The 57,671-nt window shown below is 70.1% G+C and carries 50 protein-coding genes (1 of these 50 running past the window's edge); 21 read left to right on the forward strand and 29 right to left on the reverse strand.

The window, feature by feature from the left end; translation table 11 throughout:
- Positions 1-48: 48 nt before the first annotated feature.
- Together ACWDU4_RS15675 and ACWDU4_RS15680 are read right to left on the reverse strand one after the other, a co-directional pair.
- Positions 49-1,374 (reverse strand): class I SAM-dependent methyltransferase, encoded by a 1,326-nt coding sequence (locus tag ACWDU4_RS15675; RefSeq protein ID WP_450114828.1) that lies wholly within the window; start codon positions 1,372-1,374, stop codon positions 49-51.
- Positions 1,371-2,771 (reverse strand): FAD-binding oxidoreductase, encoded by a 1,401-nt coding sequence (locus tag ACWDU4_RS15680; protein WP_450114901.1) that lies wholly within the window; start codon positions 2,769-2,771, stop codon positions 1,371-1,373. Before ACWDU4_RS15680 ends, ACWDU4_RS15675 begins: the two co-directional genes overlap by 4 nt.
- A gap of 270 nt (positions 2,772-3,041) precedes the next feature.
- On the opposite strand from ACWDU4_RS15680, the gene ACWDU4_RS15685 reads away from it, so the two are divergent.
- Positions 3,042-3,476 (forward strand): SRPBCC family protein, encoded by a 435-nt coding sequence (locus ACWDU4_RS15685; RefSeq protein ID WP_450114829.1) that lies wholly within the window; start codon positions 3,042-3,044, stop codon positions 3,474-3,476.
- A gap of 33 nt (positions 3,477-3,509) precedes the next feature.
- Here ACWDU4_RS15685 and ACWDU4_RS15690 read toward each other — a convergent pair whose 3' ends face one another.
- Positions 3,510-4,304 carry an Rv3717 family N-acetylmuramoyl-L-alanine amidase gene (locus tag ACWDU4_RS15690; RefSeq protein WP_450114902.1) on the reverse strand — a complete coding sequence of 265 codons (795 nt, stop codon included), beginning with the start codon at positions 4,302-4,304 and terminating at the stop codon, positions 3,510-3,512.
- 143 nt (positions 4,305-4,447) lie between these two features.
- Between ACWDU4_RS15690 and ACWDU4_RS15695 the strand changes: the two genes are divergently transcribed.
- On the forward strand, positions 4,448-4,747 hold the full coding sequence (locus tag ACWDU4_RS15695) for a YbaB/EbfC family nucleoid-associated protein (RefSeq protein ID WP_450114830.1): 300 nt from the start codon (positions 4,448-4,450) through the stop codon (positions 4,745-4,747).
- A gap of 11 nt (positions 4,748-4,758) precedes the next feature.
- Complete coding sequence (gene recR / locus ACWDU4_RS15700; protein WP_450114831.1) at positions 4,759-5,367, forward strand: recombination mediator RecR; 609 nt, start codon at positions 4,759-4,761, stop codon at positions 5,365-5,367.
- Positions 5,368-5,379: 12 nt separating this feature from the next.
- Here recR and ACWDU4_RS15705 read toward each other — a convergent pair whose 3' ends face one another.
- Together ACWDU4_RS15705 and ACWDU4_RS15710 are read right to left on the reverse strand one after the other, a co-directional pair.
- Entirely contained in the window at positions 5,380-6,123 is a 744-nt protein-coding gene (locus ACWDU4_RS15705; RefSeq protein ID WP_450114832.1) for a DUF899 domain-containing protein, read from the reverse strand.
- A gap of 101 nt (positions 6,124-6,224) precedes the next feature.
- Positions 6,225-7,154 carry a LysR family transcriptional regulator gene (locus ACWDU4_RS15710; protein WP_450114833.1) on the reverse strand — a complete coding sequence of 310 codons (930 nt, stop codon included), beginning with the start codon at positions 7,152-7,154 and terminating at the stop codon, positions 6,225-6,227.
- A 144-nt stretch (positions 7,155-7,298) separates the two neighbouring features.
- Here ACWDU4_RS15710 and ACWDU4_RS15715 point away from each other — a divergent pair, with 144 nt between their 5' ends.
- The 3 genes from ACWDU4_RS15715 (at position 7,299) to ACWDU4_RS15725 (ending at position 11,202) form a co-directional block, all read left to right on the forward strand.
- On the forward strand, positions 7,299-8,678 hold the full coding sequence (locus ACWDU4_RS15715) for an NAD(P)/FAD-dependent oxidoreductase (protein ID WP_450114903.1): 1,380 nt from the start codon (positions 7,299-7,301) through the stop codon (positions 8,676-8,678).
- Positions 8,679-8,876: 198 nt separating this feature from the next.
- Complete coding sequence (locus ACWDU4_RS15720; protein ID WP_450114834.1) at positions 8,877-10,340, forward strand: lipase family protein; 1,464 nt, start codon at positions 8,877-8,879, stop codon at positions 10,338-10,340.
- Between the two features lie 85 nt (positions 10,341-10,425).
- Positions 10,426-11,202: a VOC family protein gene (locus tag ACWDU4_RS15725; protein WP_450114835.1), complete on the forward strand. Its 777-nt coding sequence runs from the start codon at positions 10,426-10,428 to the stop codon at positions 11,200-11,202.
- A gap of 265 nt (positions 11,203-11,467) precedes the next feature.
- On the opposite strand, the gene ACWDU4_RS15730 is transcribed toward ACWDU4_RS15725, so the two are convergent.
- From ACWDU4_RS15730 to ACWDU4_RS15745, 4 genes are read right to left on the reverse strand one after another with little or no spacing between them, the layout of a single operon-like run.
- Positions 11,468-12,094, reverse strand: coding sequence for a maleylpyruvate isomerase family mycothiol-dependent enzyme (locus tag ACWDU4_RS15730; RefSeq protein WP_450114836.1), 627 nt, complete (start codon positions 12,092-12,094; stop codon positions 11,468-11,470).
- Positions 12,095-12,150: 56 nt separating this feature from the next.
- Entirely contained in the window at positions 12,151-12,867 is a 717-nt protein-coding gene (locus ACWDU4_RS15735; RefSeq protein WP_450114837.1) for a type 1 glutamine amidotransferase, read from the reverse strand.
- Complete coding sequence (locus ACWDU4_RS15740) at positions 12,860-14,116, reverse strand: MurT ligase domain-containing protein (protein WP_450114838.1); 1,257 nt, start codon at positions 14,114-14,116, stop codon at positions 12,860-12,862. The genes ACWDU4_RS15735 and ACWDU4_RS15740 overlap by 8 nt, the downstream gene beginning before the upstream one ends.
- A 30-nt stretch (positions 14,117-14,146) precedes the next feature.
- Positions 14,147-15,151 carry an EamA family transporter gene (locus ACWDU4_RS15745; protein ID WP_450114839.1) on the reverse strand — a complete coding sequence of 335 codons (1,005 nt, stop codon included), beginning with the start codon at positions 15,149-15,151 and terminating at the stop codon, positions 14,147-14,149.
- Between the two features lie 72 nt (positions 15,152-15,223).
- On the opposite strand from ACWDU4_RS15745, the gene ACWDU4_RS15750 reads away from it, so the two are divergent.
- Positions 15,224-16,117 carry a LysR family transcriptional regulator gene (locus ACWDU4_RS15750; RefSeq protein ID WP_450114840.1) on the forward strand — a complete coding sequence of 298 codons (894 nt, stop codon included), beginning with the start codon at positions 15,224-15,226 and terminating at the stop codon, positions 16,115-16,117.
- Positions 16,118-16,232: 115 nt separating this feature from the next.
- Here the strand turns inward: ACWDU4_RS15750 and ACWDU4_RS15755 are convergent, their stop codons facing one another.
- Positions 16,233-16,622 (reverse strand): SHOCT domain-containing protein, encoded by a 390-nt coding sequence (locus ACWDU4_RS15755; RefSeq protein WP_450114841.1) that lies wholly within the window; start codon positions 16,620-16,622, stop codon positions 16,233-16,235.
- A gap of 149 nt (positions 16,623-16,771) precedes the next feature.
- Here ACWDU4_RS15755 and ACWDU4_RS15760 point away from each other — a divergent pair, with 149 nt between their 5' ends.
- A complete protein-coding gene (locus tag ACWDU4_RS15760) occupies positions 16,772-17,197 on the forward strand; it encodes a DUF6325 family protein (protein ID WP_450114842.1) in 426 nt (141 codons plus the stop codon).
- Positions 17,198-17,210: 13 nt separating this feature from the next.
- Complete coding sequence (locus ACWDU4_RS15765; protein WP_450114843.1) at positions 17,211-17,588, forward strand: SHOCT domain-containing protein; 378 nt, start codon at positions 17,211-17,213, stop codon at positions 17,586-17,588.
- An 84-nt stretch (positions 17,589-17,672) separates the two neighbouring features.
- Here ACWDU4_RS15765 and leuA read toward each other — a convergent pair whose 3' ends face one another.
- Entirely contained in the window at positions 17,673-19,481 is a 1,809-nt protein-coding gene (gene leuA, locus ACWDU4_RS15770; protein ID WP_450114844.1) for a 2-isopropylmalate synthase, read from the reverse strand.
- 340 nt (positions 19,482-19,821) lie between these two features.
- On the opposite strand from leuA, the gene ACWDU4_RS15775 reads away from it, so the two are divergent.
- Entirely contained in the window at positions 19,822-20,511 is a 690-nt protein-coding gene (locus ACWDU4_RS15775) for a pentapeptide repeat-containing protein (protein WP_450114845.1), read from the forward strand.
- On the opposite strand, the gene ACWDU4_RS15780 is transcribed toward ACWDU4_RS15775, so the two are convergent.
- The 3 genes from ACWDU4_RS15780 to ACWDU4_RS15790 all read right to left on the reverse strand — a co-directional run bounded on the left by ACWDU4_RS15780 (position 20,508) and on the right by ACWDU4_RS15790 (position 23,975).
- The gene (locus ACWDU4_RS15780) at positions 20,508-20,735 is read right to left on the reverse strand and encodes a hypothetical protein (RefSeq protein WP_450114846.1); all 228 of its coding nucleotides are present in this window, start codon (positions 20,733-20,735) and stop codon (positions 20,508-20,510) included. The genes ACWDU4_RS15775 and ACWDU4_RS15780 overlap by 4 nt on opposite strands.
- An 89-nt stretch (positions 20,736-20,824) precedes the next feature.
- Positions 20,825-23,443 carry a LuxR C-terminal-related transcriptional regulator gene (locus tag ACWDU4_RS15785; RefSeq protein ID WP_450114847.1) on the reverse strand — a complete coding sequence of 873 codons (2,619 nt, stop codon included), beginning with the start codon at positions 23,441-23,443 and terminating at the stop codon, positions 20,825-20,827.
- A 193-nt stretch (positions 23,444-23,636) separates the two neighbouring features.
- Positions 23,637-23,975, reverse strand: a complete 339-nt coding sequence (locus ACWDU4_RS15790; RefSeq protein ID WP_450114848.1) for a GNAT family N-acetyltransferase — start codon at positions 23,973-23,975, stop codon at positions 23,637-23,639.
- Positions 23,976-24,073: 98 nt separating this feature from the next.
- Between ACWDU4_RS15790 and ACWDU4_RS15795 the strand changes: the two genes are divergently transcribed.
- Positions 24,074-25,051 (forward strand): pirin family protein, encoded by a 978-nt coding sequence (locus tag ACWDU4_RS15795; RefSeq protein ID WP_450114904.1) that lies wholly within the window; start codon positions 24,074-24,076, stop codon positions 25,049-25,051.
- A gap of 9 nt (positions 25,052-25,060) precedes the next feature.
- Here ACWDU4_RS15795 and hutG read toward each other — a convergent pair whose 3' ends face one another.
- The 11 genes from hutG to hutU all read right to left on the reverse strand — a co-directional run bounded on the left by hutG (position 25,061) and on the right by hutU (position 39,010).
- Positions 25,061-26,041 carry a formimidoylglutamase gene (hutG, locus tag ACWDU4_RS15800; protein ID WP_450114849.1) on the reverse strand — a complete coding sequence of 327 codons (981 nt, stop codon included), beginning with the start codon at positions 26,039-26,041 and terminating at the stop codon, positions 25,061-25,063.
- Between the two features lie 30 nt (positions 26,042-26,071).
- Positions 26,072-27,250 carry an imidazolonepropionase gene (gene hutI / locus ACWDU4_RS15805; protein WP_450114850.1) on the reverse strand — a complete coding sequence of 393 codons (1,179 nt, stop codon included), beginning with the start codon at positions 27,248-27,250 and terminating at the stop codon, positions 26,072-26,074.
- Between the two features lie 42 nt (positions 27,251-27,292).
- Positions 27,293-28,732 (reverse strand): purine-cytosine permease family protein, encoded by a 1,440-nt coding sequence (locus tag ACWDU4_RS15810; protein ID WP_450114851.1) that lies wholly within the window; start codon positions 28,730-28,732, stop codon positions 27,293-27,295.
- A 162-nt stretch (positions 28,733-28,894) separates the two neighbouring features.
- Positions 28,895-30,259: an FAD-binding oxidoreductase gene (locus ACWDU4_RS15815; protein WP_450114852.1), complete on the reverse strand. Its 1,365-nt coding sequence runs from the start codon at positions 30,257-30,259 to the stop codon at positions 28,895-28,897.
- A gap of 17 nt (positions 30,260-30,276) precedes the next feature.
- A complete protein-coding gene (locus ACWDU4_RS15820; RefSeq protein ID WP_450114853.1) occupies positions 30,277-31,362 on the reverse strand; it encodes a histidinol-phosphate transaminase in 1,086 nt (361 codons plus the stop codon).
- Positions 31,359-32,918, reverse strand: a complete 1,560-nt coding sequence (gene hutH, locus ACWDU4_RS15825) for a histidine ammonia-lyase (protein WP_450114854.1) — start codon at positions 32,916-32,918, stop codon at positions 31,359-31,361. Before hutH ends, ACWDU4_RS15820 begins: the two co-directional genes overlap by 4 nt.
- 111 nt (positions 32,919-33,029) lie before the next feature.
- The gene (locus ACWDU4_RS15830) at positions 33,030-33,830 is read right to left on the reverse strand and encodes an IclR family transcriptional regulator (protein WP_450114855.1); all 801 of its coding nucleotides are present in this window, start codon (positions 33,828-33,830) and stop codon (positions 33,030-33,032) included.
- Positions 33,831-33,936: 106 nt separating this feature from the next.
- Complete coding sequence (locus ACWDU4_RS15835; protein WP_450114856.1) at positions 33,937-34,602, reverse strand: IclR family transcriptional regulator; 666 nt, start codon at positions 34,600-34,602, stop codon at positions 33,937-33,939.
- Between the two features lie 64 nt (positions 34,603-34,666).
- A complete protein-coding gene (locus ACWDU4_RS15840) occupies positions 34,667-35,809 on the reverse strand; it encodes a CaiB/BaiF CoA transferase family protein (RefSeq protein ID WP_450114857.1) in 1,143 nt (380 codons plus the stop codon).
- Positions 35,810-35,845: 36 nt separating this feature from the next.
- Positions 35,846-37,009, reverse strand: a complete 1,164-nt coding sequence (locus tag ACWDU4_RS15845) for an acyl-CoA dehydrogenase family protein (protein ID WP_450114858.1) — start codon at positions 37,007-37,009, stop codon at positions 35,846-35,848.
- Between the two features lie 324 nt (positions 37,010-37,333).
- Positions 37,334-39,010: a urocanate hydratase gene (gene hutU / locus ACWDU4_RS15850; RefSeq protein ID WP_450114859.1), complete on the reverse strand. Its 1,677-nt coding sequence runs from the start codon at positions 39,008-39,010 to the stop codon at positions 37,334-37,336.
- A 262-nt stretch (positions 39,011-39,272) separates the two neighbouring features.
- Here hutU and ACWDU4_RS15855 point away from each other — a divergent pair, with 262 nt between their 5' ends.
- From ACWDU4_RS15855 to ACWDU4_RS15890, 8 genes are all read left to right on the forward strand, one after another.
- Entirely contained in the window at positions 39,273-43,901 is a 4,629-nt protein-coding gene (locus ACWDU4_RS15855) for an NAD-glutamate dehydrogenase (protein WP_450114860.1), read from the forward strand.
- Between the two features lie 68 nt (positions 43,902-43,969).
- A complete protein-coding gene (hutC, locus tag ACWDU4_RS15860) occupies positions 43,970-44,725 on the forward strand; it encodes a histidine utilization repressor (RefSeq protein WP_450114905.1) in 756 nt (251 codons plus the stop codon).
- 145 nt (positions 44,726-44,870) lie between these two features.
- Positions 44,871-45,971, forward strand: coding sequence for an LLM class flavin-dependent oxidoreductase (locus tag ACWDU4_RS15865; protein WP_450114861.1), 1,101 nt, complete (start codon positions 44,871-44,873; stop codon positions 45,969-45,971).
- Positions 45,968-46,609 carry an FMN reductase gene (locus ACWDU4_RS15870; RefSeq protein ID WP_450114862.1) on the forward strand — a complete coding sequence of 214 codons (642 nt, stop codon included), beginning with the start codon at positions 45,968-45,970 and terminating at the stop codon, positions 46,607-46,609. The genes ACWDU4_RS15865 and ACWDU4_RS15870 overlap by 4 nt, the downstream gene beginning before the upstream one ends.
- 117 nt (positions 46,610-46,726) lie before the next feature.
- Positions 46,727-48,409, forward strand: coding sequence for a SulP family inorganic anion transporter (locus ACWDU4_RS15875; protein ID WP_450114863.1), 1,683 nt, complete (start codon positions 46,727-46,729; stop codon positions 48,407-48,409).
- Positions 48,410-48,663: 254 nt separating this feature from the next.
- Positions 48,664-49,305, forward strand: coding sequence for a hypothetical protein (locus ACWDU4_RS15880; RefSeq protein ID WP_450114864.1), 642 nt, complete (start codon positions 48,664-48,666; stop codon positions 49,303-49,305).
- Between the two features lie 86 nt (positions 49,306-49,391).
- Positions 49,392-50,360 (forward strand): helix-turn-helix domain-containing protein, encoded by a 969-nt coding sequence (locus ACWDU4_RS15885; RefSeq protein ID WP_450114906.1) that lies wholly within the window; start codon positions 49,392-49,394, stop codon positions 50,358-50,360.
- Positions 50,361-50,608: 248 nt separating this feature from the next.
- Positions 50,609-51,151 carry an OsmC family protein gene (locus ACWDU4_RS15890; protein ID WP_450114865.1) on the forward strand — a complete coding sequence of 181 codons (543 nt, stop codon included), beginning with the start codon at positions 50,609-50,611 and terminating at the stop codon, positions 51,149-51,151.
- A 19-nt stretch (positions 51,152-51,170) separates the two neighbouring features.
- On the opposite strand, the gene ACWDU4_RS15895 is transcribed toward ACWDU4_RS15890, so the two are convergent.
- Both ACWDU4_RS15895 and ACWDU4_RS15900 read right to left on the reverse strand, forming a co-directional pair.
- Positions 51,171-52,763, reverse strand: coding sequence for a bifunctional 3'-5' exonuclease/DNA polymerase (locus tag ACWDU4_RS15895; RefSeq protein WP_450114866.1), 1,593 nt, complete (start codon positions 52,761-52,763; stop codon positions 51,171-51,173).
- A 32-nt stretch (positions 52,764-52,795) separates the two neighbouring features.
- Positions 52,796-53,998, reverse strand: a complete 1,203-nt coding sequence (locus ACWDU4_RS15900) for a low temperature requirement protein A (protein ID WP_450114867.1) — start codon at positions 53,996-53,998, stop codon at positions 52,796-52,798.
- A 145-nt stretch (positions 53,999-54,143) separates the two neighbouring features.
- Here ACWDU4_RS15900 and ACWDU4_RS15905 point away from each other — a divergent pair, with 145 nt between their 5' ends.
- Together ACWDU4_RS15905 and ACWDU4_RS15910 are read left to right on the forward strand one after the other, a co-directional pair.
- Positions 54,144-55,409 carry an aspartate kinase gene (locus tag ACWDU4_RS15905; RefSeq protein WP_450114868.1) on the forward strand — a complete coding sequence of 422 codons (1,266 nt, stop codon included), beginning with the start codon at positions 54,144-54,146 and terminating at the stop codon, positions 55,407-55,409.
- Positions 55,410-55,413: 4 nt separating this feature from the next.
- Positions 55,414-56,451 carry an aspartate-semialdehyde dehydrogenase gene (locus ACWDU4_RS15910; protein ID WP_450114869.1) on the forward strand — a complete coding sequence of 346 codons (1,038 nt, stop codon included), beginning with the start codon at positions 55,414-55,416 and terminating at the stop codon, positions 56,449-56,451.
- A gap of 91 nt (positions 56,452-56,542) precedes the next feature.
- On the opposite strand, the gene ACWDU4_RS15915 is transcribed toward ACWDU4_RS15910, so the two are convergent.
- On the reverse strand, positions 56,543-56,923 hold the full coding sequence (locus tag ACWDU4_RS15915) for a DUF309 domain-containing protein (RefSeq protein WP_450114870.1): 381 nt from the start codon (positions 56,921-56,923) through the stop codon (positions 56,543-56,545).
- 10 nt (positions 56,924-56,933) lie between these two features.
- A protein-coding gene (locus ACWDU4_RS15920) for a hypothetical protein (protein WP_450114907.1) crosses the window boundary here: on the reverse strand, positions 56,934-57,671 show its 3' portion. It continues 219 nt past the right edge of the window; the window shows 738 of its 957 coding nt (coding positions 220-957); its start codon lies off the right edge, out of view; its stop codon occupies positions 56,934-56,936.

Here is a 57,671-nt window from a genome sequence, read left to right on the forward strand (position 1 = left end):
GTTTGCGGGTCCCTGGACCCGCAAACCGCGCACGAGCAGCGGAGCTGCCTAGGCCTTCCACCACGGACGCAGGGGCAGGTCCGCCTTGCCGCTCCGGGGCAGCTTGACGGCGAGGACCTGGTGCAACTGAATGACGTTGCGCTCGAATCCGAGTTGCGAGCCGGCCATGTACAGGCCCCACACCTTGGCGGTGCCCTCGCCGACCTCGGCGACGCAGTCGTCCCAGTTGGCCTCGAGATTGCGGCACCATCCGGCGAGGGTCAGGGCGTAGGACTCACGGAGGTTCTCCTCGTGGCGCACCTCGAGCCCGATGTCCTGGATCTCGGTGATGATCCGTCCCGAGCCGGTCAGCTCGCCGTCGGGGAAGACGTAGCGATCGATGAAGCCACCGGCGCGCGCGGTGTGCTTGTTGTCGGGGCGGGTGATGCAGTGGTTGAGCATCAGCCCACCGTCACGCAGCTTCGACTTGATGAACCCGAAGTACGACGGGTAGTTGTGCACGCCGATGTGCTCGGTCAGGCCGATCGACGACACCGCGTCGAACCCGGTCTCGGCGATGTCGCGGTAGTCGGAGTGCCGGACCTCGGCCAGATCCGACAGGCCCTCCTCGGCGATCGCCTGCTGCGCCCACTCGGCCTGCTCGGCGGACAGCGTCGCGCCGATCACCTTCACGCCGCGGCGGGCGGCGTAGCGGACCATTCCGCCCCAGCCGCAACCGATGTCGAGGAGGCGGTCGCCCTTCTTCAGGTTCAGCTTCTCGAAGACGAGGCGGTACTTGTTCTCCTGCGCGTCCTCGAGCGACTGGTCGTCGGACTCGTAGGCCGCACAGGTGTACGTCATCGACGGGCCGAGGACCTTCTCGTAGAAGGCGTTCGAGACGTCGTAGTGGTGGTGGATCGACTCGGCGTCCCGTGTCTTCGAGTGGCGCAGACCCTCCGCGATGCGCCGCCACCGCGGCAGCGACTCCTGGGGCGGGGGAGCGATGGGCTTGAGCACGTCCCAGCCGAGGGATCGGGTGATCAGGGCCAGTTCGCGGGGCGACGGCCGGCTGAAGTGCAGTTGCTCGCCGAGCACCCGCAGGACCTCGTACGGGTTCCCGGGATGGGAGCCGGTGACCTCGAGGTCACCGGAGATGTAGGCGCGGGCCAGGCCCAGGTCGCCGGGGGCGGTCACGAGATAGGTGGTGCCTCGGGGCGAGCGCAGGTTCAGGTGGAACTGCGCATCCGGGGATCCGAGCGAACTGCCGTCGTACGCAGTGAAGTACACCGGCAGATCCTTGCCGACGACGATCTCGAGGATCTCGGCGATCGACAACTTGCCGCCCTCGATTCCGTGCGCTCGGGCTGTGGTCCTCGGCTCCTTGAACATGGTCATTTGCGTTGCACCGCCTTCGAATACAGGTCCAGTAAACGTGAGTCCGGGTCGTACTTCTTCTTCAATCCGTCGTAGCGTTCGCCGCCGTAGAGCGCGGTGAACTCGTCCTTCGAGTAGTAGGCGTCCGAGTACAGCGACTTGTGGCCGTCGAACTCGGTCACGGTGCGCTCGATCAGCCGGTTGGTCGCGCCTTCCGGTTCTCCCGCGACGATCGGCACGGACGACCAGAACCCGATGTTGACATAGGTCCGCTTGGGTTCGAGGGGGTACAGCGGCCACGGCCGATCCGCGGCCGCGCCGGGAGGCGCGGGTTCACGCAACCGCAACGGGCACAACCAGATCGGTTCGATCGGGACCTCTCGCAGGAACCAGTGGACGAAATCCGCGGTCCGCTCGATCGGCACCTCGACGTCCTGGACCACCCGCTCGCGTGGGGGCAGGCCCTTGCGCTTCTCGAGCCGGTCGCCGATGTCGTACTTCTGGTCCAGGCCGATCAGCTTCCAGTAGAAGCTGCTGCGGAGCCAGCGTTTCGGCCACCAGCGCCGGATCTTCGGGTTCTGCGTCCCGAAGGCCCGTGAGCACCAGAACCAGTCGGTGTCCCATCGCCACAGGTAGTCGTGGATGGTCAGCCGGTCGGTCTTCGGGTGGTTGACCGACTCGTGCTGGATGGACCGGTAGTAGATGTCCATGCCGGTGTAGTCGGACACCGGGCCGGGCTCGTCGGTCTGGGTGCCGAGCGTCAGGTAGGACTCGGTCGCCGAGAACACGACGCCGTCGAGGTAGTCCACCGCGACGCCGTCGTGGGTCCGGGTGCGGGCGATCGTGTCCATGGTCGCTTGCAGGGACTCGACGTCGTCGAATCGTAGGTGCCGGAGTGCCACATAGGGTTTGACGGTCTCGAGTTGGATTCGCAGTCGGGTCGAGTAGCCGAGGGTGCCGTACGAGTTCGGGAACCCGTAGAACAGGTCGGCGTGGTCGCCGTCCGGGGTCGCCTCGACGATCTCGCCGCTGCCGGTCAGGACGTCGATCTCGAGCACCGACTCGTGCGGCAGGCCGTTGCGGAACGAGGTGGACTCGATGCCGAGCCCGGTCACCGCTCCGCCCAGCGTGATCGTCTTGAGCTGCGGTACCACCAGTGGCGCCAACCCGTACGGCAGTGTCGCGGCCACGAGGTCTTCGTAGGTGCACATTCCGGCGACGTCGGCGGTCCGGGCGACCGGGTCGACCGAGACGACCCCGGACAGGCCCGACACGTCGAGGCCCGGGGCGTTCGTCTTCGCCCGGGCCCGGAAGAGGTTCGACGTCTTCTTCGCGAGGCGCACCGTCGCGGAGGGCGGGATGGCGTGATAGCTCGCCAACAGACGGTCGACCCCCACTCTGTGGGCCTGTGGCCCGATCTCGAGCGGAGTGGTCGATCGTCGGTCCGAGCGCCTGCGGAATGCACTGGAAGTGACTGCCACCCTTCGACGCTATCCCCTGATGGGGGTTCCGGCGACGGAAGGTGGCCGACGCGTCGCGGAATCGGTGCCCGGGAATCCGACGGTGGGCGCCCTGTGATACGAGGCACAGGGTTCCCAAGGGGGTGGCCGGACACGCCTCGGAGCAGGCACGATGGGCCGTACACGGGGCAGGCGTCCGGCCGACCCGTCAGGAGTGAGGAGTGCCCGGTGGGACAGGTCAGTGCCAGCAGTTCGGTCGAGGTCGGGGCGGCTCCCGAGGCGGCGCTCGCCGCGATTGCGGATTACCAGACCGTGCGCCCGCGCATCCTGACCGAGCACTACTCCGACTACCGGGTGCTCGAGGGCGGGCAGGGCGCGGGGACCGTGGTGCAGTGGGCGCTCAAGGCGACCGAGAAGCGCACGCGCAACGTCAAGGCCGCGATCACCGTGGCCGGTGACACCGTCACCGAGTCGGATGCGAACTCCAGCATGGTCACCACCTGGACCGTGACCCCGCACGGGTCCGGGTCGACGGTCACGACCACAACGACGTGGAACGGTGCCGGCGGCGTCGGCGGCTTCTTCGAGAAGATTTTCGCCCCGCTGGGGCTCAAGAAGATTCAGGCCGCGGTTCTCGAGAAGCTGGCCCGCGAACTGGGCTAGGACGGTGGGCGGGCCTCCCGATCCCCAGCGGGATCAGGAGGTGCTCCCCAGATACACGACGACGCCGCGCACCACGGCCTGCGCATAGCGGGCCCGGCCGGCGTCGTCGGTCATTTGCCGGGCCTCGCCGGGGCTGCGCATGTTGCCCAGTTCCACCAGGATCGACGGCCGTTCCGACAGGTTCAGCCCGGCGAGGTCGGCGCGGGCCTGCAGGCCCTGGGTGCCGGTGTAGGTCGACGGGGCCAGGCCCTCGTCGACCAGCGCGTCGCGCATCGTCGTCGCGAACGTCACCGACGGTCCGGCCTGCGTGTCGTTGAGCGGCGGCGCCGAGTAGCAGACGTGGAATCCGTGCTGGCCGGGCTCGGCGCCGTCCGCGTGCACCGCGACGACGGCGTCGGCGGAGGACGCGTTCGCGGCCGCCGCCCGCTCGTCGACGCAACTGCCGACGGAGGTGTCGTCCGACCGGCTGAGCATCACCCTGGCGCCCAGTGCTTCGAGTTCGGTGCGCATCAACCCGACCACCTCCCAGGTGAAGGTGTGTTCCGGGTAGCCGTCGGCGGTTGCGGTGCCGGTGGTCTGGCAGTCCTTCGTGTCGCCGCGACCGGTCGGGACCTGGGCGGTGATCGCGGAGTCGTGCGATCCACTGTGCCCGGGGTCGAGGAACACGGTCTTTCCGGTCAGCGGGGTGGCGGAGGCGTGCTGCTCGTCGGCGCCCTCCGGGCGTGGCGCGGTGGTGGTGCCCGGCTCGCCGGCCGTGACGGCGCCGTCGGTGGGGATGGTGCAGCCGGTCAGGGCGACGGTGAGCGTGACGGCGGCAAGAGCGCCCAGCCGGGTGAGGGGAACCCTGGCGGCGCGCGGGCCGCGAGGCCGTGACGTCGCTCGCACGCGCCCACCGTAGCCGGGTGCGTCTACGCTGGCGTGCAAACACGCGCAGAGAGGACCGCAACGTGCAACCCGGTGGACAACCCGACATGCAGCAGCTCATCGCCCAGGCGCAGCAGATGCAGCAACAGCTCATGGCCGCTCAGGCCGAGATCGCCCAGGCGGAGGTCACCGGGCAGGCCGGTGGCGGCCTGGTGACGGCGACGGTGAAGGGCACCGGCGAGGTGGTGGCCCTGGCCATCGACCCGAAGGTCGTCGACCCCGAGGACGTCGAGACCCTGCAGGACCTGGTGATCGGCGCGATCGCGGACGCGTCGGCCAAGGCACAGGAGATCGCGGCCGGCAAGCTCGGTCCGCTGGCGGGCGGCCTGCCCGGACTTCCCTTCTAGCGAGGCGGAGCGTGTACGAGGGTCCGGTCCAGGATCTGATCGACGAGCTCGGCAAGCTGCCGGGAATCGGGCCGAAGAGCGCGCAGCGGATCGCGTTCCACCTGCTCGGCGTCGAGCCCCCGGAGATCGAGCGGTTGCAGAACGCGCTGCAGCGGGTGCGGGACGGCGTGCAGTTCTGCGTCGTCTGCGGGACGGTGTCCGACAAGGAGAAGTGCCGGATCTGTTCCGACGACCGCCGCGACCGCACCGTCATCTGCGTGGTGGAGGAGCCGAAGGACGTGCAGGCGATCGAGCGGACCCGTGAGTTCCGCGGTCGCTACCACGTGCTCGGCGGCGCGCTGGATCCGCTCAGCGGTGTCGGCCCCGATCAGCTCCGCATTCGGGAGTTGCTGGCGCGCATCGGAAATCAGGAGGACGGGGTGGACGTCGCGGAGGTGATCATCGCGACCGATCCGAACACCGAGGGGGAGGCGACCGCGACCTATCTGGTGCGGATGCTGCGCGACTTCCCGGGACTGACCGTCACCCGGCTCGCGTCGGGACTGCCGATGGGTGGTGATCTCGAGTTCGCCGACGAGTTGACGCTCGGGCGGGCCCTGTCGGGACGTCGCACGATGTGACGCGGTGCCCGGTCAGGACGTGAAGTCCGGCCGGGCACCGTGTGTCGTGTCGCTGCGTCCCTTCGGTTCCTCCCACTCCTCCTGTCGGCCGAGGGCGGTGAGGTCGAGGAAGTAGTACGAGCCGCCCGTCGACTCCAGACCGCGTGCGTACTGCGAATAGGTGTGGAACACCCGGTCGTCGACGCGCAGGAAGCAGCTGCGGCCCGGCATCTCGAACGGCTGCTCGTAGTCGAAGAAGTCGCTACCCATCGCCTCGAACTCGGCGCGGCTGCGGTAGTTGTACCGGGCGGGGGTGACCGACTCGTCGATCGTCACCCCGAAGTCGTAGTTGAAATCCGACCCGTGGGACGAGTACCACGGCAGGTCCCAACCGCGCTCGGCCTGCCAGCGCTGCAACTTCTCCAGCGGTGCGCGCGACACCATGGCGTAGGCGGTGTCGCGTGCACGCAGGTGCTCGAGGAATCCCTGCGACAACTCGTCGGTGCCCGCGGTACAGCTGGGACAGCCCTCGTCCCAGGACGGGTCGAACATGAAGTGATAGACGATCAGCTGTCGCAGGCCGTCGAACAGGTCGAGCAGCCGCACCGGGCCGGTGGGGCCGTGCAGGACGTAGTCCTTCTCCACCGCGACCATCGGCAGGTTCCGGCGCGCGGTGTTGAGGGCGTCCCGCTGCCGGGTCAGCTCCTTCTCCCTGGTGAGAAGTTCGGTGCGGGCGGCCAGCCATTCGTCGTGGGTCCCGATCCTCGGCAGGTTCATGGCGATCTCCTTCGTGGTCGTGCCCCCGGATCCCCCCGACAGGTTCGACCCTTCCAGCGCCCCGAACTCATCGCCAGGGGCCACGACCGCCGATGGCTTCACTACAGTCCGGGTTCCTCCGGGTCGGGGAGCGCGGGACCGTGGGTGCCGCCGGGTTTGATGCTCTGCCGCAACGAGCTCACGAGGTCGGCCATCGCGGGCGAATCGGTGGCATCGCTGCGCACCACGCCGCATACGGGTACCCGCAGTCGGTTCCCGGCTTCGCGCATGACGCGCAGTCCTGTGCGGGGTGTGTTGTCGGTGACCGTGCTGGCGTAGAGCACGGTCCATGCCCGTGGGTTCGTGATCACGTCGAGGGTGGCGGTGTGGTCGCGGGCGATGGGCGGCCCGAACTGGACCCGGCGCCCGACCTCCACGAACGCGTCCTCGATGACGCTGTGGATCAGGACCTGACTGTGCCGGGGCGGCAGAAGCAGGGGGTACGGGGCGAGTTCGCCGAGTTCGACGGTGGAGAACGCCGAGAGCGGGTGCTGGCTCGAGGTGACGATGAGGAGGTCCTCGACGCCGAGCTGGACGGTCACGAGGCCTGGGCGGTCGACGGCACCGCGGATGAGTGCGATGTCCGCGTCCCCGGACGCGACGGCGTCGACGCGCTCCGCGAAACTCTTGATCACGAACTCGATGTCCAGGTCCGGGTGCCTGCCGCGGACACCGGCGATCGCGTCGAGGCTCTGCGGCGCGAACGTCATGTTCGCGGTGATCCGGACCCGGTTGCGTGGCTCCTTGACGACGGCATGGGCCTGGGTCTCGAGGCTGAGCACCTGCTGGGCGATCGGCACCAGCCGGGCTCCCGCGGCCGTCAGCCGCACCACCCGGGTGGACCGGTCGAACAGCGAGACACCCAGCTCGTGCTCGAGCTTGCTGACCTGGTGACTGATCGCGGACTGCGAGATGAAGCACTTCTCTGCGGCGCGGCTGAAGCTCAGCTCCTCGCTCACCGCCAGGAAGTAGCGGAGCTGCCGGAAGTCCATGGAGACATCCTACTTATGAGCAAACGCGATAACTGAATTGCGAATAGTCCACGACAGTGGCGAGATGACGCCGTAAATACTTAGCGTGGCTCTCATACGTCTGATTCAGCGTTGATTCAGTAGGAGGTTTCCGTGGGTGAGGCAGTGAAGGACAAGACCGAGGTCGTCATCGTGGGGTCGGGCTTCGGCGCGCTCGCCACCGCGAAGAAGTTGGCCAAGGCCGGCAAGCCCTTCGTGCTGATCTCCGAGACCACCGAGCACCTGTTCCAGCCCCTGCTGTACCAGGTGGCGACCGGTGTCCTCGCCGCGGGAGAGATCGCGCCGTCGGTGCGCGCGATCCTCGCCAAGTACCCGAAGGCGGACGTCCGGCTCGGTCGTGTCGTCGACGTGGACGCCGAGGCCAAGGAGCTCGTCTACGAGGCCGCAGGCCAGCGGCACACCCTCGGCTACGACTCGCTGGTCGCCGCCACCGGCGCCCGGCAGTCGTACTTCGGACGGGACGAGTTCGCAAAGGTCACCTTCGCGCTCAAGACCGTCGACGACGCCGAGCGACTGCGCGCCCAGATCGTGCGCTGCTTCGAGGAGGCGCACACCACCTCCGACGCCGAGCGCGCGAAGAACCTGCTCAGCTTCATCGTGATCGGTGCAGGCGCCACCGGTGTCGAGCTCGCGGGTCAGATCAAGGAGCTCGCCGGCCGCTACTTCGAGCAGTCGATTCGCGGGATCACCGCCGAGGACGTCACCGTCACCCTCGTCGAGGGCGCGGGTGTCGCGATGCCGGCCTATGGCGGCAAGCTCAGCGAGTACACCAAGGCGTCGCTGGAGAAGGCCGGCGTCGAGGTCGTGCTGAACACCCTCGTCACCGACATCGACGAGCACGGCGCGACGTTCAAGGCGCACGGCGAGCAGGAGGGCGTCCGGCGCACCGCCGAGACGGTCATCTGGTCGGCGGGCGTGCAGGCCAACGACTTCGCGGCGGTCCTCGCCGAGCGCACCGGCTGCGAGACGGACCGCGCGGGCCGACTGCTGGTCAACCCCGACCTCACCGTCGGTGGTCGCGCCGACATCTTCGCCGTGGGCGACATGACCTCGCTGAACAACCTGCCCGGCCAGTCGCCGGTCGCGATGCAGGGCGGTCGCCACGTTGCGCGGACCATCCTCGGCAAGACCAAGCGCGGCACCCCGTTCAAGTTCCGTGACAAGGGCAGCATGGCGATCATCAACCGCTTCCGCGCCGTGACCAAGGTCAAGAGCATCGAGCTCACCGGGTTCGTCGCGTGGGTCCTGTGGCTGGCCGTGCACATGGTGTACCTGGTCGGTTTCCGGAACCGATACGTCGCGGTGATGTCGTGGTTCGGCTCCTTCCTCGGCCACCGCCGACCGCACTTCCACTACGCGCAGGAACCGCAGAACATCTCCGAACCCATTGTCGCCGAATCTGATTCGGAGGATGAAGAGATCAAGCCCGAGGTGATCAAGAGCGTCGTTCCGAACGGCCCGAAGGAGCCGGTCGCCGTCTCCTGACGCCACCCGCCGAACGCCGAGAACCGCGGTCGCCCTTCCGGGTGGCCGCGGTTCTTTCGTGTCGGCACCGGTGCCCGACGATTCGGACGAATCGGGTCCACCGTCCTCCTCGTAAGTTCGAAAACCTAAGTGTCGACGCGGGTTCCGTGATCCTGCTCCGCCGCGACAGGGCATCGGGCCGGTGCTAGCGTGCCCGCCATGCGTATCCAGCACGGGGGTTTCTGGGTTCGAATGTGGGTCACCGCGGTGGCGCTGGCGGTGGCGGTCGGTGGCGGTGCCACGACGGCCGCGGCACAGTCCAGCGGCAGCGCGGGCGGCGAGGGATCGGTCGGCACCGGATCGCTGACCGACGGGACCGGTTCGGACGGCACGCTGCTCAACGGCACCACCCTCATCACCGGCTCGCTGGGGACGGCGTCGGTGGCCCGGTCTCCGCTGGGTTCCGTGCTGCCGCCGGTGGTCGGCTCGATCATCCCCGAGCCCGACCTCGACCCGCCGGGTCTGGAGACGCTGCGCCTGGAGATGCTGCCGGCGCCGCTCGGGGAACCGTTCTTCGACGAGTACCCGCCCGGTCTGCCCGGCATGGCGAACGGCGAGGTCATCGAGACACGTGACGTGACCACGGTGGCCCGGCAGTTCCTGCGTGGTCCGGTGCGGGAGGTTCGCCAGTTCAAGGTCAAGACAACCGATGCGCTAGGCGAGGCGTCCTTCGCGACCGCCACCCTTGTCGTCCCGGCAACCCCGTGGGCCGGTCCCGGGCCGCGGCCGGTGCTGGTGAACAACGTCCCGATCAACGGTCTCGGCAGGGCGTGCACCCCGGCGCACACCCTCGCCCACGGCATCACCCCGTCGACGAACCCGTTCGAGTTGCTGCGCCCCGTCACCTCGAAGGCCGAGGAACGGGGCTACGCGGTGCTCATTCCGGACCACGAGGGCCCACGGATGGCGTACGGGGAACCGTTCGTGGCCGGGCACGCGATCCTGGACACGATCCGCGGCATGCGCACCCTCTACCCCGCGGAGTTCGGCACCAGCAAGCTGGCGATGATGGGGTACTCGGGCGGTTCGATCGCCACACACGGTGCGGTCAAGCTGATCGACTCGTACGCACCGGAACTGAAGTCCGACATCGCAGGAGCCGCGATGGGCGGGGTGCCCGCGGACTTCGAGATGCTCGGCCGCACCATGAACGGCAACCTCGCCGGGGGACTGTTCCTGGCCGCGTTGTTCGGGGTCTCCCGCGAACGGGTGCAGATCCTCACCCTCGCAAACAGTTTGGGGCAGCAGCTGGGCGTCTCGGGGCTCAAGGACCAGTGCGTCGGGGTGCTCGCCCTCGCCGGCATTCCCGGTGTTCCGGCCGAGGCGTTGGCCAATGTGAAGAAGGCACTGGATTCACCTGTCGCACACGAGATCTACGACATCACGAAGATGGCCGACCACACAGCCGGTGCTCCGCTGTACATCTACAACGGCGGTCAGGAGTTCTGGATCCCGGCACTCGGCGCACGCAACCTGTACGACGAACAGTGCGCGAAGGGGGTCAGCGCCGTGTACCGGCAGGTACCGGGTGAGCATGTGGTCGGTGAGATCACCGGGAACTCGGGGGCGTTCGACTGGATCGACGCGAGACTGCGCGGGGAGCCTGCCCCGAACGAGTGCTGACCGCGGCGCCCGGAACATATCGGGGTGTGCGCGTAGGTTGGGGATGCACCAGTCCTCGGCAGTTCTTTTGCGATAGGAGTCCGTTGTGCCCCAACGTCAATCACTGGTCGGCGCCCCGTGTTGGGTCGACCTGTTCACCTCCGGCCCGTCGCGGGCGGTCCCGTTCTACGCCGGCCTTTTCGGCTGGGCCTGCGACACCAACGCCGATCCTCAGTACGGTGGGTACGCCATCTTCAGCAAGGACGGCCAACCGGTCGCGGGCATGATGAAGCAGGGGCCGGACGATCCCTACGGTGACGTGTGGACCGTGTACCTCGAGTCCGCGGACGCGGCCGCCACCGTGGAGAAGGCGTCCGCCGCGGGCGGTCAGGTGATGATGCCCGCGATGCAGGTCGGGGACCAGGGCACCATGGCCGTCCTCAGCGATCCGGCCGGGGCCGTCGTCGGGGTCTGGCAGCCCGACCGGCATCCCGGGTACGGGCGGTGGGGCGAGCCCGGCACACCCGCCTGGTTCGAGACCATGTCCCGTGACTACCGCGCCGCGCTGCCGTTCTACTCGGAGGTCTTCGGGTGGGAGTACGCGACGCTGTCGGACACCGATGACTTCCGGTACTCGCAGGCCAGGCTGAACGGCGGCGAGATCGCGGGTGTCATGGACGCCTCCGGTTTCCTGCCCGAAGGGGTGCCGTCGTTCTGGCAGTTCTACCTCGGGGTCGAGGACACCGACGCCGCGGTGGCGAGGGTCGTCGAACTCGGCGGCAGCGTCGAGCGACCGGCCGAGGACAGCCCGTACGGCCGGCTGGCCACGGTGACCGACCCGCTCGGGGCCCGGTTCCTGATCGTGCAGCCGCCCGCCGAGTAGCGGCGTCCGTGCCCCGTACCCGTCCCGTGTCGGGCGGGTACGGGGTTTACGGTGACATGCTCGAATTCGGCCGAAATCGCCTGGTCAACACTATTGCGTGGGGTGCAGGGCCGGGCGTACCGTGAGTGTTGCGGATCAAGGAAAAAGCGAACTGGTAACGGCTCGAACAACCTTGAGAAGCAGAGATCCGGCCGGGAGCGCGATTTATCGCTACGTTCTCGGCCGAACCCCTGTCTGGGGGCGGTCCACGAAGGGGCGCGGCGCGCTACAGGCGTTCCCGGAGGGTGCCCACGCCCTCGCCGGTGAGTCCGTCGAGGCCGGCTGCGCGTCCCGTCATCGCCATCAGCAGGTCCAGCATCGGTCCCGCCACCTCGGGGCCCGAACCGATCGTCCAGGCGGTGTCCGTCGCCCGCAGCGACAGGCCCTCGATCCGGTTCTTCGTGCCGATCAGCAGGTTCGATCCCTTGTAGAAGTCGGCGACTCGCACCAGTGCGTCCATCGGATACGTGTGGCCGATGGCGAGGGGGCGACGGATGTCCTCGGCGTGGACGATCGTCTCACCGAGCCACGAGTCCACCGGTCCCGGCGGGGCAGAGGTGGACGTGAGCACGGAACGGAACTCGGCCAACGTGTCGGCCGGGGTCCCGCGGGTCTCGGCGGCGACGTTCTTGGCGGCGAACGTCTCGAAACGCAGGCCCGTTCCCACCATCTTGGTCACGAACCTCAACGGTGTCATCTTCGCCGTTGCCGTCATGTGGCCGAGGGTCTCCCACACCGACCACTGCGTGCACAGCGAGGGCGAGGACCACTGGTCGTCGGTGAGGTCGGCGAGATCGTCCGCCAGCGCGGCGCGTTCGGCGTGAATCAGCGGCCACGGCTCCGAAACGGGCATGTCCCCTCCCTGGATCGAGGTGGGTGTACCTCGGAAGCTACACCGGTCGGAGAGGGTCAGCGACCGACCGCGAGCCTCTCGCGCCGCAGTCGGTCGACCTCCGGCAGGTCCAGGGGCGCGAGCGAGTCCACGCCCAGTGCGCGGGCCAGCAGCAGGTCTGCCAGTTCCGGGTTGCGGGCGAGCGCAGGGCCGTGCATGTAGGTGCTGATCACCGACCCTTGCACCACACCCTCGTAGCCGTCGCCGACCCCGTTGCCGACGCCGTGGGTGACCGACCCGAGCGGACGGGCGTCCGCGCCGAGCGCGGTACCGCCGCGGTGGTTCTCGAACCCGGTCAGTGGCTGGCTCAGGCCATCGATCAGCGGTCGGGTGATCACCTCGCCGATCGCACGGGTCTGCTGCGGGGAGGTGGTGACGTCGAGCAGCGAGACGCCCTCGACCCGCTCCCCTGCGGAGGTCTCGTACCAGTGCCCGAGGACCTGGATCGCTGCACAGATCGCCAGCACCGGCGCGCCCCGCTCCGCCGCCTTCTGCAGTCCGGGATAGCGCTGCAGGTGCCGGGTGGCCAGGCGTTGCGCCGAATCCTCTGCTCCGCCAAGGGTGTACACGTCGAGGGATTCGGGAACCGGGTCGGACAGGGTGATGTCCACGATCTCCACGTCGATCCCGCGCATCCGCAGTCGCTGACGGAGGATCAGCGCGTTGCCGCCGTCTCCGTAGGTGCCCATCACGTCGGGAAGCACCAGTCCGATCCGCACGGTCGACTCAGACATGCTCGGCTCCCTTCGTGACGGCGGTGTTCAGATCCCGGAACGCGGTGTAGTTGGCAAGCACCTCGACCCGGCCCGCCGGGCAGGACGCGATGGCACGCAACGGATCCGGTTCGAGGGAATGCTCGACGCCGGCGTAGGTGAGCCGGACCGCGAGGTCGGTGGCGCGCTCGCCGGATGCGACGACCTTGACGCCTTCGAAGTGCTCGAAGCGCACGTCCCACAGCCAGGACAGGTCCTCGCCGTCGGGCACCTGGCCGTTCACCGCGATGACGAGACCGTCCACGGTGGGGTCGATCATCGACAGCGCCTCCTGCCAGCCGGCGGGATTCTTGGCGAGCAGCATTCGTAGCGAGTGCGGGCCGACCTGGACGGCGGCGTACCGTCCGGCGATCTCGCGCACCCCCGCCGCCGCGGCGACCGCGGCCGTCGGATCGGCGCCCAGCGCGACGGCCGCGGCCACCGCCTGTGCCGCGTTGCCGCGGTTCGCGCGCCCGGGCAGGGTCAACGACATCGGGATGACCAGACCGTCCGGCCCGTAGAGGTTTTCGTCGTCCAGCCACCAGTCCGGGGTGGGCCGCGCGAAGTCGGCACCGGTGCTGCGCCAGTTGCCGTCGGCGTCCCAGACGATCGGCTCGCCGCTGCGCGGACAACTGGTGGCGTCGTTCGCCCAGCCGGAGCCCGCGGCCACCCACACCACGTTCGGGTTGTCGTAGGCGGCGGAGGTGACCAGCACGTCGTCGCAGTTCGCGACCACGACCGCATTCGGGTGCGCGGCGAGGCCGGCCCGCAGCCGACGCTCGATCATGTTGATCTCGCCGACCCGGTCCAGCTGGTCGCGGCTGAGGTTGAGCAGCACGATCGCCTGCGGGTCCAGCGCGTCCGCGACGTGCGGGGTGTGCAGCTCGTCCACCTCGATGGCGGCGAGTTCGGCGTCGATGCCGACGCTGAGGGCCGCGACGATCCCGGCGTCCATGTTCGCACCGTCCGCCTGGGTGGCGACCGTGCCCACGGTCGCGAGCGCCGCGGCGGTCATCCGGGTGGTGGTGGACTTGCCGTTGGTGCCCGTCACCAGCACGGTCCGCTTGCCGCGTCCCAGCTGCGTCATCAGAGTCGGGTCGATCTTCAGGGCGATCAGCCCGCCGATCATCGACCCCTTACCCCGTCCGGCCTTCTGCGACGCCCAGGACGCCAGCGCGGCCGCGCGCAGTGCGAGGCGTCCTCGTGCGGAGAATCGAGTGCTACTTGCCACGGGCGCAGTTTTCCACACCACGTCGCCGGGTCAGGAGCGTGCCGGGGCCGGGGTGGGCAGTGCCACAGTTGCCGGCTCGCCGGCGGACACAGTCGCCGGATCCCCGGCGGGTACGGCCGGCAGGGTTCCGATCGGTCGGGGGGTGCGCGGACGGGTGACGCCGAACAGGCAGCCGCCGACGACCACCACCGCGCCGACCAGGGCCAATGCGGTGGGTCGCTCGTCGAGGACCAGCCAGGCGGCGCCGATCCCGACCACCGGTACCAGCAGCGAGAACGGGGCCACCGTCGACGCCGGGTAGCGGCTCATCAACCCGGTCCACAATCCCGACCCGACGATGGTGCCCAGCGCGACGACGTAGGCCAGTCCGGCCAGTGCGGGCCACCCGTCGGTGGTCAGCGACGAGCCGAGTGCCGACCATCCCGCGGTCGGGCCCTCGATCACGGCGGAGAGCGCCAGCATCGGCAGGGGCGGGATCACCGTCATCCACAGCATCAGCCGCATCGGCGACCCGGTGTCCGTGCCTGCCCGGCGGTCGGCGGTGCCCGCCTGCCTGCTGCCGATGTTGCCGAGGGCCCAGCCGAACGCGCCGCACAGGGTCAGCAGCAGGGGGAGCAGGCTCGCGTGGGTGAAGCGGTCCCAGCCGATCGCGACCATGCCGCCGACCGCGACGACGATGCCGACCACCTGCCTGCGGCCGACCCGTTCGCGCAGCAGCAGCGCGCCGAGCAGCACTGTCATCGGTGCCGAGGCCTGCAGCACCAGCGACGCCAGGCCGGTCGGCATGCCGGAGTCCATCGCCCAGAACAGGAAGGCGAACTGCAGTACACCGAATCCGGTGCCGTAGAGCAGCAGCCAGCGCAGCGGGACGTTGGGGCGCGGCACGAACAGCACCACCGGGATCGCGATCACCAGAAATCGCAGGGCGACGAAGAAGAACGGCGGGAAGTGATCGAGGCCCGCGCGGATCGCCAGGAAGTTCAGGCCCCACAGCAGAGCGACGAGGATCCCGAGCAGGCGGTCGCGGTTGGTCATGCGATCAATCGTGCGGTCACCTAAACATCAGGACAATCGAATATTGGTTCACCAACGATGTAATTTTGCTACATGGATGTGGTGCGGCTGCGGGTACTGCGGGAGCTGGCCGACCGAGGCACGGTCGCCGCGACCGCGTCGGCGCTCTCGCTGACCCCGTCCGCGGTCTCCCAACAGCTCAAACTGCTCGCCCGCGAGGCCGGAGTGCCGATCCTGGAACCGGACGGCCGACGCCTGCGCCTGACGGACGCCGGTCGTGCGCTCGTCCTCCGCGCCGACGACGTCCTGGCCGCGCTCGACCGTGCCACCGAGGAGATGGCGTCGTACGCAGGTTCACCGAGGGGCCGGGTGCGGCTGGCGATGTTCCCGTCCGGTGCCGCCCTGTTGCTGCCGGGGGTGCTGACCCGGATCGCGAACCTCGGGGTCGAGGTGGACGCGCGGGACGTCGACCAGCCCGCGTCGGAGGTCCCGCGATTGCTGGCGGACTTCGACGTGGTGGTCACCCACCGCGACGAACGCGCGCCCGCACTGGTCTCCCCGCGAGTGCGTTTCGAACCGTTCCTGCGGGAACCGATCGACCTTGTGCTCGCGCCGGACCACCCGCTCGCCGGCCGCCCACAGGTCGCGCTCGAGGAGTTGGCCGAGGAGAACTGGATCAGTGTGAGGGGCGGGTTCCCGGTCGACGACGTGTTGCAGTCCGTCGCCTCGGCCACCGGGGTGCAACCGCGAGTCGTGCAGCGGATCAACGACTTCCGGGTCATCGAGGAACTCGTGCTCGCCGGGCACGGTGTCGCATTGATGCCGCGGTACGTCCCCGCGCATCGCGGGTTGGTGAGCAAGCGCCTCACCGGGGTTCGCGCTGCACGGATCTACGAGCTCGCCACCCGGCCCGCCGCCGCCGAACGTCCCGCGGTCCGGGCGGTCCTCTCGGCAGTACGCGCGCAGGCGGCCGTCGTCGGCGGGTGACCGGCCCCGATCGGTCGAGCCCACGGTGCCGGTGCGGGAGGCGCACCCGGCCACGAACGACAGCGCTCCGGGCACCCACGCGGGGTGCCCGGAGCGGTGTGGAAACGACCGGCAGCTAGCCGAGTGCCTTCCCCTTCAGCGCGGTGAACTCCGCCTCGGTGATGGTGCCGGAATCGAGTAGCGCCTTGGCGTCCGCGATCTGGTCGGCCGGTGATTTACCGGCAACGGATTTGATGTAGGCGTCCTGTTCGGTCTTCATGTGCTGCGCGGCCGCCAGCGAGCGCTGGGTCATGCCGTCTCCGCGCGCGATCAGGTAGATCAGCGCCGTAAGGAATGGCACGAAGATCAGGAAGAACACCCACACCGCCTTCCACCAGCCCGAAAGCTTGTGATCGCGGAACATGTCTCCGATGATCGCGAAGAGCAGCATCAGGTACGCCACGAAGGCGAACGTGATGAGGATCAGCCACAGGAAGTCCCAGAACGAGTCGACGGCAGAGTTCATCGGACGCCTCCAATTCACGATAGTGATTCGATTGTTGGATAGAGGATCGCTCTCCGGCCGGGGCCTGCGCCTCATCCGCAGCAGGTGAGATCGGTCCTCATCCGCGGCGGGTGATGCGCACCGGTGGCCTGCAGGACGAGAGTGGACGCATGGACGAGACGGTGAACATCGGGCCGGTCGAGCTGGTCGTGCTGGCGTTTCCGGGCGCCAAGGTGGATTCCGCGACGGTCGCGGCGCTGCAGAACGTGGTGTCACGTGGCTACGTGACGCTTCTGGACCTCGTCTACATCCACAAGGACGAGGCGGGCAACATCACCCAGGTGGACGTCGACGAGGACCTGCAGGACGTGGGCCTGGAGATTCTGTCGATCGAGGCGAAGGCACTGATCAGCGACGAGGACCTCGACGTGGTCCGGGAGTCGCTGGATCCGGGCAGTTCGGCCGCGATCATCGTGTACGAGCAGACGTGGGCACGCGAATTCGTGTCGAGTGCCCGCGCGGCGGGTGGCGAGGTCGCGCTGCACGTCCAGATCCCACACGACGTCATCGTCGCCGCGGTCGAGGCCGCACTCTAGGGAAGGAAGAGCAATGGTTTTCAGGGCAGGGCGCGTGGGGCGTCCGGGACTGCTCGGCACCGTCGCGCGGACCGCGGTGGTCGCGGGCACCGCCAGGGCCACCACCAACGCGATGGACCGGCGGGCGCAGCGCAAGTACCAGGAGCAGCAGGCCTACTCGGACCAGCAACAGCAGGAGCAGGCGTACCAACAGCAGCAGTACGCCCAGCAGGCCGCCGCCCAGCAGGCCGCCGCCCAGCAGGCCGCGGCCCAGCAGGCGGCCGCACCTGCGCCGGCCGCGCCCGCGGAGGACGACATGATCGCCAAGCTCAAGCAGCTCGGTGAGCTGCACCAGGCCGGCGTGCTCAGCGACGACGAGTTCGCGGCCGCCAAGGCAAAACTGCTGGGCTGACGCGGCACTCTCCCCGGCTACGACCGAAGGGCCGCTTGTTCGGCTGATCCGAACAAGCGGCCCTTCGGTCGTTGGCAGGGGAGCTCAGTGAGCGCGGTTGACGGCGGAGACGACCGCGCGCAGCGAGGCGGTGGTGATCGAGGTGGCGATTCCGACGCCCCAGACGACCTTGGTGCTGCCGTCCGGCAGCGTCACCGCGGCCTCGACGTAGGCGGCGGCCTGGGCGTCGTCGCCGGCGGACATCGCGTGCTCGTTGTAGTCGAGCACCCGCACGTCGAAACCGATGGTGGAGAGCGCGTCGACGAACGCGGCCAGCGGACCGTTGCCGGAGCCGGAGATTTCCTGCTCCTTGCCGTCCACCTTCACCACGGCGGTGATGGCGTCGGTGCCACCGTCCTCCTCGGATGCGGTCACCTTCTGGCGCATCCGCTCCAGCGGGATGATCGGCGCCAGGTACTCCTCGTGGAAGACGTCCCACATCTCCTTCGGGGAGACCTCACCGCCCTCACCGTCGGTGATCTTCTGGACGGACTGGGAGAACTCGATCTGCAGGCGGCGGGGCAGCTGCAGGCCGTGGTCGGCCTTCATGATGTACGCGACGCCGCCCTTGCCGGACTGCGAGTTCACCCGGATGACGGCCTCGTAGGTGCGACCGACGTCCTTCGGGTCGATCGGCAGGTAGGGCACCTGCCACACGATGTCGTCGATGTCCGCGTCCTGCGCGTCCGCCGAGAACTTCATGTCGTCGAGACCCTTGTTGATCGCGTCCTGGTGGCTGCCGGAGAACGCGGTGTAGACCAGGTCGCCGCCGTACGGGTGCCGTTCGTGCACCGGCAGCTGGTTGCAGTACTCGACGGTGCGGCGGATCTCGTCGATGTTCGAGAAGTCGATCTGCGGGTCCACGCCGCGGGTGAACATGTTCAGGCCGAGCGTGACCAGGCAGACGTTGCCGGTGCGCTCACCGTTGCCGAACAGGCAGCCCTCGATGCGGTCCGCGCCGGCCTGGTAGCCCAGCTCGGCGGCCGCGACACCGGTGCCGCGGTCGTTGTGCGGATGCAGCGACAGGATGACCGAGTCGCGGCGGGCCAGGTTGCGGTGCATCCACTCGATCGAGTCGGCGTACACGTTCGGCGTAGCCATCTCGACGGTCGCCGGCAGGTTCAGGATGACCGGGTTCTCCGGGGTCGGCTGCAGCACCTCGGTGACCGCGTCGCACACCTCCTTGGCGTACGACAGCTCGGTGCCGGTGTAGGACTCGGGGGAGTACTCCCAGCGCCAGTTCGTGTCCGGGTACTTCTTCGACTCCTCGAGCACCAGCACCGCGGCGTCGGTGGCGATCTTCTTGATCGCGTCCTTGTCGGCGCGGAACACGACCCGGCGCTGCAGGATCGAGGTGGAGTTGTAGAAGTGCACGATGACGCTCTTCGCGCCCTGGCATGCCTCGAAGGTGCGGGTGATCAGTTCCGGCCGCGACTGGGTCAGCACCTGGATGGTGACGTCGTCGGGGATGGCGTTGTCCTCGATGATCTCGCGGACGAAATCGAAATCGGTCTGGCTCGCCGACGGGAAGCCGACCTCGATCTCCTTGTAACCCATCCGGACCAGCAGGTCGAACATGCGGCGCTTGCGGGCCGGGCTCATCGGGTCGATCAGTGCCTGATTGCCGTCCCGCAGGTCCACGGCGCACCACTGGGGGGCGCGGTCGATCACCTTGTCCGGCCAGGTGCGGTCGGCGAGCGTGATCTGCTCGACCTCCTCCGCGAACGGCTGGTACCGGTAGGTCGGCATGGAGGAGTTCTTCTGGGTGTTCCAGGCGGGCTGATCGGCGGGCGCGGGCTTGGACGGCGGCGTGATGGTGCGCGATCCGGAAGTAAAGGCGTCGGCGGGTGACATTGACGAATCTCCGAAATAGAGGGGACGGGTAGTCCTAAAGGTGAATCGACCGGCGCGACTGAACCCCGCGACGGGAGCCGGTCTGAAATCAGACCCCGTCGCGGCAGTTAAGAAGGAGCGCCCGCTGCATGTAGGGCAGTCTACCCGCTGGTCGGATCGGCCGGACCGGCGCCCGGCGAGATCACAGCACTCGCCCGCGTGTCGCGCGGACCGTCATCAGCGTTTCCTGGACGCTTGTTTTACGAAACATCCACCGCGGTCGTGACCGTTTCGTTAGTGTGTGCCGGTCTAGGCGGATTCAGCCCTCTATCGGGGGTTTCACTGGGGAAGCGAGATCGACATGTCGGTACTGAACAGCAGGCGTAACCATGTGCGGGCCAGGCTCGGCGTCGCGGCCGCGGGCGCTGGTCTCGTCCTGGCCGGGCTGGTCGTATCGGCGCCGGTGGCGTCCGCCGACACGGTCGTCGGCGGCTGCACGATTGTGTCGGATCCCACGGAGACAACCTTCACCGACTGCGCGGGCGCCAACCTCGCCGGCGCGAACCTGTCGGGTGTCGACCTGTCCCATGCGAATCTGTCCGGTGCCAATCTGCTAGGCGCGGACCTGACCGACGCGACGTTGGTGGGGGCGAACCTCTCCCAGGCGAACTTCTACCTCGGCCTCGCGTCCGGTGCCGATCTGACCGGTGCGAACCTCAAGAATGCCAATCTGTCGAGTGCGGATCTCAACGGCGCCAAGCTGACGGGCGCCACACTGACCGGGGCGCGGCTGTCCGGCGCCAAGCTGATCGGCGCGGACCTCACCGGTGCAGTCGGTGCGGACCTGACCGGCGCGGTCACCACCGCCGACGATCCGGATGCCGAGACGAGTGGCGGCAGCTCCCTCCCGTTCCCGATCAACGTCACCGGCTCTGCGAACGACGCCGGCGTCGGCGTCGACACGGGCGGCAACACCGGCACCGATCCGAGTGGTCCCTTCGGGCTCAACATCACGGGTTCGACGAACAACAGCTTCGTCGGAGTCGGCTAGGGCTCGGGCAGCCGCCGCATCTCGATCACAGTCAGACCGAGGGCGTCGAACCGGGCGAGCATCGCGCGCAGTTCCTGATCACCGTCCACCGGGCCGGTGAGGCGCGTGTGGCCCGCTGGTGCTCCGACACCTGCCAGCTCGGGGAACGCCGCCAGTGCCCGTGCCGACAGTGTGCCGCGCACCAGGAACTCGTAACGGACCCGGCCGTGAGGTCTCTGCGACACTGCCGCACCTCCCGTGGTCATCCGGCTGCTCGTGTCCGAGCCTGCCGGACCACGATGTGGCGGACCTCACCCGTCGATGGTGAACTTCGCTAGAGCAGGCCCCGGACTCGGGCCTCGGCGATGGCCTCCTGCCGGGTCCGGACCCCGAGCTTTCGGTAGATCCCGCGCAGATGGGTCTTGACGGTGTTCACCGAGACGAACAGGTCCGCTGCGATCTGCTCGGCGGTGCGCCACGACGGCAGCTCCGTCAACAGTTCCCGCTCCCGTGAGGTGAGCAGGGTGGCGCGTCCCGCAGCGGCGGGGACGACGGCGCGGACCTGTTCGGCGAATCCGTCGAGAACGCCGAATCGGCCACTGTGACGGTCCAGCAGCGACCGGATCGTTCCGCCGCCGCCGTCGAAGAACGGACGTCGGATCCCCTCGGGCTCGGCGAGACGCAATGCCTCGGTGACCGCGGCCCGGGCCCGGAGGTCGTCGTGCCGACGGTCGGCGATCGATGCGTCCAGCAGCCAGGCGTGGATCAATGTGACGGGTGCCGTGCAGCTCAGCTCGCCCGACAACACCGGCTCCAGTTCCGTGCTCGCGGCGTCCACCCGCCCCCGGTGGGCCGCGGTCATCGCCACGATCAGCGCGAGCTCGCCGCCGCGCCCGAGGACGCGCGCGGTGTGTGCGGACAACTGCCCGAGGTGTGGTTCCTGTCCTTCGTCGAGCAGGATGCGGTGGACCACCGGGGCCAACAGCGCGACCGTGCCCGGCGGCAGCGGGTGCCGCGCCGCCGACTCGAGGTGCGCGTGGATCGCCACGCCCGACGGCCGCCTCCCTGTCGTGTCCGACCGTCGGAGCAATTCCCGAACACAGGCCGCGGCATCGGTGATGGCGTCGTCCGGGCACTCGGTGAGGGTCTGATGTTCGGCGTCGTCCGGTGCCGCCGGCGGGTCCATCCTCAGGTAGCGGCCCCAGTCGCGCATCAACTCCGCGAGCCGGACATGGGTGCCGCCCGCCAGGTCACGGCTTCGGCCGAGGCCGATTGCCGCCGAGGCGTGCCGGTCCATCGTGCCGAGTTCGCAGCGGAAGGCCGCCTCCGCCGCGAGCCAGGTCAACGCCTCGACCTCGAGCGCGGGCAGGTCCGCGGATCGCGCGGTCGCCGCCGCGGCCTCCAGGTGCTGCCCGGCGCGATCGAGCTGGTCGAGGCACAGCTCGGCGGCGCCCTCGGAGAGCAGGACGAAAGCGTCGAGTTCGGGTTTGCCGGAGGCGCCGGCGTCGTCGTCGTGAAGCCGGTCGAGGGCGTCCTCGACACCGCCGGTCCGCAGCGCGAGCTGTAGACGCAGGGTGTGTTCGAGCAGACGCGAGTGCGGCGTCTCGGTGGTCGTGGTCGAGCCGGCCGCTCCCAGGACGGACGCCGCGGCCGCTTCGTTGCCGCGGGCGATCTCCGCGGCGGCGCGAACGAGGCGGGCGGTGCGGCCCGATCGCACTGACGGTGGCGCGTGGTCGAGGACCTCGATCACCTTCGCCCCGTGGCCACGGAGGACCGCCCCGAGGCCGCGACCGGCGAGCAGGGACCGCAGGGCCCGGATGTCGCCGGCGTGCTGCGCGTGCTCGAGGGCCCGCGCGTCGGCGCCGGACTCGGCGAACCATCGCGACGCGACGTTCTCCAGATCGGCAACCGCGCTCCGCCCGAGCCGGCTCACTTCCGCGCGCAGGTAATCGCGCAGGAGCGGGCGGAATCGGTACCAGCCGGGCCGGCCCGCCACCCGTTCGAGGGGGAAGTTCTCCCGCTCCAGGGTGTCGAGGATGCCGCGGGCGTTCGGGTTGCCGGTGAGGGCTTCGGCGAGTTCGACGGTGAAGCTGTCGGGAATCGACGACTCCACGACGAAGGCGCGTTCCGCCGGATCGAGGTGATCGAGGACCTCGCCGACGAGGTAGTCCGCGACCACCTGGTTGTCCCCGCCGAAGTCCGCGATCACCGCGGTCGGGTCGGCGGAGCGGCCCAGGACGATCGCGGCGAGCCGGAGCCCGACCGCCCACCCCTGCGTCTGCTCCCACACTGCGTGCAGGTCGTCCGTGTCGAGGGTGACGGGGTGGTCGGAGAACAGCTGCGCGGCCTCCTCCTCGGTGAATGCGAGCTCCTGTGGAGGGAAGTCGCGGACACGCCCGTCCAGTCGCATCCGATGCAGTGCCAGCGGTGGCTCGTACCGGGCGGCGAGCACCGTCCGGACCGTCGGTGGCGCCCAGCGCAGAAACGCCCCGAGCGCTTCGAGAGCGGTCGGGGCGTGCAGTAGGTGTACGTCGTCGAGGATCAGCAGGATCGGTCTGCTCAGGGTTCCGAGTGATTCCGCGACGACGGCCGGATACTCGTCACTGTCGGCGGCCGGAAGGTCGGACAGTGCGTCGAGGACCTCGGCGTCGGCGGTGGCACGCAGTGCGGTGAGCACCGGCGCCAGCGGTTCTCGCTCGTTGTCCGACTCCTGGACGGTGAGCCACGCGGTCGTCGGGGCGTCTTGTCCCGCAGCGGTTTCGGTCACCCAGTCGGCCAGCAGCATCGTCTTGCCCGACCCCACGGGTGCGCTGAGCAGGGCGACGGAACTCGGCGTCCCCTCGGGTGGCGACATGGTGGCGGAAAGGGCCTCGTGCAGCCGGTGGCGGCGGATCACCGCTCGCCCGTAGGCGGGTACCCGCGCCCGACGGGTGGTGCAGTTCGCGACGGACATCTCTGGCCTCGTTCCTCGCGGGTATCGCGCCGGGGCTTGCGCACCGGCATTGCCCCGCGGGGAACCCCGCGGGGACCAGCGATTTCGAATCGTATTACGAGGGGGCTGTTTTCGCGCGTCGGACTTACCACGAAACGGACACGAGATGGTTACGAGGAAGGTGCCCCGTCGATGTGGCCGGGGCCAGGGGCGGTCACTGGGCCCGGACCGCGGCGATCGCCTCCTCTGTCACCGGATCGACATGAGCGTCGAAGTCGTGGTGGCGTTGCAGGTACTTCGCCACGTACGGGCAGATCGGCACGATGCGTCGGCCGCTCGCGACGGTGGCGGCGAGGGCGTCGTGGACGAGGATCGCGGCCAGACCCTGTCCCGCGAAGCGTTCGTCCACCTCGGTGTGGAAGAAGATCCGCTGTTGACCGTGGTCGAGGTACTGGGTGAGGCCGGCGAGTTCGTCGCCGACGGTGATCTCGTAGCGGTCGCCTGCGTCGCGTACGGCGGGGGACGGTGTGGGCGAGGTCGAATCGTCGGTCATGAATCAACTATGGCGCAGTTTCGTTTTCGTGGTGTGTTTGCCCCGGGCGTTACGCTCGACGCTGAATGTCATTCTCGACCGAGAGGATCACCGATCCGATGAGCAACCTCGACCCCGCACCCACCGAGGTCGTGTGCGAGACCTGCGATGGGCACGCGCCGCGCCTGCTCGACTATCGCGAGGTCCCCCTCGGCGGTCCGCGGGCGATGACGGTGCGCCGGTCACTGCCGCAACGAGGCCAGACCCTGATCGGCGCGTGGTGCTTCCTCGACCACTACGGTCCCGACGACGTACGGCACAGCGGCGGCATGAAGGTCGCGGGGCACCCGCACACCGGGCTGCAGACGGTGTCGTGGGTGTTCAGCGGCGAGATCGAGCACCGGGACACCACCGGCGCGCACGCGATCGTGCGGCCGCGGGAGGTGAACCTGATGACCGCGGGTTCGGGGATTGCGCACTCGGAGTTCTCCACGCCGGACACCGCCTTCCTGCACGGCGTTCAGCTGTGGGTGGCGCTGCCGGACGAACATCGTTTCACCGCACCGGCTTTCGAGCATTACGCGCCTCCGGTGCTCGACGTCGAGGGCGCGCAGGCGGTGGTGTTCCTCGGCAGCCTGTTCGGGCACACGTCACCGGTGCGGACCTTCACGCCGCTGCTCGGCGCCGAGCTGACGTTGCAGGCAGGGCAGTCGCTGCGCGTCGAGCTGGACCCGTCGTTCGAGCATGGGGTCATGGTCGACACCGGGTCGGTGACGGTCGCGGGAGTCGATGCGACGATCGGACAGTTGGTGTACCTGCCCGCCGGGCCGGCGGGCCTCGACCTGGTCGCGTCGGCCGAGGGGCCGGTGCGGATCCTGCTGCTCGGTGGAGAACCGTTCGGCGAGCAGATCGTGATGTGGTGGAACTTCGTCGGCCGCAGTCACGACGAGATCGCCGGCTACCGGGAGGACTGGCAGCGCGAACGAGACGACCAGTCCGATCCCGACACGAGCCGGTTCGGCCCGTTCCCGGCGCAGTGGCGACAGACGATCCCGGCGCCGATCCTGCCGAACACCCGGCTCAAGCCGCGGGGCTGATCGCTCGGATCAGGCCACCGGGACGTGCCCGGTGACGATGCGGTGGATCAGCCGCGCCGCGGTCTTGGCGGTGTGGTTGTCCACGTCCAGGCCGGGGTTGAGTTCGGCGACGTCGACGACGGCCAGCTTGCCGCTCGCGGCCACCCGGTCGCAGACCCGCTGGATCGTCTCGATCGGCACGCCGTACGCGGCGGGGGCGCTGACGCCGGGCGCGACGGCCGCAGGCAGGACGTCCAGGTCGATCGTCAGGTACACGATGTCGACGTCGCCGAGGAAGTCGTCGACGAACGCGTCCACCTCGTCGCGGTCGGCCGGTCCGCAGCGTTCGTCGAGGAGGTGGCGAACCCCGAACCGCTCGGCCGTGTCGAACAGGGCGGTGGTGTTGCTCGGCTGGCTGATGCCGAGCACGTCGTAGCGGAAGCCGATGCCCGCGGCCTGCTCGGCCTCGGCCATCTGCCGGAACGGGGTCCCGGAACTGGGCACGGGGTCGCCACGCAGGTCGAAGTGGGCGTCCAGGTTCAGGACGCCGAGGCGCGGCCGGTCCCGCCGCAGCTGCGCGGACGCGACACCCAGGTAGGTGCCGAACGCGACCTCGTGACCGCCGCCGAGGACCACCGGCAGTCGCCCGGCGTCGAGGCCGGCGGTGACGGCGCGGCCGAGCGCGGCCTGCCCGCCCTCGAGATCCTCCCCGGTGACCGCTACGGTGCCCGCATCCGCCAGCGGAAGCGGGGCGGCCAGCGCCATCGAACCGAGCGCGGCGCGCAGTGCGTCGGGACCGGCGGCGGCGCCGCGGCGGCCCTTGTTGCGGCGCACACCCTCGTCGCTGGCGAACCCGATCAGCACCGCTCCGGAGCCCGGCTCGGCGACGTAGGGGGCGATGGCCTGATGCCACCGCAGGTGCTCATCGGTGGTGCCGTCGGTGCGCCCGGTCCAGGGCACGGGGGCGATGTCGACCTCGATCTCGAGGGTGGTGGGGAGCTGATCGGTCATGACTGGTCCTCCGGCGGGTGCGCGTGCGGTCTAGGCGGTGACGAGCTCGCCGCCGGCGAACACCTCGCGGACCAGCGGAACTCCCGGCCGGTAGGCGAGGTGCAGGTAGGACGGGGCGTCGAGCGCGATCGCGTCGGCGCGGGCGCCGATCCGCAGGCTGCCGACGTCCTCGCGGCGCAGCGCCTTCGCGCCGCCCGCGGTGGCCGCCCACACCGCCTCGGCGGGGGTCATGTGCATGTCGCGGACCGCGATGGCGATGCAGAACGGCAGGCTGGTGGTGTAGCAGGTGCCGGGGTTGCAGTCGGCGCCGAGCGCCACGGTGACGCCGGCGTCGATCAGCGCGCGGGCGCCGGGGTACTGGTTGCGGGTGGAGAAATCCGCGCCGGGGAGCAAGGTCGCGACGGTGTCGCTGCCCGCGAGCGCGTCGATGTCGGCGCCGGTGACGTAGGTGACGTGGTCCACCGAGGCCGCGCCCATCTCGACGGCCAGCTGGACGCCGGGGCCCTCGCCGAGCTGGTTGCCGTGCACGCGGGGGATCAGGCCGTGCGCGACACCGGCGGTGAGGACGGCGCGTGACTGCTCGAGGGTGAACGCGCCGCGCTCGCAGAACACGTCGATCCACTTCGCGTACGGGGCGCACGCCGGGATCATCTCGTCGACAGCCATCGTCACGTACTCGTCGCCGCGGCCCGCGTACTCGGGCGGCGGGACGTGCGCGGCCAGCAGCGTGACCTCGTCGGTGAACCGGCCCGCGACCTGCACGCTGCGCAGCTCGTCCCGGGTGCTCTGGCCGTAGCCGCTCTTGATCTCGACGGTGGTGCTGCCCGAGCGCCGCGACTCGTCGAGCAGGCGCCGCACGTTCGCGGCGAGCTGCTCGTCGGTCGCGGCCCGGGTGGCCTCGATGGTGGTGCGGATGCCGCCGGCGGCGTACTTCTCGCCGGACATGCGGGCCGCGAACTCCTCGGCCCGCTCACCGGCGAACACCAGGTGGGAGTGGCTCTCGACGAATCCGGGCAGCACGGCCCGGCCGCCGAGGTCGTACCCGGTGTCGGCGGCCGGGGCGTCCGCGGAGTCACCGACCCAGGCCACCACCCCGTCCTCGAAGACGACCGCGGCGTCCCGGCGCACTCCGAGCATCCCGTCACCGAGGGTGGGGTCGTTGGTGACGAGGGTGCCGATGTTGGTCAGTGCGGTGGTCCGGGTGGACACGGTGTCTCCTTCTCGAACGAGGCGGGGTGGTGGTGGGTCGGATCAGACCCGGGAGTCGACCATGTTGGTGTGGGCCGGGTAGATCATCTCCGCCGGCGGGTTGGCGGTCCGCTTGGCGACGGGGTAGTAGATCGCGGCGGTGAACACGATGCCGACGATCCAGGAGATGTCCGCGCCGCCGAGCATGTCGGTGATCGGGCCGGTGTACATCTTCTGCGCGAGGAACGGGATCTGCGCGATCACGCCGACGAAGTAGACGACCAGGGCCGGGACGTTCCAGGCGCCGTAGCGGCCGTTCGCGTCGTACAGCGCCGGGATGTCGATGCGTTCCTTCGAGATCAGGTAGTAGTCGATCAGGTTGATCGCGCTCCACGGGGTGAACACCATCAGCAGCACCAGGACGAAGTTCTTGAAGTTGTCCAGGAAGTCGGCGCTGGCCATGATCGCGATCAGCATCGAGACGATCGTGAACCCGAGGATGTACGCGGAGCGGGCCTTGGTGGAGATCTGCGAGCGGCCGTCGAACGCGGTGACGGTGGTCAGGATCGACATGAAGCCGCCGTACGCGTTCAGGACGTTGACGGTGAGCTTGCCGACGACGATGACCAGGTAGATCAGGAACGCGATGACCGCGGGTCCCGCGAGCTCACCCATGAAGCCGACCTGGTTGCCGAGGAACGCGTCACCCGCGACGGCGGCGGTGAGGGCACCGAAGGTCATCGACCACTGCGAACCGACGACGCTGCCGAGGAAGGTGGACCAGAACGTCGTGCTCTCCTTGGTTCCGCGGGGCAGGTACCGGGAGTAGTCCGCGACGTACGGGCCGAACGTGAGCTGCCAGCCTGCGCCGAGCGAGATCGCGAGCAGGAACGTCACGATGTCGAAGCCCTTGATGCCGACGAACGCGGCGACGTCGTATTCGATGAACAGGCGGATCGCGAGGTAGGTGAAGCCGATGACGCCGACGACGGTGGCGACCCGGCCGACCGCGTGGATCAGCTTGTAGCCGGTGACCGCGACGAACGCGGTGAGCAGGCCGAAGATCACGATGCCGACGGCCTGGTTGTCGATGCCGAGGACCTTGTTGACGGCCTGACCGGCGAGGACGGTGCCGGTGGCGGCGAATCCGAGGTACATCAGGATGACCAGGACCAGCGGCACGACGGCGCCCTTGACGCCGAACTGGGCGCGGCTGGAGATCATCTGCGGCAGACCCATGCGGGGGCCCTGGGCGGAGTGCAGCGCCATCACGGCGCCGCCGAACACGTTGCCGATCAGCAGGCCGATGATGGCCCACAGTGCGTCGGCGCCGAAGACGACGGCCAGTGCGCCGTCGACGACGGCGGTGATCTGCATGTTCGCGCCGAACCACAGCGTGAACTGGCTCCGGGGGGTGCCGTGCCGTTCGTCGTCGGGGACGACGTCGATGGTGCGGCGTTCGGGGGTGAGGAGGATCTCGGAGGAGGATCCGTCGTGCGTCATAGGCCTGTCTTTCTGGGGTGACTCCGCCGGCCGGCGGTGTCGACTACGGGGTGATGCCCACCTTCTTCTCGCTTGTGCGGTGAATCACTTGGCGACGGGGAATGTATATGCCTGTATAGACAGGTCTGTCAACAGGGGGAGGCCCGCTCGGTTCGAGCGAACTCAGAAGCCCTTGCCCGGATTCATGATGCCCAGCGGGTCGAATGCCGCCTTCACCGCCTGATGGATCGCCATACCGTCTTCGCCGACCTCGAGGGCCAGCCACCGTCTCTTGAGGGTACCGACCCCGTGCTCGCCGGTGAGGGTGCCGCCCAGCTCCAGCGCGCGGCGGAACACCGCGTCGGCCGCCGCCCACACCTCGTCCGGTACCGACCCGTCGGGGCGCCGGTCGAAGACGAAGGTCGGGTGGGTGTTGCCGTCGCCCGCGTGCGCGACGGTCATCACCGTCACGCCGTGCTCGGACGCGATCCGCTCGATGCTCGCCAGCATCTCCGCCAGCTGTGAGCGTGGCACGCCCACGTCCTCGACCAGGCACTGCCCCAGTCGCTCGGACGCGGGATAGGCAAGGCGCCGCACCTCCAGCAGCTGTGCGGACTCCGCCGGGTCCTGGGAGACGGCGACGAAATCGGCTCCGGCGCTGGTGAACTCGCGCTCCATCGCCGACGCCGCGGCCTCGGCGTCGGGACCGTCGGCCTGTGCGATGAGCATCGCCTCCGTGTCGTCCTCGAGGCCGATGTTGCGCCAGTCGTCGATGGCGCGCAGGGTCGCGCGGTCGATGAGTTCGAGCAGGCTCGGCCCGATCCCGGCCCGGACGATCGCCGCGACCGCGTCGGCGGCGGCCGTCAGCGAGCCGAAGCTGCCCGCCACCGTGACCGGTGGCCGGGACGGTCGCGGCCGCAGTCGGACCGTCGCACCGGTCACGATGCCCAGCGTGCCCTCGGATCCGACCATCAACCCGGTCAGGTCGTAGCCCGCCACGCCCTTGACGGTGCGGCGCCCGGTGCGCAGCACCCGCCCGTCGGCCAGCACCACCTCGAGGCCGAGCACCGAGTCGCGGGTGACGCCGTACTTGACGCACCGCAGCCCGCCCGCGTTGGTGGCGACGTTTCCGCCGATCGTGCAGATCTCGTGGCTGCTCGGGTCGGGCGCGTACATCAGCCCGTACTCGGCTGCCGCGCGGTCGAGGTCGGCGTTGACCACGCCGGCCTGCACCACGGCCAACTGGTCCGCGGGGTTCAGTTCGGTGATCGCCCGCATCGGCGCGGTGCTGACGACCAGGCAGCCGTCGACCGCGGTCGCGCCACCGGACAGGCCGCTGCCCGCGCCGCGCGGAACCACCGGAACCCGATGTGCGGTGGCCCATTTCATAGCCGACACCACGTCCTCGGTGCAGTCCGCGAGCAGGACGGCCAGCGGCGTACCCGGCTCCGCCAGGTGCGCCTCGTCGCGTCGGTAGGCGTCGGCCACGTCGGGGTCGGTGATCAGGCGGCTCGACCGCAGCTCGCGGGCGAGGGCGTCGAGGGGCATCGGTGCTCCTTGGTGGTTCACGGGGCGGTCAGGGTGTCGGCGGCGGCCAGGACCGCGTCCTCCGCGGCGCGTTCACCGACGGTGACCCGGACCCCCTCGCCGGGAAAGGCGCGAACGGACACGCCCTGTGCGACGCACGCGGCTTCGAACGCGGCGGCTCCGTCGCCCAACGGTATCCAGACGAAGTTCGCGCCGCTCCGCGGGGTCTCGAGGCCGCGGGCGGCGAGCCCGGCGCGCAGGTGCTCGCGGCCCGCCCGCGCGGTCGCCACGACCCGCTCGGTGTGGTCGGGATCGGTCAGTGCCGCACACGCCGCCGCCTCCGCGACCGCGCCGAGGCCGAACGGCGGCGCCGCCGCATGCAGGTGCGCGACGAGTTCGGGGTCGCCGATCAGGTAGCCCGCCCGCAGTCCGGCGAGACCGTATGCCTTGGAGAAGGTGCGCAGTACAACGAGATTCGGATGGTCGGGCAGCAGCGCGACCCCGTCGGTGTCGTCGTTCCCGGTGGCGAACTCCCGATAGGCCTCGTCGAGCAACACCAGCACGTGGCGGGGAACCGCGTCGAGCAGTCTCCGCAGCTCGGCCCCGGACAGTTCGGTCCCGGTCGGATTGTTGGGGTTGCACACCAGCACCGCGCGGGTACGCGGGGTCAGCGCGGCGATCATCGCGTCCACGTCGTGCCGGTGGTCGGTGTCGAGTGGCACCGGAACCGCGGTGGCGCCTGCGATCCCGACCAGGATCGGGTACGCCTCGTAGCTGCGCCACGCGTGCACCACCTCGGTGCCCGGCCCGGTGAAGGCGGTGAGCACCTGCTGCAGCAGCGCAAGCGAGCCCGCGCCGACGTGCAGCGCCTCGGTCGGGACCGCCAGTCGCGCCGCCAGCGCGGCCACCAGGTCGTCGCCGAACAGCGACGGATAGCGGTGGCCGTTCGCGCCGGCGCGGGTGATCGCCTCCACGACAGCGGGAGCGGGCGCGATCGGCGACTCGTTGCTCGACGCCCGCCACCGGATCGTCGCGGAGCCGTTGGCCCGGGAGTACCGGGGCAGCGCCTCGATCGCGGGGCGCGGGGTGGGCATCTGCGCCGTGCGGAGGGTGGGGACGGTCACCGCAGTTCCCCGACGGCGTCCTCGGCGGCGGCGACGAGCGCGCCGGAGGCGGCGAGTTCGACGGCCCGTTCGATCTCCGGTGACAGGTGGCGGTCGGTGCCGGGGCCGGGGACGGCGGTCCGCAGCGCGTGCAGCACGGCGCCGGTGCCGGCTCCGGGCTGCAGCGGGGCGCGAAGATCGATTCCGCGTGCGGCGGCGAGGATTTCGACGGACAGCACCCGGGTCAGGCCGTCGATCGAGCGGCGCAGCTTGCGGGCGGCCGACCAGCCCATCGACACGTGGTCCTCCTGCATCGCGGAGGACGGGATCGAGTCGACGCTCGCCGGGGCGGCGAGCCGCTTGAGTTCGGAGACGATCGCGGCCTGCGTGTACTGGGCGATCATCAGGCCGCTGTCGACGCCGGGGTCGTCGGCGAGGAACGGGGGCAGCCCGTGGCTGCGGGCGACGTCGAGGAAGCGGTCGGTGCGCCGTTCGCTGATGCTCGCGACGTCGGCCGCGGCGATGGCGAGGAAGTCGAGGACGTAGGCCACGGGGGCGCCGTGGAAGTTGCCGTTGGACTCGACCCGGCCGTCCAGGGCGACGACCGGGTTGTCGATCGCGGAGGCCAGTTCGCGCAGTGCGACGGTGCGGGCGTGCTCGACGGTGTCGCGGGCGGCGCCTGCGACCTGCGGGGCGCAGCGCAGCGAGTAGGCGTCCTGCACCCGGGTGTCCTCGGGTCCGGCGTGGCTGGCCACGATCGGGGAGCCGGCGAGCAGTCGGGCCATGTTCGCCGCGGCGGCAGCCTGGCCGGGGTGCGGACGCAGGGCCTGCAGGTCGGCGGCGAACACGCGGTCGGTGCCGAGCAGGCCCTCGACGCTCATCGCCGCGGCCACGTCCGCCAGTTTGAGGAGGTGGTCGAGGTCGGTGATCGCCAGCGCCAGCTGGCCGAGCATGCCGTCGGTCCCGTTGATCAGCGCCAGTCCCTCCTTCTCGGCGAGGACGACCGGCTCGATCCCGTGTTCGGCGAGGGCGTCGGCCGCCGGAAGCAGCCGGCCGTCCGCGGTCCGGACGGTGCCCTCGCCGGTCACCGCGAGCGCGACGTGGGCGAGCGGGGCGAGGTCGCCGGAGCAGCCGAGGCTGCCGTATTCGTGGACCACCGGGGTGATCCCGGCCGTCAGCAGGTCCGCGTAGACCTGGGCGACCGCCGGCCGGACGCCGGTGCGGCCGGTCGCGAGGGTGGACAGCCGCAGCAGCATCAGTGCCCGCACCACCTCCCGTTCCACCTCCGGGCCGGAACCGGCGGCGTGTGAGCGGATCAGGCTGCGCTGCAACTGGGTTCGCAGGTTCGGCGCGATGTGCCGGGTGGCGAGGGCGCCGAATCCCGTCGAGACCCCGTACACCGGGACGGGGCTGGCGGCGAGTGCCTCGATGTGGGCGCGGGAGGCCGCCATCTCGATGAGCGACTCCGCGCTCAGGTGGACGCCGTGGCCGTGGCGGGCGACGTCGACGACGTCCTGGATCGAGACGGGGCCGATACCGACCTCGATGACGGGGGCGGTGGGATTGGTGGGGGTCACGAAGGCTCCAGAGTTCGGAGGAGAGGCGACGACGTCGCGATGTCTACAATACGAGACTTTAGTCTCGAATACGAGACTAAAGCAAGAGTGTCCGTGGTCGAGCGGCGTAGTTCAGCCGGCGTGTTCGGTGCGCAGATCGGGATCGAGCATGCGGTCGCCCAGGCTGGCGGAGAAGTCGGCGGCGGTCGCGACCACCCGCTCGGCGATCTGCTCGGCTTCGGCCTCGGTGCGGGAGCCGGTCAGGTAGGCGACACCCAGCGCGGCGACCGGACGGCCCTCGAACGTCACGACCGGGCCCGCCACGCAGGTCACCCCGGAGGTAGTGGAATCGCGTTCGACCGAGTACCCGCGTTCGCGGTCGGCGCGCAGCACCGTCCTTAGTTCGGTGAGGGAGGTCGGTCCGGCTCCGGTCCGGGTCGGCCACGAGTAGCCGTCGTAGAGCGCGCTCAGCTGCTCGGGATCGAGCCGGGCCAGCACGGCCCGCCCGACCGCGGTCAGGTGCGCAGGCAGGCGGGTGCCGATCTCGGTCACCAGGCGCACTCCCGGCTTGAGCGGCTCGCGCTTGTCCAGGTAGATGGAGTCGGTGCCCTGCAGCACCGCCAGGTGGGACGTCTCGTCCACGGCCTGGGTGAGCGCGACCAGGTACCGCTGTCCCTCCCGGTGCAGCGGCCCGGACCGCATGTACGACGCGCCCACCTCGAACGCGGACACCCCGAGTGTCCAGGCGCGCTGGTCCGGCCAGTAGGAGACGAACCGGCGGTCCCGCATGACGTTGAGCAGGTGGTGGGTGGTGCTCTTCGGCAGATCGAGTTCGGCCGCGATTTCCGTCGCCGCCATCGGCGCCCCGCGCCGGGCCAGCAGGTCGAGCACGTCGAGCACACGCTCGGCGGACTTCACGCGACTGCTCGACATGTACCGCCCTCTTTCGTTCCTCACCGGTGACGCCGCCATTGTCTCGAATACGAGACAGCGTCACCAAGTCGGCCGCCCGCGGCCTCGGTGCAGGCCGAGTCGGCCGTCAGAACTCCTCTGTGCGGCCCAACTGCGCCGACAGCTCGGCGCAGCGCGCGACCAGGACCTGGCCGTGCCGGGCGCACGTGGCGTCGTCGAGGCGGTATGTCGGGCCGACCACGCTCAATGCCCCGACGATCCGGCCGATCGCGTCGTAGATCGGTGCCGCGACCCCGGTGGAGTGGTCCTCGATGGTGTCGTGGGCGATGGCGTATCCGTCGGCGCCGACCTCGCCGAGCAGTGCGGCGCCGACCGCGGTTCCGACCAACGGCACCGTCTGCCCGACCCAGCCCATGTGCCGGATGGCATGCGTCCCCTCGACCTGCCCCAGGTACAGGGCGGTCCCGCGGGGCCCGGGAGCCGACAGGTACGTCGACTCCCGGGTTGTCTCCGCGATCTCGGTCATGGCCGCCCGGGCCCGCAGCAGCAGCTGGTTGTCGGCGAGCGCCCGCGCCCCGATCTGCAGCAGCCGCGGACCCGGCCGGTACACGTTGTCCTCGCCGCGCACCACGAACTCGGTCTGCTCGAGGCTGCGGATCAGTCGCAGCGCCGTGCTGGGTGCGAGGTCCGTGGCCTTCGCGGCGTCGGCGAGCGTCAGCCCACCCCGCTCGGTGATCGCGCCGAGCAGCTCGAAGGTCCGACTCGCGCTGCGAGTCACGTCGCCGGGGGCCATCTGCGGTTCACTCCCAGTGCCGAGGATTTTTTCAGGGCCGGTGGTTGACGGGCCCGGGCCGAATCTAGTCGAGCCGGGACAGCACCTCGTCGTGGTGTTCGTCGAGCAGCGGGCTGCGGCGTGCCGGCGGCCGGGTGCTGTCGCCGAACACCACCGGCTGACGGACGTACGAGATCGCGCCTGCGGTGGGGTGCTCGACGGTCTCCACGACGCCGCGGTGGCGGGCCTGATCGGATCCGAGGGCCTGCTCGACCGTCCACACCTCGGAGCTCGCCAGCCCGGCCTCACCGAGGATCGCGGTGATCTCGGCGACCGTGCGTCCGGTCGCCCACGCCTCGATCTCCTTGCGCAGCGCCGGCTCGTTCTCGGTGCGGGTGGTGTCGTCGGTGAACCGCGGGTCGCTCAGCAGTTCCTCGCGGCCGATCAGCCGGGCCAGCTTCTCGAAGCCGCCCTGGCTGGCGACCGCGAGGACGAACAGGCCGTCGTCGGCGCGGTAGGTGTCGAACGGCGTCGAGACCGGGTGCCGGTTGCCGACCCGGGCCGGGGTGACGCCGGTGGCCTGCAGCTGGCTGTGCGCGGTCGGCAGCATCGCGAGCATGCTGTCGAACATGGCGACGTCCAGGTGCTGGCCCTGTCCGGTGGTGCGGGCCGCCAGCAGCGCGGTGCTGATGCCCCACGCCGCGAACAGGCCGGCGACCAGGTCGCCGAACGACTCGCCGAGCCGGGTCGGGCCCGACTCCTCCGTGCCGGTGATGCTCATGATTCCGGACAGCGCCTGCACGACGAGGTCGTAGGCGGCGGCGCCGGACATCGGGCCCTCCTGGCCGAAACCGGAGATCGACGCGTAGACGATGCGCGGGTTGCGGGCCCGGGCCGCCTCGTAGTCGATGCCGAGCCGGGTGGTGACGCCGGGACGGAAGTTCTCGACGACGACGTCGGCGCCCTCGATCAACTGCAGCAACGCCTCCCGATCCGCCGGATCCTTCAGGTCCAGCGCGACGGACCGCTTGCCGCGGTTGAGCACGTTGAAGTAGATGCTCTCGCCGTCGCGGAACGGTCCGAGGTGGCGGGAGTCCTCGCCGGCCTTGGACTCGATCTTGATCACGTCGGCGCCGGCGTCGGCGAGCAGGGCCGTGCAGTACGGTCCGGCGAGCACCCGGGACAGGTCGACGACGCGGATGCCGTCGAGCGGGGGAAGAGCGGTCATGATCTTGTCTCCCAGTGGTTCTCGGTACTCGGGTTCTCAGTACTCGGTGGACCGGATCGACGGGGCGTTGCCCGCGATGGTCAGCAGCTGGATCTGCGAGGTGCCCTCGAAGATCCGCAGGATGCGGCAGTCGCGGTAGAGGCGCTCGATTTCCGACTCGCGCATGAAGCCGGCACCGCCGTGGATCTGGACGACGTTGTCGACGATCGAGAAGCATGCCTCGGTGGCGACGTACTTCGAGATCGACGCGGCGCGGCGCAGGTCGCCGCCGGCGTCCTTGACGTCGGAGGCCCAGTCGGCGGTCGTGCGGGACGAGACCAGCTTGGCGTCGCACTCGCCGAGCAGCAGCTGGATCGCCTGGAAGTCGGCGATCGGCTGCCCGAACTGCTTGCGCTCGGAGGAGTACTCGCGGCCGAGTTCCCAAGCGCGCAGTGCGATTCCGTTGGCCATCGCGGCGACGTCGATGCGGGCGCGGTTGAGGGCGGTGAGCGCGATGTTGCCGCCGCGGCCCTCGGTGCCGATCACCGCGTCGTGCGGCAGCACCACGTCGTCGAGGTAGACGGTGTACGTGGGAGCCGAGCGGATGCCCATCTTGTCCTGCGGCTCGCTGTAGGTGATGCCGGGCGTGCCCTTGGGGACGATGAACGCGGAGATGCCCCTGAACCCGGCGGCCGGGTCGGTCTTGGCGAACAGCACCACGACGTCGGCCTCGCGGGCGTTGGAGATGAAGGTCTTCGAGCCGGACAGGTGCCAGCCGTCGTCCTCGCGGCGGGCGACGGTGCGCATCGAGCCGATGTCGGAGCCGGCGTCGGGCTCGGTGAGCGCGAAGCCCGCAAGCAGCTCGCCGGAGGAGAGCTTGGGCAGCCAGTGCCGCTTCTGCTCGTCGGAGCCGCCGACCAGGATCGGCTCGAGGCCCAGGTAGTGCGCGGTGTAGATCGAGGCAAGGGCGGCGTCCGCGCGGGAGACCTCCTCGATCGCGACGAGCTGGGCGCGGGTCGACAGGCCGAGGCCGCCGAACTCCTCGGGGACGGAGATGCCCATCAGGTCCTGCTCGCCGAGGCGGCGGATCAGGTCGGCGGGGAACGCTTTGGTCTCGTCACGCTCGGCCGCTCCCGGCAGGATCTCCGCGTTCGCGAAGGCGCGGACGGTGCTGCGGAATTCGGACAGGTCGAGGTCGGTGTCGAGGGTCTGAGCGGTCACGGGAACTCCTGGGGGCGGGTCGGCGGCGGGGCGGCCGGCCGGGATGATCTCTGAGAAATTTCATCTAGTGAAATTCGATTGCCACTAGATGGCATGAAGTGACTATGGCGGAGAACCGGAGATTTGTCCAGGGGTGCCCCCGAGGCGCTCCGCGCAGAACAAACCGAGCGGCGGCACGCAGGGGGATGACTGCGTACCGCCGCTCGGCGGGGAGGTCTCCGGTGGGGTGGGGGACCGGAGACCGGCCTCACGCGCGCCGTGCGCGAGGAGACTGCGATATTCGGTTGTCACGCCGAGCGGACCCGGCGTCGATCACGCCGTGGCTCAGGCGTTTTCCTGCATCGGGATGCGCACGCCCCGCTCACGGGCGGTCTCGATGGCGTGGTCGTAGCCGGCGTCCGCGTGGCGGATGACGCCCATGCCGGGGTCGTTCGTCAGCACGGCCTCGATCTTCTTCGCGGCCAGCTCGGTGCCGTCGGCGATGCACACCTGACCGGCGTGGATCGAGCGGCCCATGCCGACGCCACCACCGTGGTGGATCGAGACCCAGGATGCGCCGGACGCGGTGTTGACGAGGGCGTTGAGCAGCGGCCAGTCGGCGATCGCGTCGGAGCCGTCCTTCATGGACTCGGTCTCGCGGTACGGGGAGGCGACGGAGCCCGAGTCGAGGTGGTCACGGCCGATGGCGATCGGCGCGGACAGCTCGCCGCTGGCGACCATCTCGTTGAACTTCAGGCCGGCCTTGTGGCGCTCGCCGTAGCCGAGCCAGCAGATGCGGGCGGGCAGGCCCTCGAAGGCGACCTTCTCGCCTGCCATCTCGATCCAGCGCTTGAGGTGCTCGTTCTCCGGGAACAGCTCGAGGATCGCCTTGTCGGTCGCGGCGATGTCCTTGGGGTCGCCCGACAGCGCGGCCCAGCGGAACGGGCCGAGGCCCTCCTCGAAGAGCGGGCGGATGTAGGCCGGGACGAAGCCGGGGAACTCGAAGGCGCGGTCGTAGCCGGCCTTGCGGGCCTCGTCGCGGATGGAGTTGCCGTAGTCGAAGACCTCGGCGCCCTTGTCCATGAAGCCGACCATGGCCTCGACGTGCGCGGCCATCGCCTTGCGGGAATCCTCGGTGAACTTCTCCGGATCCTTCGCGGCCAGTTCCTTCATGTCGGCGATGTCGACGCCGATCGGCAGGTAGGACAGCGGATCGTGCGCCGACGTCTGGTCGGTGACGATGTCGATCGGGGCATCCATCGCCAGCAGGGCCGGGAAGATCTCGGCGGCGTTGCCGACCAGGCCGATGGACAGCGGCTTGCGGGCGTCGCGGGCCTCGGTCGCCAGCTGCAGGGCGTGCTCGATGCTGTCGGCCTTGGTGTCGAGGTACTTGTGGGCGATCCGGCGGTCGATGCGGGTGACGTCGCAGTCGACGCAGATCGCGACGCCCTCGTTCATGGTGACGGCCAGCGGCTGCGCGCCGCCCATGCCGCCCATGCCCGCGGTCAGGGTGATGGTGCCGGCCAGGGTGCCGTCGAAACGCTTGCGGGCGATGGCGCCGAAGGTCTCGTAGGTGCCCTGGAGGATGCCCTGGGTGCCGATGTAGATCCAGGACCCGGCGGTCATCTGGCCGTACATCATCAGGCCCTCGGCCTCGAGCTTGCGGAACTGCTCCCAGTTGGCCCAGTCGCCGACGAGGTTGGAGTTCGCGAGCAGCACGCGCGGCGCCCACTCGTTCGTGCGGAAGACGCCGACCGGCTTGCCGGACTGCACCAGCATGGTCTCGTCGCTCTTGAGCGTCTTGAGGGTGGCGACCATGGCGTCGAACGCGGCCCAGCTGCGGGCGGCGCGACCGGTGCCGCCGTAGACGACCAGGTTGTCGGGGTGCTCGGCGACCTCGGGGTCGAGGTTGTTCATGAGCATGCGCAGCGCGCCCTCCTGCTGCCACCCGAGGGTGTTCAGCTCGGAGCCGCGCGGAGCGCTGACCGGGCGGGCCTCGTGGCCGGGGGAGGTGATGTCCATCGGTACTCCTTGACGTCAAGGGTGAGCTCGCGAGCCCTGGTGGTTCGGTTCGGGGCGACGCCGTTGTCGCTGGAGAATCCGTGCCGCAGGGTGGTTGTGCGCTGGCTCACGCTCTGCAACTATGACTTGTATATTCCTGTCTATACAACCTCCTGTCAAGAGGCGTCCCGGCAGCGCCGCCCGACCCCACACCCTCGACCCGCCGGAATGGACCGCCCCCCACAGGCCGGGAGCAGCGTGGCTCCCGCCGGAAGGTTCCGCGATGACCACCGTTTCGTCCCAGAAAGTCCCGACCCCCATCGGCGAGGCCACCGACGTCCTCGCCGCCGCCTACTTCTCCGACGCCCGTGCCCTCGTCGACCCGGGCCGCCGCGACCGGATCCTGGACCGCCATCTGGCCCTGGCCCGCGACCGCGGCGACCGCGACAGCCTGGTGCGCACCATCTCCGCAGGCGAGACCGGCCCCGGTCCCGCCGTGCAGATCGTCGGCACCGACATGCCGTATCTCCTCGAGGCCGTGCTCGGCGTGCTGGACGACGCCGCGGTGACGCCAGAGTTCGTGCTGCACCCGGTGCTGCGCCTGCATTACGGCTCGGACGCCGTCTCCGGACCGGTGCCGGTGCCGCCGTCCGACGAGCGGGTCGACGACGCCGCGACCGAGTCGTGGATTCACGTCGCGCTGCCGCCGGGGACGATCGACGCCGCCGAGCTCGGCCTCCGGATCGAGCGGGCGCTGGCCCGGGTTCGCCTGGTGCGCGCCGATTCCGGCGAGCTGGAACGGGTCAGGGTCGAGTTGGTCGGGCGCCTGCGGGCGGCCGGCGAGCACCGCGCCGCGGACTTCCTCGCCTGGTGCAGGCCCGGTGTGTTCCGGCTGCTCGGCGCGGACGGTGCCACGGACGGTGGAGTGGGCGAGGCCGCGTTCGGCCTGCTCCGCGACCGGGGGCTCGCGGCCGAACTGCGCGAACTCGATGCCTCCGTGTTCGCGATCACGCCGGTGCCGGCACCGGCGGGGCTCGGGGGTGACGACGGGATGGTCGCGATCCGTGCCCGCCTCGACGGCCATCTGCATCTGCTCGTCGGGACGTTCGCCGCCGTGCACCCGGACGTGCGGCACATCCCTCTGGTCGGGGACCGGGTGCGTGAGCTGCTCGCGGCGTCCGGGCACCACGTCGGTTCCTTCACCGGACAGGCCGTGCTTGCCCTGGCGCAGACGCTGCCGCTGACGGAACTGCTGGCCGCCGACCCGGAGCCGCTGGCCGCCGCGCTCGCCGACCTCACCGCCTTCGACGCGAACGAGCGGATGCACCTGGTCCTGCGCCGCACCCCCGGCCGCCGGAACCTGTCCGCGCTGTTGTTCGTCCCCCGCGACCGGTTCGGCACCGCGGTGCGGAGGGCCGCGGCCCGGATCCTGGTCGACGGGCTGGAGGCGACGAATCTCGAGTCCACCAGCCGGATCTCGTCGGCGCCGCTCGCCACCGTCCACCTGACGATGACGGTGCCCGACACGGTCACCGTGTCCGAGGACGTGGCCCGCCGTCTCGGCGATCGGATCACCGCCGCCTGCCAGGGCTGGGACGAACGACTGCTCGCCGACGTCGAGACCGGCCGGCGTCCGGCGCTCGCGGCGTTCGCGTCCGCACTGCCGGAGAACTACAAGCAGGACTTCGGCGCGGACCGGGCGCGACGTGACCTGGCGATCGTCGAGGAGCTGGCCGCCGGGGACGTCGCCGTGCGGCTGGTGCGGTCGCCCGAAGGGCCGGGCACACACCGGCTCTCGCTCTACGTGGCGGGACGGCCCGCCTCGCTCGGTGATCTGATGCCGCTGCTGCAGAGCCTCGGGGTGGAGGTGCTCGACGAGCGCCCGTACCCGCTGCGCGCTCCCTCCGGATCGCCCTGCTGGATCTACGAGTTCACCGTGCGGTACCCGATCGCCCCGGACGGCGACGGGTTCGAGGGTCTGTTCGCCGACGCGTTCACCGCACTGTGGCGGGGCGATTCGGAGCCGGACCGGCTGGGAGAGTTGGTGGCCCGTGCCGGACTGGACTGGCGCGCCGTCGGGGTGCTGCGGGCCTATGTCGAATTCCTCCGGCAGGCCGGCTTCGCCTACGGGAGCGCACACGTCGCCGACGTGCTGTGCGCCCACCCGCACATCGCCCGGGCGCTGATCGAATGCTTCACCGCACGATTCGATCCGCATGCCGCCGCGTCGGACGGCGGGGCCGCCGCCGCGGAGTCGGCCGCGGAACTGATCGAGGCGGTTCTCGGTCTCGACGCCGACCGGGTGCTGCGCGCCCTGCTCGGTCTGATCCGGAACACGGTGCGCACCAACCGCTTCACTGCCATCCGGCGTGACTGCCTGGCGCTGAAGTTCGACTCGCGGGCGATCGACGAACTGCCCGAGCCCCGGCCCCGACACGAGATCTTCGTGTACTCCCCGGCCGTCGCCGGAGTGCATCTGCGGTTCGGCGCGGTGGCCCGCGGCGGGCTGCGCTGGTCGGACCGGCGGGAGGACTTCCGCACCGAGGTTCTCGGACTGGTCAAGGCGCAGGCCGTCAAGAACGCGGTGATCGTGCCGGTCGGGGCGAAGGGTGGCTTCGTGCTGCGCCGCCCACCCGTCCCCACTGGGGACGCGGAGAAGGACCGGGACGCGCTGCGGGCGGCCGGAATCAACGGGTACCGCACCTTCATTCGCGGACTTCTCGACCTGACCGACAACGTCGACCGGACCACCGGTGAGGTGCGTCCCGCGCCCGAGGTGGTGCGCCGGGACGGCGACGACACCTATCTGGTGGTCGCGGCCGACAAGGGCACCGCGACATTCTCGGACATCGCGAACTCCGTTGCCGCCGAGTACGACTTCTGGCTCGGGGACGCATTCGCCTCGGGCGGCTCGGTGGGCTACGACCACAAGGCGATGGGCATCACCGCCCGCGGCGCATGGGAGTCCGTGACGCGGCACTTCCGCGAACTCGGCGTCGACGTGGCGACCGAGGAGATCACCGCTGCCGGGATCGGGGACATGAGCGGCGACGTGTTCGGCAACGGCATGCTGCTCAGCCGGCATCTGCGGCTGGTGGCGGCGTTCGACTACCGGCACGTCTTCCTGGACCCCGATCCCGATGCCGCCCGGTCGTTCGCGGAGCGGGAGCGGCTGTTCGGATTGCCGCGGTCGTCGTGGGCGGACTACGACCGCACACTGATCAGCGTCGGCGGCGGCGTGTGGGAACGGTCCGCGAAGTCGGTGCCGATCTCCGCGCCCGCGGCGCGGGCCATCGGCCTCGACGCCGGTGTCACCGCGTTGACCCCACCGGAGCTGATCCGCGCGATCCTGCGCGCCCCGGTCGATCTGCTGTGGAACGGCGGGATCGGGACCTACGTCAAGGGCGCCGACGAATCCCATCTCGACGTCGGAGACAAGTCGAACGACGCGGTGCGGGTGGACGGGTTCGAGTTGCGGGCCCGGGTGGTCGGGGAGGGCGGCAACCTCGGGCTGACCCAGGCCGGACGCATCGAGGTCGCGCGGGGCGGCGGCCGGATCGGTACCGACGCCCTCGACAACTCGGCCGGTGTGGACTGCTCCGACCGCGAGGTCAACATCAAGGTGTTGCTCGACGGACTTGTCGGGTCGGGACGGCTGGACGCGGCCGCACGCAATCGCTTGCTCGTGGAGATGACCGACGACGTCGCGGCCCTGGTGCTGGCGGACAACGTCTCCCAGAACGAGCTCGTCGGGACCGCGCGTGCCGACGCGGCCGAGATGCTCGGCGTGCACGCGCGTCAGATCGCCGCGCTCGAGGCGTCCGGCGCGCTCGACCGGGAACTCGAGGTGCTGCCCGACGGGGCGGAGATCGCGGCCCGTGCCCGGGCCGGCCGAGGTCTGTACTCGCCGGAACTGGCGACGCTGATGGCGCACGTGAAGCTGGACCTGAAGGCGACATTGCTCGGCGGCGACCTCGTCGACCAGGACGTGTTCCTGCCGACGTTGCAGGCCTACTTCCCCCAGCGGCTGCGGGAGGCGCACGCGGACGACATCGCCCGGCACCCGCTGCGGCGGGAGATCGTCGCCACCGCGTTGACGAACACCGTCGTCGACCGCGGCGGCCTGACGCACGTGTTCCGATTGGGCGAGGAGGTCGGCGCCGGTCCGGAGGACGTGGTGCGGGCGTTCACGGTCGTCGCCGAGGTCTTCGGCCTACCCGAACTGTGGGCGCGGATCGCCGCGGCACCGGTGTCGACGCAGGTCGCCGACGAGCTGATCCTGGTGACCCGGCGGCTGCTCGAGCGGGCGTCGCGGTGGCTGCTGACCCGGCGTCCGCAACCGCTTGCCGTCGGCGCCGAGATCGCCCGATTCCGGGATCGGATCTCGCGTGCCTCCGACATGCTCGACGACTGGCTGGTCGGCGCCGATCGCGACAACCTCCGTGATCGGACGCGGGCGGTCGCCGAGCGCGGTGCCCCCGACGACCTGGTCCGCGCGGTCGAGTTCCTGCTCGACCGGTTCGGGCTGCTCGACGTCGTCGAGATCGCCGAACTGGCCGCCACCGACCTCGCCGTCGCGGGCGAGCTCTACTTCCGGGTGGAGGAACGGGTCGGTCTGGTGCCGCTGTTGAACCGGGTCTCCGCGTTGCCGCGGGAGGGGCGGTGGAACGCGCTGGCGCGGTTGTCGCTGCGGGACGAGCTGTACGGCACGGTACGGGCGATGACCCTCGGCATACTCGGGCAGGCCGCGCCGGGCGACACCCCCGACGCGATGCTCGACGACTGGGAGCATCGGAACGCCGCCCGGATCCGCCGGGCCCGGATCGGGTTGGCGGAGATCGAGGATTCGGGCGAGTGGGACCTGGCGGCGCTGTCCGTCGCCGCCGGTCAGTTGCGTGCGGTCGTGGGGTGAGCCGGTCGGTAGACTTCATGAGCCACGGACGGGCCGGTGGTGGTCTTTTCGAGGAGCGGATACAGCCGATGGCGATGGTCGATGCGGACACCGAACTCGCTGCGCTGTTCCGGGAGGCCGGCGGGGAGTCGGTGCCCGCCTACGAGCGGGTCAAGAATCTGGTGACCGCGCAGATCCGGTCCGGGCGTTGGGCCGAGGGCGACCAGCTGCCGTCCGAGAACCAGTTCGTCCACGCTCTCGGGTTGTCCCGGATGACCATCAACCGGGCGCTGCGCGAGCTCACCGGGGACGGGCTGATCGTCCGGATGATGGGCGTCGGGACGTTCGTGGCGAGCACCAAGACGGCCTCGCCGCTGTTCGAGGTGAAGAACATCGCGGACGAGATCCAGCAGCGTGGCCACCGGCACCGGACCGAGGTGGTGCTGATGCGGGAGGAGGAGACCGATCACGCCTCCGCCTTCCTGCGCGAGTCGGTCGGCCGCAAGGTGTTCCACTCCGTCCTCGTGCACTACGAGGACGACACCCCGATCCAGGTCGAGGACCGCTTCGTGAACCCCGCCGAGGCGCCCGACTACCTCGCGCAGGATTTCACCGTGACGACTCCGAACGACTACCTGACCCGGGTGGCGCCGCTGGTGCGGGGCGAGCACGTCGTCGAGGCGGTGCTCGCGAGCCCGGAGGAGTGCCGGATGCTGCAGATCGAGCGCGGTGAACCGTGCCTGCTGATCCGGCGGCGCACCTGGTCCGAGCACGGGCTGGTCAGTACCGCCCGGCTGGTGCACCCCGGGTCACGCAACCGGCTCGAGGGTGCCTTCACCCGCTGAGTCCGCGCGCCGGGAATGCCTCGCGGTGAGCCGTGGTTCATCTGATTGAAAGTTGAACCACTAGGCACTTCGTGCCTGTGCGCCCTTCTGGTGGCTCCGACCACCGAAGGGCGCACAGGTGCCGGAGGCGCACGAGGAGGCGGGAATGCAGTTCGGCATCTTCACGGTCGGCGACGTCACGACCGACCCGACCACCGGTCGCACCCCGACCGAGGGCGAACGGATCAAGGCGATGGTCGCGATCGCGCAGAAGGCCGAGGAGGTGGGCCTCGACGTCTTCGCAACCGGCGAGCACCACAACCCGCCGTTCGTACCCTCGTCGCCGACGACCATGCTCGGCTACATCGCGGCACGCACCGAGAAGATCGTGCTGTCCACGTCGACGACGCTGATCACCACCAACGACCCGGTGAAGATCGCGGAGGACTTCGCGATGCTGCAGCACCTCGCCGACGGCCGCGTCGACCTGATGCTCGGCCGCGGCAACACCGGCCCGGTGTACCCGTGGTTCGGGCAGGACATCCGGCAGGGCATCCCCCTCGCCATCGAGAACTACGCGCTGCTGCACAAGCTCTGGCGCGAGGACGTGGTGAACTGGCAGGGCAAGTTCCGCACCCCGCTGCAGGGCTTCACCTCCACCCCGCGTCCGCTCGACGGCACCCCGCCGTTCGTGTGGCACGGGTCGATCCGCAGCCCCGAGATCGCCGAGCAGGCCGCGTACTACGGTGACGGCTTCTTCGCGAATCACATCTTCTGGCCCACCGACCACTTCCAGCGCCTGATCGACCTGTACCGCCGTCGCTACGAGCACTACGGGCACGGGTCCGCGGACCAGGCGATCGTCGGGCTCGGCGGGCAGGTGTTCATGCGCAAGAACTCTCAGGACGCGGTCCGTGAGTTCCGCCCGTACTTCGACAACGCCCCGGTCTACGGGCACGGCCCGTCGCTCGAGGAGTTCACCGAGCAGACCCCGCTCACCGTCGGCAGCCCGCAGGAGGTCATCGACCGGACGCTCACGTTCCGGGAGTCGTTCGGCGACTACCAGCGCCAGCTGTTCCTCATGGACCATGCCGGCCTGCCGCTCAAGACCGTGCTCGAGCAACTGGACCTGCTCGGCGAGGAGGTCGTGCCCGTGCTGCGCCGCGAACTCGACGCCAAGCGGCCCGCGCACGTGCCGGACGCGCCGACCCACGAGTCGCTGGTCCGGGCGGCGGTCGCAGGCGACGTGCCGCAGGTGACGCGATGACCGCCCGCACCGTCGCGGTGGTCTCCGCGGGCCTGGGCCAGCCGTCGTCCACCCGGATGCTCGCCGACCGTCTCGCCGCGGCCACCGCGCTGGACCTGGGGCCGGACACCGAGATTCGGACCGTGGAGCTGCGCGACCACGCCCACGACCTGATGAACAACATGCTCACCGGGTTCCCGTCGGCCGCGCTGCGCGAGGTGATCGACACCGTCACCGGGGCCGACGCCCTGATCGTGGTGACGCCGATCTTCAACGCCTCCTACAGCGGACTGTTCAAGTCGTTCTTCGACGTCCTCGAGGTGGGTTCCCTGGACGGGATGCCGACGCTGATCGCCGCGACCGGCGGCACGGCCCGGCACTCACTGGCGCTCGAGCACGCGGTGCGGCCGATGTTCGCGTACCTGCGGGCGGCGGTGGTACCGAGCGCGGTGTTCGCCGCGTCGGAGGACTGGGCCGGCACCGCCGGCGTGGACCGGTCCGGTGGCGAGGGTGTGGATCGGGGGCTGGCCGACCGGATCGACCGCGCCGCAGGCGAACTGGCCGGCGCGGTGACGGGGCGCGCTCGCGTCCGGAAGGCGGACCCCTACGACGACCCGATTCCGTTCGAGGACCTGCTCGCCGCGCAGCGAGCAGGGTGATCCGCCGGCGCCTCACCCTTCGCAGGTGAAGCCGCCCGGTCCGCCACCGGCCAGCATGGGCATCGGCGGCACTCTTCGTGAACGGGTGATGCGATGCGGCGCGAGGTGGATCCTGCGGTGACGACGACACCGGACCGGCGGTGGTGGCTGTTCGCAACTCTGCAGGGCTACGACCGGCGATGGTTGCGGCCGGACGTCATCGCCGGTCTGACGGTGTGGGCGGTCCTCGTCCCGGAGGGCCTGGCCTACGCGACCATCGCGGGCGTGACGCCGGTTGTCGGCCTGTACGCGGCGATCCCGTCGCTGGTGCTGTACGCGGCAGCCGGCAGCTCCCGGCACTTGATCGTCGGCCCGATGTCCGCGACCGCCGCGCTGTCGGCGGCGATGGTGGCACCGATCGCCGGGGGCGACGACGGCAGGTACCTGGCGCTCACCACCTGTCTGGCGATCATGACCGGCCTGGCCGGGCTGCTCGCCGGGTTGATGCGGCTCGGCTTCATCGCCTCGTTCATCTCGGAACCCGTGCTCAAGGGATTCATCGTCGGTCTGGCGCTGACGATCATCATCGGCCAGGTGCCCAAGCTGTTCGGCGTGGAGAAGGCGGACGGCAACTTCTTCGAGCAGGCGTGGGGGGTGGTCACCCACCTCGGCGACACCCAGTGGCGGACCCTGATCGTCGGCCTGCTCGGCCTGGCCGTGGTGCTCGTGCTGCGTCGGTGGTTGCCCCTGGTGCCGGGCTCGCTGGTGGCGGTGCTGCTCGGAATCGCCGCCGTGCAGCTGTTCGGTCTCGACGACAAGGGTGTCGACATCGTCGGGACCATCGAGTCCGGGCTCCCGTCGGTGGGCCTGCCGAACGGGCTCGGCTTCGACGACTACCTCGGCCTCGCCGGCCCCGCGGTCGGGGTGCTGTTGATCGGTTTCGCGGAGGGGCTCGGCGCGGCGAAAACCTATGCGGCCAAGGCGGGGTACGAGGTGGACGCGAACCGCGAGTTGTACGGCCTCGGCGCCGCGAATCTCGGTGCGGGGCTGGCGTCGGGCATGGTGGTGAACGGCAGCCTGTCCAAGACCGCGGTCAACGGGGGAGCGGGCGCGAAGTCCCAGGTGAGCGGTCTGGTCGTGGCCGCGATGACGGTGATCACCCTGCTGTTCCTGACCGGCCTGTTCGAGCAGTTGCCGGAGGCGACGCTGGCCGCCGTCGTCATCGCCGCGGTGATCGACCTGGTCGACTTCGCGTCGCTGCGCAGGCTGTACCGGGTCTGGACGCACCGGCTCGGAAGCATCTACGGCTTCGCCGCGCGACCCGACTTCGCCGCCGCGATCGCCGCCATGCTCGGTGTGCTGCTGTTCGACACCCTGCCCGGCCTGGTCATCGGCATCTCGGTGTCGATGTTGCTGCTGCTGTACCGGTCGGCGCGTCCCAACGTCGCGATCCTGGGACAGGCGAAGACCCTGTGGGTGGACACCGACCGGCACCCGGACGCCGACGTGCGGGACGACGCCGTTGTGGTGCGGGTCGAGGGCGGGCTGTCGTTCGCCAACGCCGACCACGTCAAGGAGCGGGTCGAGGCGCTGTGCACGGAGCGAACCCGGGTGGTGGTGCTGGACGCCGAGACGATGCCCTACATCGACGTCACCGCGTCGGAGATGCTCGGGCAGCTGCAGACGGCACTGCAGCACAAGGGGATCGACCTGCGCATCGCACACGACATCGGACAGGTGCGCGACGTCCTGCGTGGCGTCGAGCAGGACGGCGGGGACCTGGCCGTGTTCCGGACGGTGGACGATGCGCTGGCCGGGTGATCCCGCCGCCGAAATGCGACACCGGACAATTCGCGCACGGAGATCCGATGATTCGTGCCGATGCCCGAGGTACTCGCTCGCCCCGTCGGCGATGTCGGTGGGTGTCACCTGCGCCGGAGTCCCACGTCGAGTCACGGCGCCGCCCGAACGCCCGCCCCGGGCCCGTCCGCGTGGGGGTTGCGTCGTGGTGACGCTGTGTGAGGATTCACGGATGCTCTGCGTTGACACACGGTCGAGCGGCTGGACGTCGGTGCATGCACGCTGACACCGAATGGCTATCCGCTGTGGTGGCTCGCCCGCCTGCTGCCACCCACCCGCCCGCGAGCCGATCCGCTGCGGGTCACGTCCCCGGCAGCACCTTCGGCGCGGGCCGCTACCGGTTGCTGCACTGCTGCGGCGGCTCCTCGACCGTGGAGTTCTGGCACGGCCGGGATGTGGTGACCGATCGGGACGTCGGCCTGACGGTCGTGACCTGCACGTCGCGTGACGAGCTCGACATCGACGAGGTGTTCGCGCGCACCGTGTGGATGTGTGGGGTGAACTCGCCCGCGCTGGCCCGGATCGTCGACATGGTCGGCACCGCGTTCGGCGGTGTCGTGGTCGCAGACTGGCGGCAGAGTTGTTCGCTCGCCACCGCCGCCTCGGTGCTGCCGTCGCGGTCCGACGCGGCGAGGGCGGCCCGGCCGTTGACCGAGACCATGCGGGTGGTGCACCGGTCGGGTGGGGTGCTCGACCTGGAACAGCCCGGGCGGCTGCGGATCGGGGCCCGCGGCGAGCTGTACCTGGCGTTTCCGGGCACGCTTCCGAGCGCGGACCGGTTCACCGACGTGCGGGGACTGTCGACCGCGCTGCGTGGACTGGTCACGGGCGGGGCCGGTTTCGCGGCTTCCGCGTGATGACCGAAAGCGTTTCGCGCCCGGCCTTTCCCGCGTAGGGTGCTGGCCGTCACGGTTGTTCGAGGCGTCGGGTGGCTGGGGTGAGCATGCACGGCAGGTCGTTGCCGCCATCGGTGTCGTTGACGCAGCGGTGGCGCGGTGGGGTGCGGTTGAGCGGACCGGACGGAATCGACTCGCTGTCGGTGGGGGTGGACGTCGCCGCGGAGCGTCCCCACCGGTTCCGGGCGATGATGCGCGCCGTGGATGTCGGATCGGTGCGGGTGAATCGGCTACGGACCTCCGCGGTTTCGGTGGTCCGGTCGCAGGACCGGCTGGGCGACGCGCACGGTGACTACCTGTCCGTGGTGGTCGCCCGCTCCGGCGGAGCGACGGTCGAGCAGCGGCGGACCCGCTGCCGGCTGCGCACGGGGGAGGCGGCTTTCGTCGACTTCGCCGCACCGTTCGAGGTCATGTTCTCCGGGCGCGGTGACTACGTGTCCGCCTACCTTCCCCACGCGACGCTGGCGGCGCGGTCCGTCGACGTGCGCTCGCTCGCCGGGGTGGTGATGCCGGCGGAGCCGCTCACCGTGCTGCTCGGCGCGGTGCTCGAGCAGTTCAGCGAGATCGACCTGTGCACAGACGATTCCGCGGACGTGGCGCTCGTCGAGCACGCCGTGGTGGACCTGTGCCTGGCGGTGATCCGACGGGCACAGGGGCGCTGCCCCGACGCCGAGTCGGCGGTCTCCCGAAATCGTGCTCGCGCAGTGGAGTTCGTCGAGAACAACTACGCGGACCCGACCCTGACCATCGCGAAGGTGGCGGCGGCGATGAACGTCAGTCCCCGCTACCTGCACCGGTTGTTCGAGTCGGAGCAGCACTCGGTGTACGAGCTGATCCGCCTGCGCCGCGTCGGCCGGGGGCTGCATCTGCTGACCGACCCCGCGCACGCGCACCTGACCATCGGCCAGGTCGCCGTCCGCAGTGGATTCGTCGGGCCGACCCAGTTCGGTCGCGCCGTCCGCGACATCACGGGCTCGACGCCCCGGGCGATCCGGCGCGGGGCCGCCGCGAGGTGACTTCGTCCCGGGTCGGCCTCGCCCGGCTCCGGGGGCCGGGTCGCGGCGGGTGAGTCGTCGGGCTAGAGTCTGCGACGTGACCTCTTTCGCCGGGATCGACTCGCCGCTCACGCGGCGTCGTCATGTCGATTTCGCGCTCGTGTGCACGTCCGGGTGTCCGCAGTCCTGATCGGCCTGCCCCGGCGAGGGTTTCCCCGCCGGGATCTCGACAATGCCCGTACGCCCCGAAACGAAAGAGCTTCCGGCACATGACCGCTACATCTGTCTCACACCTGTCTTCGATCATCACCGCCACCGCGGATGCGGTCGCCCGCGACACCGGCAAGGCCCACGCGGTCTTCCGTGCGTCGGCGCAGGCCCACGACGCCGTGGCCAGCACCATCGGTCTCGGCAAGTACTCGATCGAGGTCGACGAGCCCCCGGCCCTCGGCGGCGCCGGCGCGGCGCCGAATCCGGTCGAATACCACCTGGCGTCGCTGTTGTCGTGCCAGATCGTCACCTACCGGTTCTGGGCGGAGAAGCTCGGCATCCGGGTCGACGACATCTCCGCACGGGCCGAGGGTGACCTCGACGTGCGCGGCTTCTTCGGCTTCGACGACGCGGTCCGCGCCGGATTCGGTGAGATCCGCGTCGTCGTCACGGTGACCGGGCCGGAGACCGACGAACGCTACCGGGAGCTGCAGGAAGCGGTGGACGCGCACTGCCCGGTCCTCGATCTCACGCGGAACGAGACGCCCGTCTCCACCGTCCTCGAGACGTCCCGCGAGTCGGCCCCGGAGGGCGTCGAGTAGTGAATCACCCAGCCGGACATCACTTTCGGTGTTCGGCGGGTGGGGCGTCCGACTCGTGTCCGGAGGCGTCCGGGTCCGCGTAGCAGTCGCGGACGGCGAGATCCATCGGGAAGCGAACCTCGGTGTCGCCGAACAGCAGTCGGGTCGCGGCCGCGGTCGCGTCGAGGACGTGCCGGGTGGCCGCGTGTGGGTCGCGGCAGTGCACGACCACCTCGTCGTGCTGGAAGAACACGAGGTCGCCGCCACCGTCGGCGAGGCGGCCGGTGTCATCGCCGGCGAGGCGGCGGCGCAGTTCGGCGAGCAGGCACAGTGCCCACTCGGCGGCGGTGGCCTGGACGACGAAGTTGCGGGTGAACCGCCCGCGCGCGTGTGCGTCCCCGTGCGACCACCAGCGGTCGTCCGGTGGCGGGCAGGCCCGCCCCAGCCAGGAGCGTACGACCTCGCCCCGTTCGCCGGCCCGCGCGGCGTCCTCGACGTACCGTACGGCGACGGGAAAACGTTTGCGCAGCAACGTGAGCAGGTACCGCGCCTCGCCGGCGGTGGCGCCGTAGAGCACGCCGAGGATCGCGACCTTCGCCTTTGCGCGGTCGCCGCCGAACACCTCGGCGGCGACCGGGGCGTACAGGTCGTCGGCGCCGGCGGCCGCGACCATCAGCGGATCGCGCGACATCGCGGCCAGGATGCGGGGTTCGAGCTGACCGGCGTCCGCGATGACGAAGGTGTGGCCGGGATCGGCGATCACGCCGGCGCGCACCGGTTTCGGGATCTGGAGTGCGCCACCGCCGCGGCTGGCCCAGCGGCCGGACACCACGCCGCCGGGCACGTACACCGGCCGGAACCGGTCGCCGCGCACCCAGGTGTCGAGCCAGGTCCACCCGTTCGCGGAGTGCAGCTTGGCGAGATCGCGGTAGCGGAGCAGGGGATCGACGGCGGGATGGTCCACGTCGCGCAGCAGCCACGCCCGCGTCGAGGTCAGTTCGATCCCGTCCCGGGCGAACGCGGCCACCACCTCCGGCTGCGACGCGGGATTCACCGGTCGGCCGAAGGCGGCGCTCACTTCACCGGCCAGATCCCGAAGTCGGTGCGGCAGAACGTCCGCCGGCACCCGGGGGCCGAGGGCGGATTCGAGCATGCGGTGGTGTGCGGCCGCCGAGAAGGGCATCCCGGTGTGCCCCATCTCCGCCGCGGCGAGGGCGCCTGCCGACTCGGCGGCGACGAGCAGACGCAGGCGGGGATCCGGTCCGATCGCCCGCACCTGTTCGGCGTGCTCGGCGACGAGCGCGGCCGGATCCGCCGCGGGGGTGGTGTCGAACAGTCCCGGACGCTCGTCCGCCGGCGGCGCCGTGGCCGCAGGTGGATGGCCGGCCCGGGTGCGCAGCAGCGCGTCGGTGAGGGCGAGGTCGTGGCAGCGTTCCACCCGCAGCCCGGCCCGCAGCACCGCCGGGTACACCGCGCCGGTGTCGGGCCAGACCCACCGCGGGCATTCGGGTTCGAGTGCCCGCACCGCGGCGGCCGCGTCCGGGAAAGACGTGGGGGAGCCGATCACGGCGCCGCCCTCGTCGGTGCGGACCGTGACCACTCGCTCCGGGCCCGGCGCCAGCACCACTCTCACCCGCCCAGTGTGTCGGACGGGACCGACACGGTTCAGTGCCGGTGCCGGACCTCGTCGCGTGGCTCGGCGTAGCGCCACGTCTCGAATCCGATCATCGTCGCCAGTGCCGCGGTGAGCACCGACAGCGTCACGAGCGCCGGGGTGTGCCAGAGCACGGGGATCAGCGCGACCAGCACGGCGGCCGTCACCACCCGGGGGTAGGTGATGGAGCCGGTCGGGTACGCCTTGAAGTAGACCAGCGCCAGCAGGTACAGCGCGGCGCCGCCGAGCAGCGCCACCAGCGGCCAGCCGTACAGCGGGTCGGTGAGGCGGTGGTGGTTGCCGTCCGCGACGTACGAGAGCACCTTCTTCAGCCCGAGCGACATCAGCACGATCCCGGCCACCATCGGCATGTGCGCGTAGGTGTAACAGTGCTGGGCGATCTTGATCAGCCGGGTGCCCGCCGCGGACTCGAAGGCGTGCTCGACCGCGAGCGACGTGACGTCGAAATACGTCCACCACATCAGGGCCGCCACCGCGAGACCGAGCAGCGTCGCGACGATGATCGCCCACGAGATCGGCAGCGCCGCCACCCCGATGCCGATCGAGGTGATCGATTCGCCCAGCGCGATGATGACGATCAGCCCGTGGCGTTCGGCGAAGTGGCTCACCGACCGCAGCCGCCACCCCGCCCCGCCGACCAGCGTGCCGAGGTAGTCGCCGGCGAGGGCGAGGAACCACATCGCCGTCTGGGCGGGACCGGTCAGCTGGGACGCGATCAGCAGGCAGGCGGTCCCGATCGCCATGCTGGGCACGAAACGCAGGACCTGCCTGCGTAGCTGGGGGTCGTCCCTGCTGATGACGAAGAACATCAGCAGGTGCAGGAGCCGCACCACGAAGTACCCGAGCGCGAACACCACCGGACCGCTGAGCCCGCCGGGCAGATCGTGGAACGCCTCGGGGATGGTGAGGGCCACGATGAACATCGCGCCCATCGCGGCGAACAGCACCACCCGGGCCACGCCCTCGTCTGCGCGGACCAGATTCCACAACCAGGAGTACCCCACCCAGCACCACCACAGGACCGCGATGACCAGCATCCCGCGCAGCAGGTTGGTGCCGGTCGGGTCGTCGGCCATCAGATCGGTGACCCGGGTCAGCGCGAACACGAAGACGAGGTCGAAGAACAACTCGAGCGGGGAGACCGAGGCCCGCTCCTGGACCTGCTGCACGCGCAGCCGTCGGGGAATGCTCATTCGCTCATGGTGGCAGCGGTGAACGGCCACCGCAGCCTCGCGGGCCCGGACAGCCCGGCTGGATGAGAGCGGCGCGGTCGCCGTCGGTAAGCTTGACGATCGGACTTGTAACCAGACAGACCCCAGACCCCGGAGGTTGATTGGCGTGGCGCTCGTCGTGCAGAAGTACGGCGGATCCTCGGTGGCATCCGCCGAGCGCATCCGACGTGTCGCCGAACGGATCGTGGAGACCAAACGCGCGGGCAACGACGTCGTCGTCGTGGTCTCGGCGATGGGTGACACCACCGACGAGCTGCTGGACCTCGCGCAGCAAGTGTGTGACACGCCACCGGCACGTGAAATGGACATGCTGCTGACCTCCGGTGAGCGGATTTCCAACTCCCTCGTCGCGATGGCCATCCACGGCCTCGGCGAGGAAGCACGGTCGTTCACCGGCTCGCAGGCCGGCGTCATCACCACCGGCGCGCACGGGAACGCCAAGATCATCGACGTCACCCCCGGCCGGGTCCGGGATGCCCTCGACCGCGGCTCGATCGTGCTGGTCGCCGGTTTCCAGGGCGTCAGCCAGGACAGCAAGGACGTCACCACCCTCGGTCGCGGCGGGTCCGACACCACCGCTGTCGCGCTGGCCGCGGCCCTGAAGGCCGACGTCTGCGAGATCTACACCGACGTCGACGGCATCTACACCGCCGACCCGCGGATCGTGTCCGACGCCCAGCGCCTCGACACCGTCTCCTTCGAGGAGATGCTCGAGATGGCGGCGTGCGGGGCGAAGGTCCTGATGCTGCGCTGCGTCGAGTACGCCCGCCGCTACAACGTGCCCGTGCACGTCCGTTCCTCGTACACCACCAAGCCCGGCACCATGGTGTCCGGATCGATGGAGGACATTCCCGTGGAAGAAGCCATCCTCACCGGCGTCGCGCACGACCGCTCCGAGGCCAAGGTCACCGTCGTCGGCCTGCCCGACGTGCCCGGATACGCGGCCAAGGTCTTCCGCGCCGTCGCCGATGCCGAGATCAACATCGACATGGTCCTGCAGAACATCTCGAAGGTGGAGACGGGCAAGACCGACATCACCTTCACGCTGCCGCAGACCGATCTGCCCGCCGCGGTGGAGAAACTGACCGCGCTGCAGGGCGAGATCGGGTTCTCCGAGGTCCTCTCCAACGAGAGCATCGGCAAGGTGTCCCTCGTCGGCGCCGGCATGAAGAGCCACCCGGGCGTCACCGCCACCTTCTGTGAGGCACTGGCCGAGGCCGGCATCAACATCGACCTGATCTCCACCTCGGAGATCCGGATCTCGGTGCTCGTCGACGACGCCGATCTCGACAATGCGGTGCGCGCGATCCACAAGGCATTCGATCTGGGCGGCGACGAAGAGGCCGTCGTCCACGCGGGAACGGGACGGTAACCCCATGGGTCTGACCATCGCAGTCGTCGGCGCAACCGGACAGGTCGGCGCCGTCATGCGCACCCTGCTCGAGGAGCGCAACTTCCCCGCCGACAAGGTGCGGTTCTTCGCATCCGCCCGTTCGGCCGGAACCACCCTGCCGTTCCGTGGCGAGGACATCGTCGTCGAGGACGCCGCCGCCGTGTCGGACGAGGACCTCAAGGGCATCGACATCGCGCTGTTCTCGGCCGGTGCCACCCTCTCGCGTGCGCAGGCCCCGCGGTTCGCCGCCGCAGGCGCCACCGTCATCGACAACTCGTCCGCATGGCGCAAGGACCCCGAGGTTCCCCTCGTGGTCAGCGAGGTGAACCCGGAGGAGGCGAAGAACCCGCCGAAGGGCATCATCGCCAACCCGAACTGCACCACGATGGCCGCGATGCCGGTGCTCAAGGTGCTGCACGACGAGGCCGGTCTGCAGCGGTTGATCGTCTCCAGCTACCAGGCGGTCTCCGGTAGCGGCCTCGCCGGTGTCGAGGAGCTCGCCTCCCAGGTGCGCGCGGTCGTCGACGACGCCGAGCAGCTCGTCCACGACGGCGCTGCGGTGGAGTTCCCGGCGCCGAACAAGTACGTCGCGCCGATCGCGTTCGACGTCATCCCGCTGGCCGGCGCGTTGGTCGAGGACGGCAGCGGCGAGACCGACGAGGACCAGAAGCTGCGCAACGAGTCCCGCAAGATCCTGGGCATCCCGGACCTGCTGGTCAGCGGCACCTGCGTGCGCGTGCCGGTGTTCACCGGGCACTCGCTGTCCATCAACGCCGAGTTCGGCAATCCGCTCTCGGTCGAGCGTGCGAAGGAACTGCTCGCCGACGCCCCCGGCGTCGAGCTGGTCGAGGTCCCGACCCCGCTGGCCGCCGCAGGCAACGACCCCTCCCTCGTCGGTCGCATCCGCCAGGACCCGGGTGTCCCCGGCGGCCGCGGCCTTGCGCTGTTCGTGTGCGGCGACAACCTGCGCAAGGGCGCCGCACTCAACACCATCCAGATCGCGGAGCTGCTCGTCGGCTGACCGCCGGTCACCCGCTCCCGACGTTCCCCAATGTCACATTGGCTCACTTCAGGTGAGCCAATGTGACATTGGGGAACTCGTGTCTTGGGGGTCAGGGGAGGCGGAGCCGGGGGATCGGGGGCTGTGCCGGATAGGTGGGGGCGGACCGCTCGCCGAGTTCGGCGCGCAGGTGCTCCGCCCACCCGACCAGGCCGGTGACGTCCAGGGCGTGTGGCGCGGCGGATTCGTGGGCGCCGAGCAGGTCCGCGCCGCGACGCAGGGACGAGGCGGCGGCCGGGTCGTGCCGGGTCACCTGGGTGAGCCCCTCGACGAGAAGCGTCAGGCCCTGCCACAGCTCGAGTTCGTCCTCGGGGATCGACGCGGTCATTCCCGCCAGCAGGACCGCGGCCTCCTCGGGTGCGCCGTGATCGAGCAGTCGCTGGGCCTCGGTGACCGCGGCACCGGGAGCGAACCGCGGACGAACGTCGGTCATGACCCAAACGCTAGCCCGCGCGGTCGGCCTCGGGAAGGGTCTCGGTTCCGGTGACGGGCGTCATGACCTCGGGGACGGGAGCGACGACCTCGGGGACGGGACCGCGCAGCAGCCTGCCGACGACGCCCTCGTCGACGGCCAGCGCCTTGACGATCACCGCGGCCGCGACCACGACACCGGACTGGATGAACATCCAGGTGATGGCGGTGAAGATGAGCCCGAGCTCGCCGAACTTGTCCGACGCCGACGACGTGGCAAGCGGAAGGTAGAGGACACCGGCCAGCCCCACGGTGGTCAGCCCGGCCGAGGTGACCGCCGCGGTCGCCCACAGCACGCGGCCGGTGAGCCTGCCCTCGGTGAGCAGGTAGGGGACCGCCGCCCAGAGGGCGAACCAGATCACGGCCTCGCCGCACATCGCCAGGGGCGGTCCCACCCAGTCCAGCGACGTCAGCTTGCGGACCCAGCCGAGCAGGCCGACCGAGGTCGCCACGGCGATCAGGACCGCCAGCCACCGCCACCATCCGCGCAGCGTCAGCGTCGGCACCTTCCATATCCGCCCGTAGACCCGGCCGAGGGCACGTGCGAACGAGGTGCCGCCGAGCAGCACCATCAGGATGCCGACGACCCCGAACGCGGCGAAGGTCGGCGGGCTCGCCTCGATCGTGTCCGCGGTCGTCGTGGTGATGGTGGTCAGGGCGCCGGGATCGATGCCGAGCTGGTCGGAGAACGCCTCCGAGACGCCACCGAG

The sequence above is a fragment of the Rhodococcus sp. NPDC003348 genome (assembly GCF_053589375.1).

Coding starts and splice junctions, on each gene's coding strand:
- ACWDU4_RS15675 (WP_450114828.1), bottom strand. CDS start 1,374: ATGACCATGTTCAAGGAGCCGAGGACCACAGCCCGAGCGCACGGAATC.
- ACWDU4_RS15695 (WP_450114830.1), top strand. CDS start 4,448: ATGCAGCAGCTCATCGCCCAGGCGCAGCAGATGCAGCAACAGCTCATG.
- ACWDU4_RS15705 (WP_450114832.1), bottom strand. CDS start 6,123: ATGAACCTGCCGAGGATCGGGACCCACGACGAATGGCTGGCCGCCCGC.
- ACWDU4_RS15710 (WP_450114833.1), bottom strand. CDS start 7,154: ATGGACTTCCGGCAGCTCCGCTACTTCCTGGCGGTGAGCGAGGAGCTG.
- ACWDU4_RS15720 (WP_450114834.1), top strand. CDS start 8,877: ATGCGTATCCAGCACGGGGGTTTCTGGGTTCGAATGTGGGTCACCGCG.
- ACWDU4_RS15730 (WP_450114836.1), bottom strand. CDS start 12,094: ATGCCCGTTTCGGAGCCGTGGCCGCTGATTCACGCCGAACGCGCCGCG.
- ACWDU4_RS15735 (WP_450114837.1), bottom strand. CDS start 12,867: ATGTCTGAGTCGACCGTGCGGATCGGACTGGTGCTTCCCGACGTGATG.
- ACWDU4_RS15745 (WP_450114839.1), bottom strand. CDS start 15,151: ATGACCAACCGCGACCGCCTGCTCGGGATCCTCGTCGCTCTGCTGTGG.
- ACWDU4_RS15750 (WP_450114840.1), top strand. CDS start 15,224: ATGGATGTGGTGCGGCTGCGGGTACTGCGGGAGCTGGCCGACCGAGGC.
- ACWDU4_RS15755 (WP_450114841.1), bottom strand. CDS start 16,622: ATGAACTCTGCCGTCGACTCGTTCTGGGACTTCCTGTGGCTGATCCTC.
- ACWDU4_RS15760 (WP_450114842.1), top strand. CDS start 16,772: ATGGACGAGACGGTGAACATCGGGCCGGTCGAGCTGGTCGTGCTGGCG.
- ACWDU4_RS15765 (WP_450114843.1), top strand. CDS start 17,211: ATGGTTTTCAGGGCAGGGCGCGTGGGGCGTCCGGGACTGCTCGGCACC.
- leuA (WP_450114844.1), bottom strand. CDS start 19,481: ATGTCACCCGCCGACGCCTTTACTTCCGGATCGCGCACCATCACGCCG.
- ACWDU4_RS15775 (WP_450114845.1), top strand. CDS start 19,822: ATGTCGGTACTGAACAGCAGGCGTAACCATGTGCGGGCCAGGCTCGGC.
- ACWDU4_RS15785 (WP_450114847.1), bottom strand. CDS start 23,443: ATGTCCGTCGCGAACTGCACCACCCGTCGGGCGCGGGTACCCGCCTAC.
- ACWDU4_RS15790 (WP_450114848.1), bottom strand. CDS start 23,975: ATGACCGACGATTCGACCTCGCCCACACCGTCCCCCGCCGTACGCGAC.
- ACWDU4_RS15795 (WP_450114904.1), top strand. CDS start 24,074: ATGAGCAACCTCGACCCCGCACCCACCGAGGTCGTGTGCGAGACCTGC.
- hutG (WP_450114849.1), bottom strand. CDS start 26,041: ATGACCGATCAGCTCCCCACCACCCTCGAGATCGAGGTCGACATCGCC.
- ACWDU4_RS15810 (WP_450114851.1), bottom strand. CDS start 28,732: ATGACGCACGACGGATCCTCCTCCGAGATCCTCCTCACCCCCGAACGC.
- ACWDU4_RS15815 (WP_450114852.1), bottom strand. CDS start 30,259: ATGCCCCTCGACGCCCTCGCCCGCGAGCTGCGGTCGAGCCGCCTGATC.
- ACWDU4_RS15830 (WP_450114855.1), bottom strand. CDS start 33,830: ATGTCGAGCAGTCGCGTGAAGTCCGCCGAGCGTGTGCTCGACGTGCTC.
- ACWDU4_RS15835 (WP_450114856.1), bottom strand. CDS start 34,602: ATGGCCCCCGGCGACGTGACTCGCAGCGCGAGTCGGACCTTCGAGCTG.
- ACWDU4_RS15840 (WP_450114857.1), bottom strand. CDS start 35,809: ATGACCGCTCTTCCCCCGCTCGACGGCATCCGCGTCGTCGACCTGTCC.
- hutU (WP_450114859.1), bottom strand. CDS start 39,010: ATGGACATCACCTCCCCCGGCCACGAGGCCCGCCCGGTCAGCGCTCCG.
- ACWDU4_RS15855 (WP_450114860.1), top strand. CDS start 39,273: ATGACCACCGTTTCGTCCCAGAAAGTCCCGACCCCCATCGGCGAGGCC.
- hutC (WP_450114905.1), top strand. CDS start 43,970: ATGGCGATGGTCGATGCGGACACCGAACTCGCTGCGCTGTTCCGGGAG.
- ACWDU4_RS15865 (WP_450114861.1), top strand. CDS start 44,871: ATGCAGTTCGGCATCTTCACGGTCGGCGACGTCACGACCGACCCGACC.
- ACWDU4_RS15870 (WP_450114862.1), top strand. CDS start 45,968: ATGACCGCCCGCACCGTCGCGGTGGTCTCCGCGGGCCTGGGCCAGCCG.
- ACWDU4_RS15880 (WP_450114864.1), top strand. CDS start 48,664: ATGCACGCTGACACCGAATGGCTATCCGCTGTGGTGGCTCGCCCGCCT.
- ACWDU4_RS15885 (WP_450114906.1), top strand. CDS start 49,392: ATGCACGGCAGGTCGTTGCCGCCATCGGTGTCGTTGACGCAGCGGTGG.
- ACWDU4_RS15890 (WP_450114865.1), top strand. CDS start 50,609: ATGACCGCTACATCTGTCTCACACCTGTCTTCGATCATCACCGCCACC.
- ACWDU4_RS15900 (WP_450114867.1), bottom strand. CDS start 53,998: ATGAGCATTCCCCGACGGCTGCGCGTGCAGCAGGTCCAGGAGCGGGCC.
- ACWDU4_RS15910 (WP_450114869.1), top strand. CDS start 55,414: ATGGGTCTGACCATCGCAGTCGTCGGCGCAACCGGACAGGTCGGCGCC.
- ACWDU4_RS15915 (WP_450114870.1), bottom strand. CDS start 56,923: ATGACCGACGTTCGTCCGCGGTTCGCTCCCGGTGCCGCGGTCACCGAG.